This window comes from Bartonella eidoli (assembly GCF_036576145.1).
In the GTDB taxonomy this organism is placed as follows: Bacteria; Pseudomonadota; Alphaproteobacteria; order Rhizobiales; family Rhizobiaceae; genus Bartonella.
This window is the reverse complement of the sequence record NZ_JBAFWX010000001.1, coordinates 230687-288357: the sequence shown is the minus strand read 5'-3', so window position 1 is coordinate 288357 and position 57671 is coordinate 230687. Positions and strand designations below refer to the sequence as shown.

The 57671-nt window shown below is 36.6% G+C and carries 51 protein-coding genes, 1 other RNA gene and 1 pseudogene (2 of these 53 running past the window's edge); 33 read left to right on the top strand and 20 right to left on the bottom strand.

Annotated elements, in window-relative coordinates; translation table 11 throughout:
• A protein-coding gene (gene gshB / locus V5N68_RS01195; RefSeq protein ID WP_332065361.1) for a glutathione synthase crosses the window boundary here: on the bottom strand, nt 1–876 show its 5' portion. 63 nt of this gene lie to the left of the window's left edge; 876 of the gene's 939 nt are visible here — the first part of the coding sequence; its start codon is at nt 874–876; its stop codon lies off the left edge, out of view.
• Between the two features lie 90 nt (nt 877–966).
• Between gshB and V5N68_RS01190 the strand changes: the two genes are divergently transcribed.
• Nucleotides 967–1755 carry a molybdopterin-synthase adenylyltransferase MoeB gene (locus V5N68_RS01190; protein ID WP_332065360.1) on the top strand — a complete coding sequence of 263 codons (789 nt, stop codon included), beginning with the start codon at nt 967–969 and terminating at the stop codon, nt 1753–1755.
• Between the two features lie 98 nt (nt 1756–1853).
• Here V5N68_RS01190 and V5N68_RS01185 read toward each other — a convergent pair whose 3' ends face one another.
• The 4 genes and pseudogenes from V5N68_RS01185 to V5N68_RS01170 form a co-directional block, all read right to left on the bottom strand.
• On the bottom strand, nt 1854–2234 hold the full coding sequence (locus V5N68_RS01185) for a hypothetical protein (protein WP_332065359.1): 381 nt from the start codon (nt 2232–2234) through the stop codon (nt 1854–1856).
• A gap of 320 nt (nt 2235–2554) precedes the next feature.
• Nucleotides 2555–2662 carry a hypothetical protein gene (locus V5N68_RS01180; RefSeq protein ID WP_332065433.1) on the bottom strand — a complete coding sequence of 36 codons (108 nt, stop codon included), beginning with the start codon at nt 2660–2662 and terminating at the stop codon, nt 2555–2557.
• Between the two features lie 808 nt (nt 2663–3470).
• Nucleotides 3471–4593 (bottom strand): annotated as a pseudogene (locus tag V5N68_RS01175) (ABC transporter permease subunit).
• 158 nt (nt 4594–4751) lie between these two features.
• On the bottom strand, nt 4752–5306 hold the full coding sequence (locus V5N68_RS01170; protein WP_332065358.1) for a c-type cytochrome: 555 nt from the start codon (nt 5304–5306) through the stop codon (nt 4752–4754).
• A gap of 106 nt (nt 5307–5412) precedes the next feature.
• Here V5N68_RS01170 and V5N68_RS01165 point away from each other — a divergent pair, with 106 nt between their 5' ends.
• From V5N68_RS01165 to truB, 21 genes are all read left to right on the top strand, one after another.
• Nucleotides 5413–6144 carry a 3-deoxy-manno-octulosonate cytidylyltransferase gene (locus V5N68_RS01165; RefSeq protein ID WP_332065357.1) on the top strand — a complete coding sequence of 244 codons (732 nt, stop codon included), beginning with the start codon at nt 5413–5415 and terminating at the stop codon, nt 6142–6144.
• Between the two features lie 678 nt (nt 6145–6822).
• Nucleotides 6823–6920, top strand: an RNA gene (gene ffs, locus V5N68_RS01160) — signal recognition particle sRNA small type.
• Between the two features lie 227 nt (nt 6921–7147).
• Nucleotides 7148–9073: a DNA polymerase III subunit gamma/tau gene (locus tag V5N68_RS01155; RefSeq protein ID WP_332065356.1), complete on the top strand. Its 1926-nt coding sequence runs from the start codon at nt 7148–7150 to the stop codon at nt 9071–9073.
• 14 nt (nt 9074–9087) lie between these two features.
• Nucleotides 9088–9408 (top strand): YbaB/EbfC family nucleoid-associated protein, encoded by a 321-nt coding sequence (locus V5N68_RS01150; protein WP_332065355.1) that lies wholly within the window; start codon nt 9088–9090, stop codon nt 9406–9408.
• Between the two features lie 24 nt (nt 9409–9432).
• Complete coding sequence (gene recR, locus V5N68_RS01145; RefSeq protein ID WP_332065354.1) at nt 9433–10038, top strand: recombination mediator RecR; 606 nt, start codon at nt 9433–9435, stop codon at nt 10036–10038.
• Nucleotides 10039–10964: 926 nt separating this feature from the next.
• Nucleotides 10965–11648, top strand: a complete 684-nt coding sequence (gene tsaB / locus V5N68_RS01140; RefSeq protein WP_332065353.1) for a tRNA (adenosine(37)-N6)-threonylcarbamoyltransferase complex dimerization subunit type 1 TsaB — start codon at nt 10965–10967, stop codon at nt 11646–11648.
• Nucleotides 11648–12139, top strand: a complete 492-nt coding sequence (rimI, locus tag V5N68_RS01135) for a ribosomal protein S18-alanine N-acetyltransferase (RefSeq protein ID WP_332065352.1) — start codon at nt 11648–11650, stop codon at nt 12137–12139. The genes tsaB and rimI overlap by 1 nt, the downstream gene beginning before the upstream one ends.
• Nucleotides 12140–12170: 31 nt before the next feature.
• Nucleotides 12171–13547, top strand: a complete 1377-nt coding sequence (gene miaB, locus V5N68_RS01130; RefSeq protein WP_332065351.1) for a tRNA (N6-isopentenyl adenosine(37)-C2)-methylthiotransferase MiaB — start codon at nt 12171–12173, stop codon at nt 13545–13547.
• A gap of 146 nt (nt 13548–13693) precedes the next feature.
• Nucleotides 13694–14806, top strand: a complete 1113-nt coding sequence (locus tag V5N68_RS01125; protein ID WP_332065432.1) for a PhoH family protein — start codon at nt 13694–13696, stop codon at nt 14804–14806.
• Entirely contained in the window at nt 14803–15279 is a 477-nt protein-coding gene (gene ybeY / locus V5N68_RS01120; RefSeq protein ID WP_332065350.1) for an rRNA maturation RNase YbeY, read from the top strand. Before V5N68_RS01125 ends, ybeY begins: the two co-directional genes overlap by 4 nt.
• A gap of 100 nt (nt 15280–15379) precedes the next feature.
• Nucleotides 15380–16378 carry a hemolysin family protein gene (locus V5N68_RS01115; protein WP_332065349.1) on the top strand — a complete coding sequence of 333 codons (999 nt, stop codon included), beginning with the start codon at nt 15380–15382 and terminating at the stop codon, nt 16376–16378.
• Nucleotides 16362–17996 (top strand): apolipoprotein N-acyltransferase, encoded by a 1635-nt coding sequence (gene lnt, locus V5N68_RS01110; RefSeq protein WP_332065348.1) that lies wholly within the window; start codon nt 16362–16364, stop codon nt 17994–17996. Before V5N68_RS01115 ends, lnt begins: the two co-directional genes overlap by 17 nt.
• Nucleotides 17997–18145: 149 nt before the next feature.
• Nucleotides 18146–18559: a helix-turn-helix domain-containing protein gene (locus V5N68_RS01105; RefSeq protein ID WP_332065347.1), complete on the top strand. Its 414-nt coding sequence runs from the start codon at nt 18146–18148 to the stop codon at nt 18557–18559.
• A gap of 125 nt (nt 18560–18684) precedes the next feature.
• Nucleotides 18685–19953, top strand: a complete 1269-nt coding sequence (gene metK / locus V5N68_RS01100) for a methionine adenosyltransferase (RefSeq protein WP_332065346.1) — start codon at nt 18685–18687, stop codon at nt 19951–19953.
• On the top strand, nt 19953–20654 hold the full coding sequence (locus V5N68_RS01095) for a tRNA (guanine(46)-N(7))-methyltransferase TrmB (protein WP_332065431.1): 702 nt from the start codon (nt 19953–19955) through the stop codon (nt 20652–20654). The genes metK and V5N68_RS01095 overlap by 1 nt, the downstream gene beginning before the upstream one ends.
• 129 nt (nt 20655–20783) lie before the next feature.
• Complete coding sequence (gene rimP, locus V5N68_RS01090) at nt 20784–21434, top strand: ribosome maturation factor RimP (RefSeq protein WP_332065430.1); 651 nt, start codon at nt 20784–20786, stop codon at nt 21432–21434.
• 47 nt (nt 21435–21481) lie between these two features.
• Complete coding sequence (nusA, locus tag V5N68_RS01085) at nt 21482–23104, top strand: transcription termination factor NusA (protein WP_332065345.1); 1623 nt, start codon at nt 21482–21484, stop codon at nt 23102–23104.
• Nucleotides 23105–23740 carry an RNA-binding protein gene (locus tag V5N68_RS01080; protein WP_332065344.1) on the top strand — a complete coding sequence of 212 codons (636 nt, stop codon included), beginning with the start codon at nt 23105–23107 and terminating at the stop codon, nt 23738–23740.
• Nucleotides 23737–26277, top strand: a complete 2541-nt coding sequence (infB, locus tag V5N68_RS01075) for a translation initiation factor IF-2 (protein WP_332065343.1) — start codon at nt 23737–23739, stop codon at nt 26275–26277. Before V5N68_RS01080 ends, infB begins: the two co-directional genes overlap by 4 nt.
• Nucleotides 26278–26408: 131 nt before the next feature.
• A complete protein-coding gene (gene rbfA, locus V5N68_RS01070) occupies nt 26409–26819 on the top strand; it encodes a 30S ribosome-binding factor RbfA (protein WP_332065342.1) in 411 nt (136 codons plus the stop codon).
• 5 nt (nt 26820–26824) lie between these two features.
• Nucleotides 26825–27793, top strand: coding sequence for a tRNA pseudouridine(55) synthase TruB (gene truB, locus V5N68_RS01065; RefSeq protein WP_332065341.1), 969 nt, complete (start codon nt 26825–26827; stop codon nt 27791–27793).
• Nucleotides 27794–27906: 113 nt separating this feature from the next.
• Here the strand turns inward: truB and V5N68_RS01060 are convergent, their stop codons facing one another.
• Nucleotides 27907–29535, bottom strand: coding sequence for an MFS transporter (locus V5N68_RS01060; RefSeq protein WP_332065340.1), 1629 nt, complete (start codon nt 29533–29535; stop codon nt 27907–27909).
• Nucleotides 29536–29855: 320 nt separating this feature from the next.
• On the opposite strand from V5N68_RS01060, the gene rpsO reads away from it, so the two are divergent.
• The 3 genes from rpsO to V5N68_RS01045 all read left to right on the top strand — a co-directional run bounded on the left by rpsO (nt 29856) and on the right by V5N68_RS01045 (nt 33632).
• The gene (gene rpsO / locus V5N68_RS01055) at nt 29856–30125 is read left to right on the top strand and encodes a 30S ribosomal protein S15 (protein ID WP_332065339.1); all 270 of its coding nucleotides are present in this window, start codon (nt 29856–29858) and stop codon (nt 30123–30125) included.
• Between the two features lie 242 nt (nt 30126–30367).
• Nucleotides 30368–32569, top strand: a complete 2202-nt coding sequence (pnp, locus tag V5N68_RS01050) for a polyribonucleotide nucleotidyltransferase (RefSeq protein WP_332065338.1) — start codon at nt 30368–30370, stop codon at nt 32567–32569.
• Between the two features lie 64 nt (nt 32570–32633).
• Nucleotides 32634–33632 (top strand): class I SAM-dependent methyltransferase, encoded by a 999-nt coding sequence (locus tag V5N68_RS01045; protein ID WP_332065337.1) that lies wholly within the window; start codon nt 32634–32636, stop codon nt 33630–33632.
• Between the two features lie 23 nt (nt 33633–33655).
• Here the strand turns inward: V5N68_RS01045 and hslU are convergent, their stop codons facing one another.
• On the bottom strand, nt 33656–34966 hold the full coding sequence (gene hslU, locus V5N68_RS01040; protein ID WP_332065336.1) for an ATP-dependent protease ATPase subunit HslU: 1311 nt from the start codon (nt 34964–34966) through the stop codon (nt 33656–33658).
• The gene (gene hslV / locus V5N68_RS01035) at nt 34967–35545 is read right to left on the bottom strand and encodes an ATP-dependent protease subunit HslV (protein WP_332065335.1); all 579 of its coding nucleotides are present in this window, start codon (nt 35543–35545) and stop codon (nt 34967–34969) included. It abuts the gene before it with no gap.
• 201 nt (nt 35546–35746) lie between these two features.
• Here hslV and V5N68_RS01030 point away from each other — a divergent pair, with 201 nt between their 5' ends.
• The 5 genes from V5N68_RS01030 (at nt 35747) to V5N68_RS01010 (ending at nt 41283) form a co-directional block, all read left to right on the top strand.
• Nucleotides 35747–36736 (top strand): asparaginase, encoded by a 990-nt coding sequence (locus V5N68_RS01030; RefSeq protein WP_332065429.1) that lies wholly within the window; start codon nt 35747–35749, stop codon nt 36734–36736.
• A gap of 109 nt (nt 36737–36845) precedes the next feature.
• On the top strand, nt 36846–37844 hold the full coding sequence (coaA, locus tag V5N68_RS01025; protein WP_332065334.1) for a type I pantothenate kinase: 999 nt from the start codon (nt 36846–36848) through the stop codon (nt 37842–37844).
• A gap of 12 nt (nt 37845–37856) precedes the next feature.
• Nucleotides 37857–39230, top strand: a complete 1374-nt coding sequence (locus tag V5N68_RS01020; RefSeq protein WP_332065333.1) for a leucyl aminopeptidase family protein — start codon at nt 37857–37859, stop codon at nt 39228–39230.
• A gap of 155 nt (nt 39231–39385) precedes the next feature.
• Nucleotides 39386–40249, top strand: coding sequence for a C40 family peptidase (locus V5N68_RS01015; protein ID WP_332065332.1), 864 nt, complete (start codon nt 39386–39388; stop codon nt 40247–40249).
• Nucleotides 40250–40731: 482 nt separating this feature from the next.
• Nucleotides 40732–41283 carry an SH3 domain-containing protein gene (locus tag V5N68_RS01010; RefSeq protein ID WP_332065331.1) on the top strand — a complete coding sequence of 184 codons (552 nt, stop codon included), beginning with the start codon at nt 40732–40734 and terminating at the stop codon, nt 41281–41283.
• Nucleotides 41284–41349: 66 nt separating this feature from the next.
• On the opposite strand, the gene irrA is transcribed toward V5N68_RS01010, so the two are convergent.
• Entirely contained in the window at nt 41350–41850 is a 501-nt protein-coding gene (irrA, locus tag V5N68_RS01005; protein WP_332065428.1) for an iron response transcriptional regulator IrrA, read from the bottom strand.
• 242 nt (nt 41851–42092) lie between these two features.
• Between irrA and fabA the strand changes: the two genes are divergently transcribed.
• From fabA to fabI, 3 genes are read left to right on the top strand one after another with little or no spacing between them, the layout of a single operon-like run.
• On the top strand, nt 42093–42602 hold the full coding sequence (gene fabA, locus V5N68_RS01000; protein ID WP_332065330.1) for a 3-hydroxyacyl-[acyl-carrier-protein] dehydratase FabA: 510 nt from the start codon (nt 42093–42095) through the stop codon (nt 42600–42602).
• Between the two features lie 57 nt (nt 42603–42659).
• Complete coding sequence (gene fabB, locus V5N68_RS00995) at nt 42660–43880, top strand: beta-ketoacyl-ACP synthase I (protein WP_332065329.1); 1221 nt, start codon at nt 42660–42662, stop codon at nt 43878–43880.
• A gap of 50 nt (nt 43881–43930) precedes the next feature.
• Complete coding sequence (gene fabI, locus V5N68_RS00990; protein ID WP_332065328.1) at nt 43931–44749, top strand: enoyl-ACP reductase FabI; 819 nt, start codon at nt 43931–43933, stop codon at nt 44747–44749.
• 236 nt (nt 44750–44985) lie between these two features.
• Here fabI and gpsA read toward each other — a convergent pair whose 3' ends face one another.
• From gpsA to acnA, 11 genes are all read right to left on the bottom strand, one after another.
• Nucleotides 44986–46008, bottom strand: a complete 1023-nt coding sequence (gene gpsA / locus V5N68_RS00985; protein WP_332065327.1) for an NAD(P)H-dependent glycerol-3-phosphate dehydrogenase — start codon at nt 46006–46008, stop codon at nt 44986–44988.
• Between the two features lie 679 nt (nt 46009–46687).
• Entirely contained in the window at nt 46688–47116 is a 429-nt protein-coding gene (gene cyoD, locus V5N68_RS00980) for a cytochrome o ubiquinol oxidase subunit IV (protein WP_332065326.1), read from the bottom strand.
• Nucleotides 47116–47781, bottom strand: coding sequence for a cytochrome (ubi)quinol oxidase subunit III (locus V5N68_RS00975; RefSeq protein ID WP_332065325.1), 666 nt, complete (start codon nt 47779–47781; stop codon nt 47116–47118). Before V5N68_RS00975 ends, cyoD begins: the two co-directional genes overlap by 1 nt.
• Nucleotides 47778–49796 (bottom strand): cytochrome o ubiquinol oxidase subunit I, encoded by a 2019-nt coding sequence (gene cyoB / locus V5N68_RS00970; RefSeq protein ID WP_332065324.1) that lies wholly within the window; start codon nt 49794–49796, stop codon nt 47778–47780. Before cyoB ends, V5N68_RS00975 begins: the two co-directional genes overlap by 4 nt.
• A gap of 73 nt (nt 49797–49869) precedes the next feature.
• A complete protein-coding gene (gene cyoA / locus V5N68_RS00965) occupies nt 49870–50841 on the bottom strand; it encodes a ubiquinol oxidase subunit II (protein WP_332065323.1) in 972 nt (323 codons plus the stop codon).
• A 111-nt stretch (nt 50842–50952) separates the two neighbouring features.
• Nucleotides 50953–51435 (bottom strand): type II 3-dehydroquinate dehydratase, encoded by a 483-nt coding sequence (gene aroQ, locus V5N68_RS00960; protein ID WP_332065322.1) that lies wholly within the window; start codon nt 51433–51435, stop codon nt 50953–50955.
• Nucleotides 51436–51488: 53 nt separating this feature from the next.
• A complete protein-coding gene (gene recF / locus V5N68_RS00955) occupies nt 51489–52622 on the bottom strand; it encodes a DNA replication/repair protein RecF (RefSeq protein WP_332065427.1) in 1134 nt (377 codons plus the stop codon).
• A gap of 20 nt (nt 52623–52642) precedes the next feature.
• Nucleotides 52643–53761 (bottom strand): DNA polymerase III subunit beta, encoded by a 1119-nt coding sequence (gene dnaN / locus V5N68_RS00950; RefSeq protein ID WP_332065321.1) that lies wholly within the window; start codon nt 53759–53761, stop codon nt 52643–52645.
• 189 nt (nt 53762–53950) lie between these two features.
• Nucleotides 53951–55537, bottom strand: a complete 1587-nt coding sequence (dnaA, locus tag V5N68_RS00945; protein ID WP_332065320.1) for a chromosomal replication initiator protein DnaA — start codon at nt 55535–55537, stop codon at nt 53951–53953.
• Between the two features lie 710 nt (nt 55538–56247).
• The gene (gene rpsT, locus V5N68_RS00940) at nt 56248–56514 is read right to left on the bottom strand and encodes a 30S ribosomal protein S20 (protein ID WP_332065319.1); all 267 of its coding nucleotides are present in this window, start codon (nt 56512–56514) and stop codon (nt 56248–56250) included.
• Between the two features lie 230 nt (nt 56515–56744).
• A protein-coding gene (gene acnA, locus V5N68_RS00935) for an aconitate hydratase AcnA (protein ID WP_332065318.1) crosses the window boundary here: on the bottom strand, nt 56745–57671 show its 3' portion. Its footprint extends 1761 nt past the window's final position; only the last 927 of its 2688 coding nucleotides appear in the window; the start codon falls outside the window, past its right edge — the gene reads right to left on this strand; the stop codon is at nt 56745–56747.

Below are 57671 nucleotides of genomic sequence, written 5' to 3'. Positions count from 1 at the left end.
ACGTTTAATTTCACGAATTCCGGTAGGAGATGTCACATTAATTTCTGTTATATGATCTCCAATTACATCAATCCCTACAAGAAGAAGACCGCGCTTCTGCAAAATTGGACCGAGACGTTCACAAATCTCATAATCACGTTTTGTTAAATCAATATTTTCTGCACGACCTCCAGCATGCATATTAGAGCGAACATCCATTTCTGCCGAAATCCGATTAATCGCTCCGACAGGCTTCCCATCAAGTAAAATAATTCGTTTATCCCCTTTTTGCACAGCATCCAAATAACGCTGAACGATGAAAGGCTCTCGATAAACTTGTGCAAACATTTCCACAAGTGATGCTAAGTTGCGATCATCTTGTTTCAAATGGAAAACACCTGCTCCCCCATTACCGTAAAGTGGTTTAATAATAATATCGCCAAATGTGGCTCTAAAAGCCATTACTTCTTCAATATCTTTTGTAATTAATGTTTCTGGCATCAAATCAGAAAACTCAGTAACAAAAATTTTTTCTGGACTATTACGTACCCATACTGGATCATTCACAACCAGCGTCTTAGGATGAACACGTTCTAATAAATGGGTAGTAGTAATGTAATTTAAATCAAAAGGCGGATCCTGGCGTAAAAGAATTACATCCATATCTGTCAATTTAACATGTACAGGCTCCCCTAACTGATAATGATTTTTCTCTTCATCATATACTGTCAATGACTCTAATTTTGCAGTCACACAACCATCGCGCATAAATAAACGATCTGGTGTATAATGAAAAAGAGAGTGTCCACGTTCTTGTGCAGCCAAAGCAAGAGCAAATGTAGTATCTCCATGAATCGATACTGTTGAAATATGATCCATCTGAATGGCAATTTTCATGAATAAAACCTCTCTATAACTAAAAGTGAAGACTGGCTTATACGCCACAAACTTAGTAAACAGTTAATGAACTATGACAAGAGAAAGTTTATGATACAAGAAACTAATATAAAATTAAGTAACGAAGAAATTGAGCGCTATGCACGCCACATCATTTTACCTGAAATTGGTGGGGTAGGACAACAAAAACTCAAAGGTGCACGTGTTCTTGTCATTGGTGCAGGTGGTCTTGGTGCTCCTGTTCTCACCTATCTAGCTGCCGCAGGTGTTGGAACCCTAGGGATTGTTGATGATGACACTGTTGCACTTTCTAATTTACAACGTCAAATTATTCACAACACAAGAACAATTAACCAATACAAAACCGATAGTGCGACAACCACTATAAATGCAATAAACCCTTATGTTATAGTTGAAAAACATAATATACGCTTAAATGAAAGTAATGTGGATAAATTATTAAATGCCTACCACATCATCGTTGATGGCAGTGATAATTTCACTACACGTTATCTGCTTGCTGATCATGCTGCACAATGTAAAAAACCCTTAATAAGTGGTGCTATAGAGCGCTTTAATGGCTCACTAACGGTACTCATGCCTTATAAAGATGATAACCCTCATTACCGTGACTTATTTCCTAATCCACCAGATTCCAGTATCATCCCAACCTGCGCAGAAGCTGGAGTTATCGGCGTTTTACCTGGTGTCATCGGAACACTTCAAGCAATGGAAGTCATTAAACTTGTCACAAACATTGGTGAGCCGTTAGTAGGAAAACTTCTTCTCTATAATGGATTGTCGGCACAGTTTAATACAATTACCTATAAAAAATCAGATTCAGGAGAAAATGCAGCAGCAATCAAGATTTGCGTATAAGAATTTTTGGGACAAAAAAATACGATCAACAAAGCCATATTCAATTATTTTTCCATTACGCATAACAATAATTTCATGTGCAAGTGCTTTAACAACCTTCAGATTATGGCTAATAAACAGATAACCCAAATCATATTTTTGTTGCAAACGATGTAAAATATCAATGATCTGTACCTGCGTACTAAAATCAAGAGAAGATGTTGGCTCATCCAACACAATAGAGCGTGACTTGAGAATAATTGCGCGTGCAAGAGAAACTCTCTATCTCCGTCCACCAGAAATTCATGTGGAGAACAATGACGAGTAGAAGGATCTAAATCAACTTCACGCAAAGCTTCAATTATATCATCATCTCGTTCAAGATAGGAAATCTGTGGTTCATGAATTGATAATCCCTCAACTATCATTTCACCCACAGACATACGTGGAGAAAGTGAACCAAAAGGATACTGCAAAACAACTTGAATATAACGACGCAAAGGACGTATCTTTTAAATACGGAATAATTTTTAGTAAAAATCTTGATTATCTACATCTTCAATTTTTCTATTTAAATGAAAACCAATTTTTTAAAAGTCATTTACAGTAAGAGAGTATGCGAGTAATTTATGATTTAAATATAATTGACTTCTACCTAAAATATCAATTTATATTCTATAGATGGAGATATTTTGGTGATGAATACGAAAATATTCACACAGTTTAATATATTGATCTTTAGATAACCTGTTGGTCATAAAAACCGCTCCTAGTTAATAAGTGGTTGTAACGCGGTGTATTTTGAAATTAAAGCGCTTTTCTAAAAATTGCTAATATCTATATTAGCAAAAATAATTTGACCTTTAGAAGACAACATCCGTATCAGAGCAAGCCCCAATGTTGTTTTTCCTGACCCAAGCTCACCTATGACCCCAAGCGTTTGACCTACGCGAATGTAATATCTATATCTTGAACAACCTTTTAATAATCCACCGTCCGACGCAATAAACCCTTCTTAACAGAGAACCAAACACTAATCTTATTTCCTTGTATCAAGATAGGCGAACTAGCATCAACTTGAAGAGAATGGCTCTTCAATTCTGCTTCAAACAATTGTTTTGCATAAGGCTGCTGAGACCTTTTGCAAGTCTTTTAAGTTTTGCTAAATATTTATTAAACGTTAATAATTGTTTTTCGTTATTGAGGATAGCGTTAAAAGATAATCTGGAATTAAATAATTTATCATTTAATTTTTCAGCACGTAAAATAAAATTCTCTTTACGCTGTAAGAAGCTTTTTCTAGCTTGCCATTTCTTTAATTCTGCGCTAATTTCCTCGGCGTTTTTAGCAGTAATGTTTGTTCATGGTTTCAAAGGAAACATTTTTTCAACACTTAACCGTGTTGCTAAATGTTTGTTAGTACAATTAATCCGTCTCAATAAATTTTTATATTCTTTGTTCATTATGATGTTACCTGTAGAGATATAAAGTTTAGAAAAAATTGTTAGTTTTTTCCATTTACTGTGTGATATCCTATTGTGAAACAGTATCTTTTTTTACATTATACTGCTCCTGATTTTAATAGTCTAACATAGAAATAAAAAGAACCATAACGGCCACCATCCACGCGGATTTTGTTTAAAATTACGTCAACGACGCGCACTCAATGAAGAAAAGTAAATACCTTCCTTTCGGCAGTTTAGATTTATGTGATATTTTATGACCTTCATTCTGCATCACAAATTCTTTTTATCAAAATCAATACTTGGATCAACAATCATATAAATGATATCAGAAATAAGATTCATCACCAAACCGATGAGCGAAAAAATACAAAGAGAAGCAAATATAACAGAATAGTCACGATTAATAATCGAAGTATAACTCAAAAGCCCCATACCATTTAATGAATAAAGCATTTCAATCAGTAAATATCCGCTAAAAAATGATGTCATAAAAGTTGTAAGAAAACTAGCAATTACAACTAAAATTGCATTGCGAAAAACATGGTGATATAATACCGATCATTCGCTAAAACCTTTAGCTCGTGCTGTGATAACATACCGCTGACGAATTTCTTCTAAAAAACAATTTTTTGTTAGCAAGGTTGTTGTAGCAAAGGAAGAGATAGCCGATTACCGTTGACGCAAGAATTAAATGGTACAGATAATCTAATATTTTACCAATAAAAGATAGTTGATCAAAATTATCAGATGTTAAATGGCTTAAAGGAAACCAATTTAAAAAAGACCCTCCAGCAAAAAAGACAATTTTTAAAATACCAAAAAGAAATCTTAGAATGGCATAACCAATGTTGATAAAAATACTTGTCCATACATCAAAAACTTCTCCCTCCTTAATAGCTTTACGAATTCCTAACGGTATAGAAATAGAGTAAGAAATTAGTAATTGCCAAAACCAAAGTGAAAGATAGACAGGTAAAGCGCTCTTAATAAGCTCAATAACTAAACGACCTTGTATATAAGAATCCCCAAAATCAAAACGAAAATAACGACCTATCATTATAAAATAGCGTTCTAAAGGTGGTTTATCAAAGCCAAATTACTTTTCAAGTTTAGCAATAAATTCTGGATATAATCCTTGCGCACCACGATATTTTAAAACTCTAGAAGAAGACAATCCAACATGAGCACCATCTAGAATAACATCAGAAGAAAGGCCAAAATCGCTCTCACCACCTATTCGTTCTAAAGCATCACCACCTGTTCCTCGTAATTAAGAAATGATATTTTCAATAGGACCACCTGGTGCAAACTGCACAATAACAAATGTTAATGGTAAAATGTCAATCAATATAGGTATTATTAGTAAAAAACGTCGAAAAATGTAAACTACCATTTTTAACTTTCACTTTCCGGTATAATCTGTACTGCATTAATTTTGATGCAGTCATAAAGATCATTCCAATGAACCTATAACGACTCTTCTAATAAAACACGTTAAATCCAAATTACAAACGTCCATCTTCCTCAAAAATGAACCCTTATAAATAAAAATTAGTTTAGATCCTCTTCTTTATTATTCATTGGTAAGGAAACAGGATGATCAGATAAGCTACGTAAATAAAGTAGAAGATCAGCTCTATCTTGATCATTTTTGATCCCAGCAAAAGACATAATCGTTCCAGGGAATGCTTTGCGCGGTGAATGCAAGAAACGATCTAAAGTCATAAAATCCCATTTTTTATCAAAATTTGCACGCAACGCCCTTGAATAAGAAAAACCTGTCGCAGTCGCTAAAGGACGATTCACGATTTCCCATAGTGTAGGACCAACGCGACGAACTTCATTATGCTTGGAAGAGTTATGGCAAAGAGCACAGCGACTAAAAATTTTACGTCCATTTTCCAAGCTAGCCTGCTGAAGACGCTCATTTAATAACAAAGAAGCTTCAGATGTCTGCTGCTTTTCTTTAAGTACATCATTAACTGTATTCTTATGAGAGGGTTGAACCAATGTAGAATTATCATCGCGGATCGTGAAAATTCCCATCAAAACAACCAATAAAAATAAGCAAACACAAAAAAAACAAGCAATTGTTAAACGATTCATTATAAAATTTAAACACTCACATTCCCATTATTATTTTTAGTCTAATCTTTTTCTTTAAAATATACAATATTATCATCACATCACGCATATCATTTGGAACTTTGCAATGACGATTGAACCAATTATTTTTATTCCTGCTCGTATAGGATCAACCCGACTACCACAAAAAGCTTTAGCTGAAATCGCTGGAAAACCAATGATTATTCATGTTGCAGAACAAGCAAAAAAAGCTGAGCTAGGGCGCACTATTGTTGCAACTGATCACGACGATATTGCTAAAGTTGTTACAGACTACAAACATGAATGTATTATAACATCTCATGATCATAAATCTGGTTCTGATCGCATTTATGAAGCTTTAACTAATATTGATCCTGAACAACGATACAATGTCATTTTGAATATACAAGGTGACCTGCCAACAATAACTCCTAATGAAATCATCAGCTCTTTACGACCTTTAGAAAATAACCTAACTGATATTGCAACCTTAGGAGCAAATATAATTGACGAAGATGAAAAAATAGACCCTAATACAGTGAAAATTATTGGTACACCTCTTTCTCAAAGTCGCCTTTGTGCTCTTTATTTCACACGCGCAACAGCACCATATGGAGATGGCCCCCTTTATCATCATATTGGAATATATGCCTATCGACGTAAAGCACTTGAACAGTTTGTAACACTCCAACCATCTACACTTGAACAGCGCGAAAAGCTTGAACAATTACGAGCATTAGAAAATAATATGCGTATCGATGTAGAAATAATTGACACAATTCCTTTAAGTGTAGATACACAACGTGATTTAGATAAAGCACGTAAAATTTTAACATAAAAACAACTCAAGCAATGCATAAAAAAAGAAATGTAATGGTAGCTTTTATATAATGCTTACTCCAATATATTTTTGATATAAGCGTTATTTTATTTCTGTACTTTCTGGATTTAAGAATGAAAATATCTGGTACTTTTACTGATCCAAATGCTGTAATCGACAAATTTATTCATATACTGCTATCAGTACATTGATTATTTTTGTCATACATTTAACCACAAAAAAAGCATCATTTATTTCATCATATTCTCCTTCTAAAGCTTTTGTTTTTTTACAAAAAAATCAATAGATCATGATAAATATTCTATTCACAGTTTTTTAATTGGCCAATTGAATGATCTAAATTCTTAATTTTTTTCCCTATTTTAATTCCGCAAATACTTCAATGTAACTTAACAACTATACAAATGAACACTCTTAACTTCTAAGCCTTAAATAAATATTAGCCAAACAGACTGGTTAATTATCACCTTCTTGCCATACGTGTCTCAAAAAACATTAAAACATCTTACCCATATCAAAAATATAGAATGCTGCTTTAATAAAATTATATAAATTCTCCTAATCTTTAGCTTTCATAGTATAAGAATTAAGCTCGAAAGAAAAATCTGTGATCATTTTTCTTATATTTTTTCTTCTAAGCTTGATTTTTTATTTTAAATCGACAATATGAGCTTGGGAGGTTGGTGGTGGACGAACCGCTCGCCAACTGGGTCAGGTCTGGAAAGAAGCAGCCCTAACGAGCTTTGGTACGGGTCATCATACCAGCCTCCTCACTATGATCAGTCAATGATATTCTTTTTTTCCGGTGTAATATTTTCAATCTTTATAGCAGTATCTTTCATAAAGACAGTTAGAACTTTAAGTTGTTTTTAGGAAAATAGTTTTGTTCTGCTAAAATAAATTTATTGAGAAAAAACTATTTTATATTTAGAGTGCAACATCAACGCATGCTCTTGTATTATAAAAATGTATTCAAAAAGCCTCAACATTGGAATTATTGATGAAAAATATGCCCGTAGAAAAGGCCTATCGCGTTCTTGCTCGCAAATATAGGCCTCAGAATTTTTCTGATCTCATTGGTCAAGAGGTGATGGTACGTACCCTTACTAACGCCTTTCAAACAGGACGTATTGCACAAGCATGGATATTAACAGGGATTCGTGGTGTAGGAAAAACAACAACAGCACGTATTTTAGCTCGTGCACTCAACTACAAAACACAAAATATTAATCAACCAACGACTATATTAGACACATTCGGTGAACATTGTAAGCAAATTATTGAGGGATGCCATCTTGACGTTATAGAAATGGATGCAGCTTCACACACAGGTATTGATGATATTCGTGAAATTATTGAGCAAATACGTTACCGACCTGTTTCAGCGCGCTACAAAGTATATATTATTGATGAAGTGCATATGCTCTCAACACAAGCATTTAATGGCTTATTAAAAACGCTTGAAGAACCACCACTCCATGTAAAATTTATTTTTGCAACAACAGAAATTCGCAAAGTCCCTATCACAATCCTTTCACGTTGCCAACGTTTTGACTTGCGACGTATTGAATCAACAGTTTTGATAGATCATTTGCGTCAAATTGCTAAACATGAAAATATTGAAGTGGAAAATAGCGCACTTTCCATGATCGCTCGTGCCGCAGAAGGCTCTGTACGTGATGCACTTTCCATTTTTGATCAAGCAATTGCTCATAGCAATGGCCATGTCAGCGCCACTGCAGTGCGTGCAATGCTGGGATTAGCCGATCAAGCACGCATCATTGATCTCTTTGAATTTATCATGAAAGGTGATGTTGTAAACGCATTACATGAATTACGCAGTCAATATGATGCGGGTGCTAATCTTTTAACTATAATAACAGATTTGGCTGATTTCAATCATTTGGTTACACGTTTACGTTTCACACCAGATCTAGCAGAAAGTTTTTTGCTTTCTGAGGATGAGCGCTTAAGGAGTTTGGACTTTTCACAAAAACTTCCTGTTCCTATTTTATCTAGAAATTGGCAAATGCTGCTTAAAGGCTTGCAAGAAATTAACCAAACAACACGCCCCCTTCAAGCAGCTGAGATGCTATTGATTCGTCTTACACACACTACCAATTTTCCTACTCTTGATGAAGCTTTTAAAAAGCTTACACAAGAAAAAGAACCTCTCACAATTACCTCAAATGTTTCTTACCAAGAATCCAAAAACACGAATAATAAAGCAGAAGAAGCTATATATCCCTACTCTACTCAATGCGTTGCAAATACGCCACCACCACAAGCCCAACCAAATTTAAAGGAACCCTTAAAAAATCAATTAAGGAGTGCCTTACAGCATCAAGATTCACTAAAGGTGCAAGATTCTAAAAATATAAGCTCTTTTAAAATAACAAAAAACCCTGAACCTCTTCCATCTTCTACTATATTTGAAGATACTAAAAATTTATCTTATCTTCCCACACACGCAGTAGAAGAAACTTCTGAAAACAAAAAAATAGTTATCAATTCATTGCATGATATTGTTAAATTAGCTGAACAGCATAATGAAATATCTTTTAAGTTATTTATTAAAGAATTTGTTCATCCTGTTCTTTTTGAATCAGAGCATATAACTTTGAAACTTTCTGAAAATGCTCCACCTTCACTTCCTCGTGATATAGAAAAAATGTTATTTAAGTGGACTCAAAAGCGCTGGACTATATCCTTAGTTAATGAAGGAGGAGGACCAACCTTAAATGAAGAAAGTGATGCCGCAGAAAAATCGCTTTTTTCCAATGTACAAGCAGATCCTAAAATCGCGAAAATCCTCAATCATTTTCCAGATTCAAAAATTATTGGTGTTCGTTTTAATAAGCAAGAAAACGAGCTTGATTTATCTCCAGATGCCTTTAAAAATATGAGCAATATTAATAATAAATAAGGACACCTACACCAATGCGTAATATGATGAGCATAATGAAAAAAACTAAAGAAATGCAAAAAAAGATGCAGCAAATTCAAGAAGAAATAGCGAATTTGCAAATGACTGGTATTTCTGGAGGTGGGCTTGTCAGTGTTACTTTAAATGGAAAAAATACCATAATTTCAATCAAAATTGATCCTTCATTAATCAATCCTGAAGAAGCTGAAATCCTTGAAGATCTTATTATGGCAGCTTATAATGAAGCTAAAGTAAAAATTGAAGCAGCTGTGGCAGAAAAAACGCAAAAAATAACAGCAGGATTATCCCTTCCAGGATTTAACTCCTCGCTCTAATAAGCTGCGTTTTGGGATAACAATATGACTAAGCACATTGCAGGGCCAGAAATTGAGCGTCTTATTCAGCTTTTAGCACGGATACCGGGTCTTGGTCCGCGTTCAGCGCGCCGCGCCTCTCTTCACCTTATAAAAAAAAAAGAAACGTTGTTAGAGCCTTTAGGTGCGGCAATACAAGCTGCTATAGATAAAGTCTGTATTTGTTCTATTTGTGGAAATGTAGATACAACTAACCCTTGTGCTATTTGTGCAGATACCCGACGCGATAATACAACAATTATTGTAGTTGAAGATATTGCCGATCTCTGGGCACTTGAACGTGCAAGAACTTTGTCAGCACGTTATCACGTATTAGGTGGACGATTATCTCCATTAGATGGAATCGGTCCTGATGAACTCAACATTGCCTCTTTAATACAGCGTATCGCCACTAACCCAATTACAGAACTTATTTTAGCCGTTAATGCAACTATTGAAGGACAAACAACAGCCCACTATATCACTGATCAACTTTCCAATTTTTCAGTTAAAATTACCCGCCTTGCCCACGGAGTACCAGTGGGGGGTGAGCTAGACTATCTTGATGATGGAACCTTAGCTGCAGCCTTACAAGCAAGAACTAATCTTTAAAACTGCCCCCGCTCAATTATCAATTCTGTTTCTTATCAGTTTTTAATTGAGCTGATAAAAGAATATTTTAAAAAACGCCCCTTACTTATACAATTTTTGTCATATCATCTTAGCATGTTCATCTATATCGACTTAAGCTCATAACTAAAGAGACTATAAAAAAATTTTGTAAAAACATGACTAAAAAACTTTGTTGTAATAATTTTATTATTGCAGGCCTTATTACGGTAAAATTGATCAATCTGCATCATATAATATTTAAAGCATTGTACACCACTTTTGTTTCTTCAACGCAGCTCACAAGCCCTTCAAATAAGTAACGATTCGACAGAAACTCCTTCAAACAATTAATCAAAACTTCATTTTCTGTTATACTATATAAAATTGTACATATTGCACCTTAATTACTAAAAGGATAGCTAAAATTCTTATTAAATCGATTCAAGTTAAATAAAAAAATGATGAATTCGAAATTATACAACATCATTTAAACTCTTAAGCTATTAAACAGCCATATTATTTATACTGTTTTTTGGATCAAAATTAAACTCTTTCATAAATTTCACAGCATGCCACACATAATATAACCTTATAGTTTGCCTATTCTAAGCTACTGTTATTCTTCATTGTGTACTGCAAAAAGCATAATGAAAATAAAATTATCATCCACCATACCAACTAAAAAGGATATTGCATTTCTGCAAAATACTTAATCATAGTTTATTATATTCATCCCTTTTTATAAACAAATAATAGTATGCAAAAATACATTGGATATTGACTCTTCATGGTAAACCATTTCAAAAATGATATTGCTTATTTAAGCTGAATTTTCTAAAAACATCACGCAATGCACTAAAAAGATATTAAAAACTAAGAGTAAAACAAATTTTTTATTTATCGTATTGTTCAACGAGAATATTTTTATGCTTACCCTTGCTATAGATACTGCTTCAATTTATTGTGCTGTTGCACTTGTCCGCGATAAATCTGTCATTGCCCGTATCAGCGAATGCATGAATAAAGGACATGCCGAAAAACTTATTGGGTACATCACGCAAATAATTAATCAAGTTAGTATTACTCTAAATCAGGTAGATCGTATTGCTGTCAATATTGGACCTGGATCATTTACTGGTATACGTGTAGGTGTTGCAACAGCAAAAGCTTTAGCACTAGCGCTAGAAATACCAACTGTTGGTGTCACCACACTTGAAGCATTAGCAGCACAAATAAGCAGTAAAAATACTTCGTCCACAATCACCGTTGTTATCGAAGCTGGCAAGAACATGTTTTTTCATCAAAGTTTTAATGAAGATATCACACCCTTAGAAGCGCCCAGTTTAAAAACAATTAAAAATATAATCGAAAATTTACCTAAGAACACTAAGCTAACTGGTCCAGCAGCTGGTATCATTGCAAAACATATCAAAAAAAACGAAAAATACAAAAAAATCGTACCAGACCAAATTATATGTGAAGCTGCTGATATTGTAAGTTACGCTCACCTTGCTGCCCAAAAACAGCCGCAAGATAAACTACATCCGCTCTATCTCCGCAATGCTGACGTCAAAAAACAAACTGGCTTTATTTTACCACGCAAAAAATAATGGACAAATTTTTGTTAGCAAAAAAATATTTTGAGATTGTTCCGCTACAAGCTTGTGATAGCATTTCTATTCAACACATTCATCAGTGTTGTTTTACCCCCTATTGGGAAAAACAAACATTTGATAACTTCTTTAAAGACCAATCTATCTTTGGATATAAAGTTCATCCTATTCACAAACCTGATCAAATCTTAGGGTTTTGTCTATACCGTCTTATTCTTGATGAAGCAGAAATCATCACAATTGCTGTTCATCATCACTACCAACGGCAGAGAATTGGTCATCTACTTCTAGATAGTACATTTTATCATCTTCATAAAGCACGTGCTATAAAATTGTTCTTAGAAGTGGAAGAAACCAATATTTCTGCTTTAAATCTTTATCAGCGTTTCGGTTTTCAAAAAATTACAAAACGTCCTTCCTATTATCAATCAAAAAACGGCTGTGTAGATGCCATCATTATGCAAAAAACTTTTCAGCAAATAGATTGAGATTTGTATAAAAAAAGTTTAGATATGTGCTATGAAACAAATAAATCCTAAAAACTCTCTACCTGCTACTCCTAAAAAAGTTTTTATAAAAACTTATGGATGTCAAATGAATGTTTATGATAGCCAAAGAATGACTGATAGCCTCAGTTCACAAGGATATGTCGCTACGCAAACACCACATGACGCCGATCTTATTCTTGTTAATACCTGTCATATTCGTGAAAAAGCTGCAGAAAAACTTTATTCTGATCTTGGTCGCTTACGGATGTTGCGAAAAGAACGTACGCCTGACAAACCCTTGATGATTGGTGTTACTGGGTGTGTTGCACAAGCCGAGGGGAATGAAATCTTACGCCGTTCTCCAGTAGTGGATATTGTTATTGGTCCACAAATGTATCATCGCTTGCCGCATTTGTTAAAACAAGTCGAACAAGGGAAAAAAGTTGTCGAAACAGATTATGCTGTTGAGGACAAATTTGCTCATTTACCTCCTCATAATAAACGTGCTGTAAGAAAACGGGGTGTTAGTGCATTCTTAACAGTGCAGGAAGGATGTGATAAATTTTGCACTTTCTGTGTTGTTCCTTATACACGAGGCTCAGAAGTCTCTCGACCTGTAGAACAAATTACAGAAGAAGCACAGCGGCTTATTGAAGCTGGTGTCAAAGAAATTACACTTCTTGGACAAAACGTAAATGGCTGGCATGGAACAAATATTAAAGGAGAAACTTGGCGTCTTGGGCACCTTCTTCACCATCTTGCCAAACTTGATGGTCTAAAGCGTCTGCGTTACACAACGAGTCATCCCCGTGATATGGATGATAGCCTTATTGCCGCACACCGAGATATTGATATATTAATGCCTTATTTGCATCTTCCTGTTCAATCAGGTTCAGATCGTATCCTAAAAGCGATGAACCGACAACATAAGAGCATTCATTACCTTCATCTCATTGAAAAAATTCGTACAGCACGGCCTGATATTGCTTTTTCAGGAGATTTTATTGTAGGATTTCCAGGAGAAACAGATGAAGATTTTGAAGAAACCATCACACTTATAAAACAAGTGGAATACAGTTCTGCATATTCTTTTAAGTATTCACCTCGACCTGGAACGGTTGGTGCAACAATGAAAAATCATATTGAGGAAACTGTTAAGGATGCTCGACTGCAGCGCTTGCAAAATTTGCTTTTTGAACAACAACGTGCATTCTTGAATTCTAAAATTGGTCAAACAACCCATGTTCTTATCGAAAAAGCTGGACGTCAATCTGGACAAATGGTAGGCCGCTCGCCTTGGCTTTCACCTGTTGTCATAGATACAGATGCTCCTACAGGAACTATGATGGCAATTCATATAAAAAATGCAGGTACAAATAGCTTTATTGGTGAGACTATTAATGCATAAACTTACTTTTATAGAGCCTTATTTAAAACATAAGCTTTAGATGAATTGCCAAAAAGTGATTATATTTAAAATTTATATTCTATGAAAAATATATTGTTTGTTATAAAGGTTACATTTCATAACACGAGATAGAGATAGAAGAATAGATTAGAGACTGTAAACGAAAAGTGAAATGCGTTAAAGAAATAAATACCCACCCTGAAAATACTGATATCTTAAAAAGAGAAAGTGTATCAGATGCGAGCTGTATCGTTTTTGTTTTTGAGAACAATAAATACGCAAAATCAGTGTTTGGTAAATTTGATGAAAACCTTACTTATATCGAAAAAAAACTCGGACTTCGTATTCATCCACGAGGCAATGAAATTTCAATTTTTGGGGAAATTACTGCCACAAAACGCGCTCAATGTGTATTACAGCAACTTTATGAACTGGCCAAAACACATCAAGAACTTACTTTATCAGATACAGAGGGAGCGATTGCAATGGCAGATTTGCTACAAGAGCCGCAAGAATCTCCAACAATTCAACCTGTTAAAAAACGTATACCAACACGATTGAGTATTTATAAAAAAATAATTCGCGCCCGGAATTTAACGCAAGATGCGTACATACGTGCAATGGAACAAAATGAACTTGTTTTTGGTATAGGACCAGCAGGAACAGGAAAGACATATCTTGCTGTCGCTTATGCTGCAATGCTCCTAGAACGTGGTATCATTGAAAGAATCATCCTCTCACGTCCAGCAGTTGAGGCTGGAGAGCATCTTGGTTTTCTTCCTGGAGACCTCAAAGAAAAAGTCGATCCGTACTTACGACCACTTTATGATGCTATATACGATATGATGCCAATAGAAAAAGTAGAACGCATTTTATCTTCTGGAGTCATGGAAATTGCTCCTCTGGCTTTTATGCGCGGGCGAACACTTTCTCGTGCAGCGGTTATTCTTGACGAAGCACAAAATACTACATCCATGCAGATGAAAATGTTCCTTACACGCCTTGGAGAAGGAACCCGAATGATCGTTACTGGCGATGTGAGTCAGATTGATTTACCTTCAGGAAAAAAATCAGGTTTAATTGAAGCAATACGCATTCTTTCAAACGTAGAAAACATTGGAATTGTCCATTTTAACGAAAAAGATGTTGTACGTCACCCACTTGTTGCCGCTATTGTTCGTGCTTATGATCATGATTTACAAAACAAAAAGTATCATTCTCATACATCTCATAAAAAAAATGCATTTTACTCATCATGATTATTATTGATATTACTGTTAAAGGCTCTGGATGGTATGATAAGAAAACACTTTATGATATCACTGAAAAAGCATTAACAGCTACAATGCATCACCTCTCATTGGAAAATATTGTAAGCGAAATTAGTCTGCTTTTTACGGACGATAAGCATATGACACAAATTAATACAAAATGGCGCAATAAAAATGAATCTACGAATGTTTTATCTTTTCCTGCCTTTCCACTAAAAGCTGGAAGTCCTCCTGGACCGATGCTTGGCGACATAATTATTGCGCGAGAAACTGTTGTGCGTGAAGCGATAAAAGAAGGAAAATCATTTCAGAATCACTTAACGCATATGATTGTTCATGGTGTTCTCCACCTTCTTGGTTACGACCATGAAAAAGACTATGAAGCTATCCAAATGGAAGAGATCGAAAGAGAGATACTTCACAAACTTTCCATAGAAGATCCTTATGCTGAATTGTCTTAAAATGATAAAAATTAGCTTTTTAAATCAATATTACGGTCACTCTAATTAAAAGCAATTTACGCATCTATTATAAAAAGGAAATGTAGAAGATTAAAGAATCATGACAGACAAAGTCGATGTACAAAATAACAATCAAACGTCTCATAATATTGATGAGCGGTCCCCTCAACAAGCAAATTGTACGGGAAAACATTCCTTAATAAATCATTTATTTTCATTCTTACGCGGTCGTCCTTATACATCACTGCGTGATGATCTCACTGTTGCACTTACTGCTGATAGTGAAAAAGACACAGATATTTTCTCACCAGAGGAACGTATCATGCTTCATAATATCTTACGCTTGCGCGAAGCGCGCGTTGATGATGTTATGATTCCACGTTCTGAAATTGAAGCATTAGAAATTAATACTCCTCTTGGAGAAGCGCTTAATTGCTTTGCAAAAATTGGCCATTCTCGTATACCCGTTTATGCTGGAACTTTAGATGACCCACGAGGAATGATTCACATCCGTGATATCCTTAATTATATGACTCACTTCATTACTAAATCTGCTCAGGCTGATCAAATATCTGATTTTCTTCAGTTAGATCACGCCGATTTGCGTACACCAATTGGTGAACTGAATCTAATTAGAACAGTTCTTTTTGTTCCTGGATCTATGATGGCAAATAAATTGCTAACACGTATGCAAACTACACGAACACAAATGGCTTTGGTTATTGATGAGCATGGTGGGACAGATGGTTTAGTCTCTATGGAAGATATTGTTGAGTTAGTTGTTGGTGATATAGAAGATGAACATGATGACGTCAATAATGCTATTGTGAAAGAACCCAACAACACATGGCTTGTTGATGCAAGAACAGAGTTAGAAGATGTTGCAAAAGCTCTTGGTCCTGACTTTATCATAGCAGAATACCGTGATGAAGTTGATACTATCGGTGGTTTGATTGTTTCTATTCTTGACCGTATTCCTGCAAAAGGTGAAGTTGTTGAAGCTATTCCAGGTTATCGTTTCCGTATTTTAGAAGCTGATAAACGTCGAATTAAAAGATTACGCATTTTTCGTCTCTCGAAAAATGAAAGTTCTAGATAAAATGCTGCTCTTAAAGAATAGCCGAATTTTTTTAAACAATTTTACGCTTTTCTTACTTTCTATACCCCGCTGGAAACAGCAAATGTTAGTGTTTTTGTGTGGTGCGTTTACATCTTTCGCACTACCACCTTTTTATTTTACACCTATCTGCTTTTTAACTTTCCCTATATTTATTGTGTTACTTGACACTATAAAGGCTATTCAAACTAATAAAAAACGTCTTTTATTCTACGCATTGAGCTGTGGAAGCTTTGGTTTCGGTTATTTTATTTCTAGCCTTTGGTGGTTGAGCAATGCCTTGTTAGTAGATTCAGTTACTTTCGGTTGGGCCATACCATTTGCTATTCTTGGCCCTCCTATCTACCTTTCTATTTATTGGTTTTTTTCTGGTTTTATTGTCGGTTTATTATGGACAAAAGGAATAGGACGTTTTTTTGTCTTAGCTTTTGCATTGGGACTAGCAGAATGGTTACGCGCTATCTTGTTTACAGGATTTCCATGGAACTCTCTTGGCTATACGGCTATGCCAACCCCAATGCTCATGCAATCAGATGTAATCATTGGGCTTTACGGAATGAATATTTTAGCCGTTTTAATTTACAGCTTGCCTACTGTTTTACTAACGAATGAAAAAAAGAAACTTGCACTTTCTCTCTGCTTATCACTCATATTTTTCCACAGTGTTTTTGGATTTTATCGACTTAATACTGCCCCTAACATAGAGCATTATCAAAAAAGTAGATATTGGGTGCGCATTATCCAGCCTTCTGTCCCACAAGACCAAAAATTGAATAATGCTACATCAGAGGCTATATTAGCAGCTCATATGAATCTGAGTGCAACACCAATCGCTGATCACACGCCAGAACCAGACTTTATCATATGGCCTGAAGCATCATTGCCTTATATTATTAATTATTCTTCCGCTCTTACAACTCATATTGCTTCCCTCCTTAAGCCAAAGCAATGGGCTATTATTGGAGCTGTACGAACCAACAATGATTCTTTCAATTCTCAAACACAATATTTTAATACAATCGCGACTATTAATGCCAAAGGTGATATTTTACATACATCCGATAAACTTCATCTGGTACCTTTTGGTGAATATCTTCCTTATAAAAATTTATTAAATAAAATCGGATTACATATCCTTTCTGATAATATTGGCGGATATAGTGCTGCTAATGTACGGGAAACTGTTATGATGCCAAATGGATTTTCTTATCTTCCACTAATTTGCTATGAAATAATATTCCCCAATGAAATGACTTTTCAGGGCCCTTCTCCTCAAGCAATCATTAATGTTACAAATGATGCGTGGTTTGGCTTAACACCAGGCCCACACCAACATCTCCAACAAGCTCAGCTACGCGCAATTGAATTAGGAATTCCTCTCATACGGGCAGCTAATAATGGAATATCAGCTGTTATTGATTCTTATGGCCGAATTATTGCATATCTCAAGCAAAATGCTGTGGGTGTTATTGATTCACCAATTCCATCACCAATTATCCCCATATGGAGCAATGAATACAGAAGATTCTCTACTTTCATCTTATTCATTCTTATGCTATTGTGCCGCACTTGTTTTGGTTCTACAAAACAGATTCAATGATCGAGTACCCATATAACTACGGTATTATTTATGTGTACCTGTAGGATTGGGAAAAAATATTACAATTACCTGAATTCTATGATAAACTAACCTCGCGTAAGTCTGATGTTAGTTTGGAAGTAAAGCGCTGGAAGTTAAAGAGTTGCATTATGACCGAGACTAAAAAAAAACCCGATCCTATAGATATTTATGTCGGAACTCGTATTCGTTTACGTCGTAATATTTTAGGACTTACTCAGGAAAAGCTGGGAGAAAAACTAGGCATCACTTTCCAACAAATTCAAAAATATGAAAAAGGTACAAATCGTATTGGAGCGAGCCGTCTTCAAGCAATTGCAGAAATTATGGATGTCCCTGTTTCTTATTTTTTTGATAAAAACATGGCAAGCCAACATGTAGACGGCTTTGCTGAAAGCGATAACAATTTTATGGATTTTTGCTCTAGTAATGAAGGTATTCAACTTATGAGAGCCTTCACAAATATATCTGATGCTAAAGTGCGTCGAAAAATTATTGACTTAGCAAAAGCACTTTCTGAAGAAGATATGGCCGATAAGTTATAAACTGTATCCTTTCTCTCTATGATCTCATAAATCAATTATTGACGATTTGTCACAGTACTGGCAAATAAGAGAAATTTTAGTAGACGATTAATAGAGTGCTAATTTTCTTTTTTGAAGGAGTTCCTATGCCGCATCAAGATTATCTTTTTACTAGTGAATCTGTATCGGAAGGACACCCTGATAAAATCTGTGATCGTATTTCCGATGAAATCGTTGATATGATCTATAAAGAAGCACAAAAAACTGGTACTGATTTATGGTTAGTACGAGTTGCTTGTGAAACTTTAGTAAGTGTAAATCGTGTTGTAATCGCTGGTGAAGTGCGTGTTCCTGATACACTCTTAAAAAGAAATAAAAATAAAGAATTTATTTATGATGAAACTGGTTCTCCACTCATTAACCCTACTCGTTTTCGTTCTGTTGCACGCCGAGCTATTCGTGAAATAGGTTATGAACAGGTAGGCTTTCATTGGAAAACTGTTAAAATCGACGTTTTTTTGCGTCCCCAATCAACTGATATTGCACGAGGAGTTGATAACGCTATGGATCGGCATGGTGAAGAAGGGGCTGGTGATCAAGGTATTATGTTCGGATATGCTTGCAGAGAAACACCAGATCTCATGCCTGCCCCCATTTATTACGCGCATAAAATTTTAAAACTTCTTGCCGAAGCGCGCCATAAAAAAGAAGGAGAGACTGGAAAGCTAGGACCAGATGCTAAAAGTCAAATAACAGTACGATATAAAAATGGAAAACCTATTGAAGTAACATCCATAGTTCTTTCAACACAACATTTAGATGAAAATTGGGATTCTAACAAAGTACGCACAGTTGTTGAGCCTTATATTCGTCAAGCTCTGCACGATATTCCCATCTCTGACCAATGCAGTTGGTACATTAACCCAACAGGAAAATTTGTTATTGGTGGCCCTCAAAGCGATGCCGGACTAACGGGACGCAAAATTATCGTTGATACTTATGGAGGTGCAGCTCCTCATGGTGGAGGAGCCTTTTCGGGAAAAGATACAACAAAAGTAGATCGCTCTGCAGCTTATGCTGCACGATATCTAGCTAAAAATATTGTTGCAGCTAATTTAGCAGAACGGTGCACTATTCAACTATCTTATGCAATTGGTGTTGCACAACCCTTATCCATTTATCTTAATCTTCATGGAACAGGTAAAGTCGATGAAAGTATTATCGAATCTGCAATCCGAAAAGTTATGGACCTTTCACCAACAGGAATTAGAAAGCATCTTGGTCTCAACAAGCCTATTTATACAAGAACAGCCGCTTATGGTCATTTCGGACGCAAACCAAAGCGTGATGGTTCATTTTCTTGGGAAAAAACAGATCTCATTAAAACACTTCAAACAATGATTACAACACCATGATGATTGTACATAATACACGTATAAATGAAGCTTTTTTTGGTCGCCGACAAGGAAAGCGGTTACGCCAAACTCAGTGTGCACGTATAAAAACATTTCTTCCAACTCTTAACATTAATTTGAATGTCCCTGCACCTTCAAACTTAACATATTTATTTTCTAATAAAGTCAAAGAAATCCGACTAGAAATTGGCTTTGGTGGAGGCGAACATCTATTCCATGAAATGAAACATTATCCAAATACCGGCTTTATCGGCGTAGAACCCTTTATCAATGGCATGGCGAAAATTTTAATGTCTATTGAACAACATCCAGAGCATAAAAATCATCTTCGCCTGTATGATAATGATGCTGCACACCTGCTCGATTGGCTGCCAAATGCATCACTTGATGGAATAGATATGTTTTATCCCGATCCATGGCCTAAGAAAAAACATTGGAAACGACGATTCATTAATGTAAAAAATCTCAACCGTTTCGCTCGTGTTCTAAAAACAGGTAAAAATTTTCGTTTTGTCAGTGATGTAGACAGTTATATAAACTGGACCCTATATCATTTCACCCACCATCACAGCTTTGAATGGGGAGCAGAAAAACCTCAAGATTGGAAAAATCCTTATCCTTTATGGCCAGGGACACGTTATGAAAAAAAAGCTCTACATAAAGGACAAACACCCGCCTATTTTACTTTTACCAAGAAATAAATGATATTAACACTTTTATAACAAACAACTTGAAAAATTTTAAATTTAGAGATATCAATTAATAAATTCTTGGTCTTATGATGAGGAGTGGGCCGTTTGGACCCGCTCTTTTTTAATGTCATAAAACCAATAAAACCAACTTGCATAAAATGTATGGGTAAAACTGAAAGAATGAACAATATTGATGAGCCCCGTCTATTTGAAGAAAATGGTATAGAAGCACAGGTCGCTACCCTTATTACACCGGTGCTTAAGCCTTTAGGCTTTCGGTTGGTTCGTATTAAACTCCTTGGCTTAAATGGTTTAACGCTTCAGATTATGGCTGAGTGTGCTGATGGTTCTATGACAATAGAAGATTGTGAAATTGTTAGCCGAACTATTTCTCCCCTTCTTGATGTACAAAATATTATTGAACGTAAATATCATTTAGAAATTTCATCTCCTGGTATTGATCGCCCTTTAGTAAGAAAATCTGATTTTTTTCACTGGCAAGGGCATGTTGCAAAAATTGAAACGAACGTAGAAATTGATGGACGTAAGAAGTTTCGTGGGATACTCGCAAATGTTACGCAAGATGGTTTTACTTTAAATACGGACAAAAATGCTCATAAAGATGCTATGTGTATTTCTATTCCTTTTGATAGCATAATTGATGCGCATTTGATTCTTACCGACGAACTTATTCGCGATGCATTGAAAAAAAATAAAGATTTAAATCAACAATTAATTTCTGAAAATAATTATAACATCTCAAAAAAGGCCCTAAATGATAAGAATTAATCACTGGTATCAATGCTCATCCTGTGGCTTAAAAAAGGAGAAAATCAATGGCTATAAGCGCTAACAGGCTTGAAATTCTGCAAATTGCAGATGCTGTTGCACGTGAAAAGTCGATTGACCGTAAAATTGTTATTTCTGCTATGGCCGATGCTATTCAGAAAGCTGCACGTTCTCGTTATGGTCAAGAAACCAATATCCGTGCTGAAATCAATTCCAAAACAGGTGAAATTAAATTACAACGCTTGCTTAAAGTTGTTGATACTGTTGAAGATTATACAACTGAAATCGCTTTATCTGACGCATTAAAACGCCAAGCAGATGCAAAAATCGGTGATCTTTTACCTGACCTTTTACCGCCCATGGATTTTGGACGCATTGCAGCACAATCTGCTAAACAAGTTATTGTACAAAAAGTACGTGATGCAGAACGTGAACAACAATACGAAGAATTTAAAAATAAAATTGGTGAAATTATTTCTGGTACAGTAAAGCGTGTAGAATATGGTAATGTTATCGTTGATTTAGGACGCAGCGAAGCTATCGTACGACGCGATGAATTAATTCCCCGTGAATCTTTCCGCTATGGAGATCGTATTCGTGCCTTTGTCAGTGATGTACATCGTGAATCTCGCGGTCCACAGATTTTTCTTTCACGCACACATCCTCAATTCATGGTAAAACTTTTTACCATGGAAGTCCCAGAAATTTATGATGGTATTATAGAAATTAAATCTGTTTCCCGTGATCCAGGTTCACGCGCAAAAATTGCTGTTGTCTCGCGTGATGGTTCAATTGACCCTGTTGGGGCATGTGTAGGAATGAGAGGAAGTCGTGTTCAAGCTGTTGTTGCAGAATTACAAGGTGAGAAAATTGATATTATTCCCTGGTCACCCGATGCTGCAACATTTATCGTTAATGCACTGCAACCCGCTGAAGTATCCAAAGTTGTCCTTGATGAAGATGCGGAGCGTATCGAAGTCGTCGTCCCTAATGATCAACTCAGTCTAGCTATTGGTCGACGTGGACAAAATGTTCGTTTAGCTTCGCAATTAACGGGATGGAATATCGATATTTTAACGGAACAAGAAGAATCTGAAAACCGTCAAAAAGAGTTTACTGAGCGCAGTAGGCTGTTTATGGAATGTTTAGATGTTGACGAAATGATTGGACAAGTTATAGCATCAGAAGGTTTTTCCTCCATTGAAGAAATTGCCTACATTGATCTTGAAGAAATTTCTTCCATTGATGGTTTTGATCATGAAACCGCTGCAGAAATTCAAAGTCGTGCACGTGAGTATCTAGAACGAAAAGAAAAAGAGCTTGATGAAAAGCGTAAAAAACTCGGCGTTTCTGACGAACTGCAAACACTTCCTGGAATGACAAGTGCTATGTTGGTTGCTGTTGGAGAAGATGGTGTGAAAACAATAGAAGATTTTGCAGGTTATGCAGTCGATGATTTAGCAGGATGGAGAGAACGTAAAGAAGGACAAATACAAAACTTTTCTGGTATACTTACCCCATTTGATATTACACGCGCAGATGCGGAAGCTATGGTTTTAGCCGCTCGTGTACGAGCAGGTTGGATAGATCAAAATGATCTTGTAGAAGAAAATTCTGTAGAATCTGCAGAAAGTGAACAGAAAAATAATTTGGATGTGGATACACTTTAAATGAATGAGCGGACCTGCATTGTGACAAGAAAGAATGCTTCAGCAAAAGTGCTGATCCGTTTTGTTATTGGTCCCAATAATCAAATAGTTCCTGACCTTAAATCCAATTTACCCGGACGTGGTGTGTGGATATCTGCTCATCATTCTGTCATTGAAGAAGCGATTAAACAAAAAGCTTTTAAAAAAAGTTTTAAAACAGATGTTGAAGTTGCATCAAATCTTGCGCATATTGTAGATACACTTTTGCTAAAAGCTGCTCTTGGAAGCCTTTCTATGATGCGAAAAGCGGGTGCTGTTATCACGGGAGCGACAAAAGTTGATGCAGCTATCCGTTCTGGTCAAGTCGCCCTCGTACTTCATGCGAAAGAAGCTACAGAAGATGGAAAACGAAAAATTTCACAAGCCATTTATTCAGTACAACAACAAATGGGTAGAAGTATAAAAACCATATCTTTATTTACAAATGATGAAATGAAAATGGCTTTCGGATCTAATCCTGTAGTACATGCAGCCTTATTAAACACAAAAGCTACAGAAGAGTTTCTTAAAACAATACACAAATTGATAGCCTATCGTGATGAGAAGCCCAGTAAGCCTAGTGAAATGACGACACAAGTCGTGAAGGAAATACAATGAGTGAAAATAATAACGACAAAACAACAGTCAAAAGGACGCTTACTTTAAAACGTTCAGTCCTAGAAACGAGTACGGTCAAGCAAAATTTCAGCCATGGCCGTACAAAGGCTGTAGTCGTCGAAACTAAGCGGCGCAAAATTACACGACCTGATGAAAAAGCTGAAGTATCACAGTCAATTACTAAGCCACATGTGGCTACTCAACGCTCTAAACCGCAATTTGAAGAAGCAATACCAAGTGAGACTGTTTCTCAAAATAATCTCTCCTCAACGGAAATGAAAGCGAGATTTCGTGCATTAGAAGAAGCGAATATTCAAGAAAAAATAATGCGTGAAAAAGCTGAAAAGGCTAAAGAACAAGAACGGCAGGCTAAAGAGCGTGAAGAACGCATGCGAAAAATAGATGAAGAAACAAAAATACATCAAAAAGGTGAAAATCCAACAATACAAACTCCATCTATTTCTTCTGTATTTCCTCAAACAGAACCAGAACCTGTAGTAGATGTCATTATAACCCCCAAAAATACCTCTGCAGTTGAAAAGCGCAAAGATGATGACAACGAAGATGATAACAAACACAACCGGCGTGCTAGCTCTAATAAATCAGAAGTGCGAGCACCTAAAGTTATAAAAGGTGCTGAAGAAAGACGCCGCGGCAAAATCACTCTCAATAGTGCACTAGATGAAGAAGGTAATGCACGTGGACGCTCAATGGCTGCAATGCGCCGCAGACAAGAAAAATTTAAGCGAGCTCAAAACCAAGAGCCAAGGGAAAAAATCTCTCGTGAAGTTATTCTTCCTGAAACTATTACCATTCAAGAACTTGCACAGCGTATGACTGAACGCTCCGTTGATGTAATTAAATTCTTGATGAAACAGGGGCAAATGATGAAGCCTGGCGACATTATTGATGCAGATGTTGCAGAACTTATCGCCGTTGAGTTTGGTCATACTGTCAAACGTGTTTTAGAATCCGACGTAGAAGAAGGTATCTTTAACATAACTGATAATCCTCAAAAAATGCAACAACGCCCACCGGTTGTAACAATTATGGGGCATGTTGATCATGGAAAAACTTCTCTTCTTGATGCTATTCGCAAAGCAAATGTTGCTTCTGGTGAAACAGGGGGGATTACACAACATATTGGTGCTTATCAGGTAGAGAAAAACGGTCAAAAAATTACCTTCATTGATACACCTGGACATGCTGCCTTTACAGCCATGCGCGCTCGAGGAGCTCGTGTTACAGATATTGCCGTCCTGGTTGTTGCTGCTGATGATAGTGTTATGCCGCAAACCATTGAATCAATTAATCATGCCAAAGATGCTGGTGTACCCATTATTGTTGCTATCAATAAAATTGATAAACCAACTGCTGATCCTCAAAAGGTGCGCACAGAACTTTTGCAATATGAAGTATTCGTTGAAAGCATGGGTGGAGAAACTTTAGAAGTAGAGGTTTCTGCCAAAACAGGGCAAAATCTTGATAAACTTCTTGAATCTATCCTTCTTCAAGCTGAAATTCTCGATCTAAAAGCAGATCCAAAACGAACCGCAGAAGGTGTTGTTATTGAAGCCAAATTAGATAGAGGTCGTGGATCTGTTGCGACAGTTCTCGTCCAAAAAGGTACATTGCATCCTTCCGATATTATTGTTGCTGGCAATGAATGGGGTCGTGTACGTGCATTAATAGATGATCATGGCCGTCATGTTAAGGAAGCTGTTCCTTCTACACCAATTGAAATTTTGGGTATGCAAGGGACACCACAAGCTGGTGACCGTTTTGCTGTTGTTGCTCACGAAGCAAAAGCACGAGAAATTTCTGAATATCGTCAACGATTAGCACGAGATAAAGCTGTAGCTCGACAAACTGGTTCTCGAGGTTCTCTTGAACAAATGATGACAAAACTACAAACCACTGGTGTGAAGGAATTTCCTCTTATTATTAAAGGAGATGTACAAGGATCTATTGAAGCAATCGCTTCAGCATTAGAAAAATTAGGAAATGAAGAAGTACGCGCGCGCGTTGTACATTCTGCTGCAGGAGGTATTACTGAAAGTGATATTTCTCTTGCAGAAGCCTCCAACTCTGCTGTAATTGGTTTTAATGTTCGAGCGAATAAACAAGCACGCTCTTCAGCTAAAACACAAGGAATTGAAATTCGATATTATAACATAATTTATGACCTTGTTGATGACATAAAAGCTGCCATGTCAGGATTACTTTCACCAGAGCAGCGTGAAACTTTCCTTGGAAATGCTGAAATTTTAGAAGTCTTTAATATTACAAAAATTGGAAAAGTTGCTGGATGTCGCGTTACGGAAGGTAAAATAGAAAGAGGAGCGGGTGTGCGCCTTATCCGTGATAGCATTGTCATTCATGAAGGAAAACTTAAAACACTCAAGCGCTTTAAAGATGAAGTCAATGAAGTACAAAGTGGGCAAGAATGTGGAATGGCATTCGAAAATTATGAAGATATGCGCACAGGAGATATCATTGAAACCTTCCGCGTCGAGCATATTAACCGCACATTATAAAAAATAATCTGATAGCTTTTTCTTTTCATACCACTGTAAAAAGCTATCAGATTTTTATGCAATATCTCTATTCTTTCTTATACTTTTAAATAATCAAAGAAAGGAGAATTGTATTAAAGGTAAAAACTTCAATGAAAAATATAAATCCATCACAACGCCAACTAAGAGTAGGAGAACAAGTACGTCACACAATAGCTCATGCGCTACAACGAGGTATTTTACTTCACGATACATTAAAGGATGTTGTGATTTCTGTCTCTGAAGTACGTATGTCTCCAGATTTAAAAATTGCTACTTGTTTCATTTCCACACTCAATACTCCTAATAATAACACCTCTAATGTTGATGTCATTAATATCTTAAATAAACATAGTCGTTTTATCCGTAAAGAAATAAGTCATTCCTTGCGACAAATGAAATATATGCCCGAGCTGCGTTTTAAACTTGATAATAGTTTTGACAATTTCTCAAAAATTGATGCCCTGCTCCGTTCGCCTGAAGTAGCACGTGACCTACACTACAAAAACAAAAATGGGGATTAAAAAGCATGGCAAGGCAACGCACAAAAAAAGGCCGTTTTATTTCTGGTTGGATAATATTAGATAAACCAAAAGGGATAAGATCTACAGAAGCAGTCTCAAAAATAAAACAGCTTTTTAATGCACAAAAAGCAGGACATGCTGGTACACTTGATCCTCTTGCCTCTGGTCTCCTACCAATCGCATTGGGTGAAGCAACGAAAACCGTTCCTTATGTTATGAGAGGAAGTAAAACTTATCGTTTTCATATAACTTGGGGAGAAGAGCGTTTAACAGATGACCTAGAAGGAAAAGTAATTAAAACATCTTCTAAACGTCCAACACAAGAAAAAATACTTGCTCTTCTTCCTAAATATACAGGTATTATCTTACAAACACCTCCACAATTTTCAGCAATTAAAATTGCTGGCAACCGATCTTATGATTTAGCTCGTGAAGGTGAATTTGTTGAAATTTCTCCGCGCCAAGTAGAAATAGAAACTTTTAAATTAATCGAAACCAACACAAAAGAGTATAGTATCTTTGAAATAACATGTGGGAAAGGAACTTATGTACGCTCTTTAGCGCGCGATATGGGACGTGATCTTGGCTGTTATGGATACATTTCTGACTTAAGACGTACCATGGTAGCTCCTTTTAGTGAAGATGATCTCATTACATGGGATGAACTTAAAGCAGCAGAACTGGGTAAAAATACAACGCCAGATACAAATGACGTTACTGTCCCTCCAAAAGACTTCACAATGCTTGATAAATTATTAGTTGAAACCAGCGCTGCACTGAATTGCCTTTCTAATTATACTCTTAATAAAATGCAAGCCCAGAGAGTAATGATGGGGAATCCCGTTTTTCTATATGATTGCAATACACCCATTAATGAAGATGAAGTTCGTGTAACTTATGAAGGTCAACTTCTTGCCATAGGCGTTCTCGATAAAAGTCAGTTCAAACCAAAGCGAATTTTTACAATTGTTTAAAATAACAAGCATCTATCCACGATAAGTTTTACGAAAGAACATTTTCTTATACTGTATCAATGATGTAATAAAGCTATCTTCCTTCACTGATTTTTACACTCTACTGTCTCTCGCTAAAGTAAATGATTAGTAGACGGTTTTAAATGCATTTCATCGACTTGTGGTATTGTTTGTCTTTCAATCATACGATGCACTCTTATACCATTAGGGTTACAATTTAAGCGATGCAGATGTTTATTCACTTCTGCATCTGCTTTTGTACGACGATGATTATGGCGTAGATAATCTACCCATGTTGGCATATGATAAGCTTCTGTCCAACATTCAGGCCTTTCAAGATTACGTAAAAGAACCCATTGACGAGCACCATCACGTAAACGAATATGGCGACGACGTGTCATTACCTTTAAAAAATCTTCAAGATCATTTTCATGAATTTGATAATCGATCATAATCATAATAGGACCGCTTCGTGCTTTCAAATCAAGCAACAACTCTGGTTCTCTAAAGTGATCAAGCGGATCAAGATCTATTTGGGGAATCTCTTGAATTTTAAACTTTATCCCTACAAGAGCTCCAAAAATCAAAAATAAAGCACAAGCACTTAAAGCAACCGATGGAGAATAACCATCTGCTAATGCTCCCCAAATTGCACTTCCAATAGCCATACCGCCAAAAGATGCAGTCTGATATAGTGCTAAAGTACGCGCAACAACCCAACGCGGTGTCGAAAGCTGTACAGATGTATTAAATAGTGATAATGCCAAAACCCAGCACAAGCCTGCAGGAAATAAGACAATATGACTTACAATTAATGAGCGACTAAAAGCTAAAAAAAAGCAAGAAAAAGCAGAACCTATAAATGCACTTATAATGATCCTTTCTGAACTAAAATAATGCCGTACACGTGAGTTAATAACACCAGCTACAATTGCTCCTAAACCAAAACAACCAAGCAATGTACCATACAGAAGAGCACTTCCCTTAAAAATGTTATGTGCAACAATTGGTAATAGTGCTAAAATCGAAATTGCACCAACACCAAAAAGAAACGCTCTAACCATAATACGAAGAAGATTAGGAGACATCATAACATAACGCAAACCATCTGCGACAGCTCCTAAAAACCTTTCCCGTGGCAATGTATTATTTTTATAATTTGGTTTCCAAAAAAACAATGCGCAAATTAAAAGAATATAACTTACCGCGTTGAACAAAAAAGCTGCTGTAGCACCTAAAGTGGCAATGATAAAACCACCGATAGCAGGACCTATACTACGCATTGAATTAAAGCCAACACTATTTAAGCTAACGGCAGCAGGAATATTTTCTCTGCTTACAATATCCCCCATGGTTGCTTGCCACGAAGGATTATAAAAAGCGTTTCCGCATCCAATCAAAAACGTAAAGCACAACAAAAGCCAAGGTGTTATAAATCCTATATAGGATAAAATAACCAAACTCAGTGATAAAATCATTAACATAATCTGCGAACACAACATAATTTTACGCCGATTAAAATTGTCAGCTAATGCTCCTGCCATTAGAGAAAACATAAAAAGCGGTAATACTGTGGCACTTTGAACGAGTCCAACCATAGAATGCGAAGAGCTAATCAATTCCATCAGCCATCCTGCCCCTACAGTCTGTATAAGTCCCCCTAAATTAGAAACGAGAGTAGCTGACCATAAATTACGAAATGTCGAATTACTAAAAAGTTTTAATGTTGAAATGCTCTGCACTTTTTGCCTCCAAATCGGCATCCTATCACTTTTATTATCATGAACATGCTATCAAAACAGTCATTTTTGTATTAAAAGTATCCATATTCTTTTAAAATTTCTCATATAATATTCTTAAAATCAACATTTCAAAACAAAACCATTTATTAAAGAATACTTGCAAAATACCTGAAAGGACTAGCATCTTCTCCTTTTTTCTTATATAAATGTCAGTGCAAGTTAAGAGTCTTTGACTTTTCTTGTTCCCGTGTAAACCCTTGCTGAACGACATCTCGGCTAGGAGTGTTTTTTATTTATTTATTTTTTGAAAGGATAATACGATGTCGATTACAGCTGAACGTAAACAAGCCATTATCGCGGAGTATGCTAATAAAGTCGGTGACACAGGGTCGCCAGAAGTGCAAGTTGCTGTACTTTCTGAACGTATTTCTAATTTAACTAACCATTTTAAATCGCACAAAAATGATAATCATTCTCGTCGTGGTCTTTTAAAAATGGTGTCTCAGCGTCGTCGCCTTCTTGATTACCTTAAAGACATTGACCAAAATCGCTATCAAATACTTATCGGGAAGTTAGGTTTACGTCGCTAAATAAAACGGGGGGGATGACATTTTTATAAAAATCCACCTATTTATTCCGGCTTGCTGTTTTTAGTTAAAAACTTTAAAAACTATTGAATAATCGTCATGGGACAAGATCGCTGGGTACTTGCATTTTGAGTGCGATTTATTCCTCTCTTTTTTAAAAGACAAGAGTGTCTTGTTGTCCTGCCCATGGTTTTAAATATGCTACACAAAAATGGAATGTGAGCACTGGCCATTAAGGATAAAAAATGTTCAAAACGCACAAGATAGAAATTGAATGGGCCGGTCGGCCACTCATCCTTGAAACAGGAAAGATAGCGCGTCAAGCTGATGGTGCAGTAGTTGCTACTTACGGTGAGACCGTTGTCTTAGCCACCGTCGTATCGGCAAAAAATCCCAAACCAGATCAAGATTTTTTTCCACTCACTGTTAATTATCAAGAAAAATCCTATGCTGTTGGTAGAATTCCCGGTGGCTATTTCAAACGTGAAAGTCGACCAACTGAAAGCGAAACTTTAATTTCACGCTTAATAGATCGTCCGATTCGCCCTCTTTTCGCCGATGGATACAAAAATGATACGCAAATTATCATTTCTGTTATACAACATGATCTTGAAAATAATCCTGATATTCTTGCAATGATTGCATCTTCTGCTGCACTGACTCTCTCAGGTGTTCCTTTTATGGGTCCTATTGCTGGTGCTCGTGTCGGCTACTGTAACGGACAATACATTCTGAATCCTAATATCGATGAAATGCCTGAATCAAAGCTTGATCTTGTCGTTGCTGGAACAGAAAGTGCGGTATTGATGGTTGAATCAGAAGCGCAAGAATTATCTGAAGAAGTTATGTTAGGTGCCGTTATGTTTGGGCACCAAAGTTTTCAACCTGTTATTGATGCCATCATAAAACTTGCAGAGGTTGCAGCAAAGGATCCGCGCGATTTTGTTCCTGAAGACCTATCTAACCTTGAAAAGGCTATGTTAGAAATAGCTGAAGAGGACATACGAAAAGCGTACACAATCACTGATAAACAAGAGCGCTATGCTGCAATTGATGCCATAAAAACAGAAGTTATCAATAAATTTATGCCAGAACCCGAAGAGGACTGTAAATTTACTGCGGATCAGATTGCAACCGTCTTTAAACAGTTACAAGCAAAAATTGTTCGTTGGAATATTCTTGACACAGGAAAGCGTATTGATGGACGCGATCTTTCAACAGTGCGTTCAATCCAATCAGAGGTTGGTATTTTACCACGAACACATGGATCAGCACTTTTTACTCGTGGTGAAACACAAGCAATTGTTATTGCAACGTTAGGAACTGGTGAAGATGAGCAATATATCGATTCTTTAACAGGTATGTATAGAGAAACTTTTATGCTCCATTACAATTTCCCACCATTTTCAGTAGGTGAAACAGGACGGATCGGTTCTCCTGGCCGTCGCGAAATTGGGCATGGAAAATTAGCCTGGCGTGCTATCCATCCTATGATGCCAACGAAAGAGTCTTTTCCTTATACTATTCGTGCTGTTTCAGAAATCACCGAGTCAAATGGGTCTTCATCAATGGCAACTGTTTGTGGAACTTCACTTGCATTAATGGATGCTGGTGTTCCTTTAACACGGCCGGTTGCAGGTATTGCTATGGGTTTAATTAAAGAAGGTGAGCGATTTGCTATTTTATCCGATATTTTAGGTGATGAAGATCACTTAGGTGACATGGACTTTAAAGTAGCGGGGACTGAGAATGGTATAACTGCTTTGCAAATGGATATAAAGATTGATGGCATTACAGAAAACATTATGAAAATTGCCCTTGAACAAGCCAAAGGAGGTCGAATTCATATTCTCAATGAAATGTCCAAAGCTTTAACCAGTGCACGTGATGAACTTAGTGAATTTTCTCCACGTATAGAAATTATGAATATTTCTGTTGATAAAATACGAGATGTTATTGGCTCTGGCGGAAAAGTAATTCGAGAAATTGTAGAGCAAACTGGTGCTAAAATTAATATTGAAGATAATGGAACTATTAAAATAGCTTCCACTGATGTTAAAACCATCAAAGCAGCAAAACAATGGATACACTCGATTGTTGATGAACCTGAAGTTGGTACAATTTACCAAGGAACTGTCGTAAAAACAGCAGATTTTGGTGCATTTGTAAACTTCTTTGGCTCACGTGATGGACTTGTTCATATTTCCCAACTTGCATCAGAACGCGTTGCAAAAACAACTGATGTCGTTAAAGAAGGTGATAAGGTTTGGGTTAAATTAATGGATTTTGATGAACGTGGTAAAATACGATTGTCAATGAAAATGGTCAACCAACAGACTGGTGAGGAAATTACTGATAACGATGCCATAAAAGCAGACAAAGAAAATAATTCGGATGAAAAAAATAAATCTGAAAATAAACGCCGTCGTAAGAAAAAAGAAGAGTGAGCTTTCTTGTCGTGAAATAAAATACTATCTTAAAATCGGGGTGGTGTTTATTTGAAAGGCCTGTATGTGTTTATTATTTTTACCTTTTGAAAACCATGACATCCCGATTCCTAATCAAAATCAATGTTGGTTGAGTATTGGTTTAACGAGTATTCCGGCTTCAAAGTGGATAAAAAATTTAAAAACTATAACACCTTGGCGGCCAGATTTTCTAAAGTTTACCCATGCAAAATTTTACTGTTCTCCTCAAATAGATAAGACTATTTGCTATGATGGTGCATTTTTGCACTTAAGCAAATATCGTGGGTTTAATCAAAATTGCTTTCTTGATTTACTAGAATGCGTTAAACCTGGTGGTTGGATTATTATCGGTGGAAATAAAACCGTTGGTGCTTCTTCAATGATGAAATGGGTCAAAACAATTATCCCTATCACCGGTAAACTCTCAAAAAATCATGGCTTAGTATTCTGGCTTCAAGTTCCACAACAAATACCAACGAACACTACACATTTACGCTCACCACCAATTTACTTTGAAAATAAATTTCGAACCACTTCTGGTATGTTTTCACACGGTCGTATTGATCCAGGATCTGCTGCACTTGCTGCATCTATGTTCAAAACTATCTCCGGAAAAACTGCTGATTTTGGTGCTGGTTGGGGCTTTCTTTCTCACGCTGCCCTTGAAAGAAGTGAAAAAATAACCACCCTAGATCTCTATGAAGCTGACTATATTGCTTTAGAAGCAGCTAAGTATCATCTAAAACACATGGCAACCTCTCTGCCGATTAATTTTTATTGGCATGATCTTGTACATGAACCCATCACAAATATGTATGATACAATTATCTCAAATCCGCCTTTTCATACACAACGCACTACAGACGTTTCATTGGGCCAACATTTCATTATAAATGCCGCAAAGCACCTAAAGACAGGCGGCAGTTTTCTTCTTGTTGCTAACCGCCACCTACCTTATGAAAAATTATTAAAAAATATTTTTTATACAGTATCGATACATGAAGATACTCCTGGATTCAAAATTATTGAAGCACGCCGATAAATAAAAATAAGCAATGCCTCTTTCTAAAGAATGAAGCGCGAAAGATCGACATCAGCAGCAAGATCACCTATGGATTGTCTAACATACGCAGCATCAACTTTAAATGAAGTTCCAGCTTTATCAGGTGCTGTAAAAGAAATTTCATCCAAAACACGTTCCATCACCGTTTGCAAACGACGCGCTCCTATATTTTCAATTCTTGCATTCAAATCAACCGCAATATCTGCTAAAGCATCAATTGCATCATCAGTAATTTCTAAATGAACTTCTTCTGTTGCCATTAAAGCAATATATTGCTTGATCAGACTGGCTTCAGGTTCAGTTAAAATACGTTTTAAATCTTCCCTTGTTAGTGCATTTAGTTCTACGCGAATAGGCAAACGTCCTTGAAGCTCTGGTAATAAATCAGATGGTTTAGAAACGTGAAAAGCACCTGAAGCAATAAAAAGGATGTGATCTGTTTTGATTTGGCCATATTTTGTAGCAATTGTTGTCCCTTCAACCAAAGGCAAAAGATCTCGTTGAACTCCTTCACGTGAAACCGCAGCACCTGAACCACCATCTCGAGTCGCGATTTTGTCAATCTCATCAATGAAAACAATCCCATCATTTTCAGCAACACGCAATGCCTCTTGAATAATTTGATCTTGATCAAGAAGTTTTTCAGATTCATCATCAATGAGCGGCTTAAAAGCATCCTTTACTGTTGTTTTGCGAATCTTTGTACGATTCCCCATTTTACAAAAAATATCTGATAAATTCATAATTCCCATTTGTGCACCAGGCATACCAGGAATATCAAAAGTTGAAGCGCTATTGTTACTATTATCAGCCACCTCAATTTCAATCTCTTTATCATCCAATTCACCTTCACGCAATTTTTTGCGAAAATTATCACGGGTGGCAGGACTTGCTGTCTTACCGACAAGTGTATCTAAAACGCGTTCTTCAGCACTAACATGAGCCTTTGCTTTTACCTCTTCCCGTTTTTTTTCACGTACAAGAGAAATTGCAATTTCAACAAGGTCACGAATAATTTGCTCAACATCACGCCCTACATAACCAACTTCAGTAAATTTAGTAGCTTCCACTTTAACGAAAGGTGCTCCAGCGAGTTTTGCTAATCGACGAGCTATACCCGTTTTGCCAACACCTGTTGGCCCTATCATCAAAATATTTTTTGGCATAACCTCTTCACGCATAGGAGCATCAAGTTGCTGTCTACGCCACCGATTACGCAATGCAATAGCGACAGAACGTTTAGCATCATTTTGACCAATAATAAAACGATCAAGTTCAGAAACAGTTTCACGAGGGGAAAATACAACACACATTCAAATAGCTTTCTCTAAAGAAGATAACTCTGCATCCAATGTTTCAATCGTTAAATGATCATTGGTGTAAACACAAATTTTAGCGGCAATATCCATAGCTTTATGGGCAATAACTTCTGCATCCAAATCCATATCCATAAGTACCCGTGCAGCTGAAAGGGCGAAATTACCTCCAGAGCCAATTGCCATAACCCCATCTTCTGGTTCTAATACATCGCCAAGACCCGTTAAAGCCAAAGTTACTTTCTTATCAGCTACAAGCATCATTGCCTCAAGACGACGCAAATAGCGATCAGTCCTCCAGTCTTTTGCAAGTTCTACACACGCACGCATAAGCTGATCAGGATATTGCTCAAGCCTTGTTTCTAACCTTTCTAGAAGTGTAAAAGCGTCTGCTGTCGCGCCCGCAAAGCCAGCAATAACTCCACCCTTTCCAAGACGACGCACTTTACGTGCATTGCCTTTCATAATCGTCTGTCCAAGTGAAACTTGGCCATCACCAGCCATCACTACCTTATTGCCCTTTCGTACAGTAATAATAGTCGTACCATACATTATGTTAGGCTTATGTTCTGCCATAAGAAAACTCCTTAATATTGATTTCTCTTTATCAAACATAAAATCCAATCATCATTGTCTTTATTTAAGGACATATACAACAAAACACAACGATTAAGCATAACTCAATTTATGGAAATAAAAAAAATGATATCATTGTTGTCAATGTAAATTATTGCTAAATAACTTTTGTAAACAATTTGCGTCTTTAAAGGAAAAATGATGAAAAGAATAGCAATAGGAACATTAGGAGGAACAATTGCAATGGTTGCTGATAGTTTTGGCCAAATGCAACCAACTTTAACCTCAGATATACTCATAAAAAGTGTTCCTGGCCTAAATAATGTTGCAGATATTCATGCCCAAACGCTGACACAATTACCAAGTGGATCTTTATCTTTTAAAATTCTTTTTAAAATAATAGAATGGGCAACTGAGCAAATAGAAGCAGGTGCAGAAGGTATTGTTTTGACCCAAGGGACTGACACACTCGAAGAAACAGCTTTCTTCCTCTCCCTATATTGGAATAAATCCGAACCCCTCATTATAACCGGAGCCATGCGCCTACCCCATGAAGCAAGCGCTGATGGACCTGCTAACATTCTGGCAGCAACCCGTGTTGCTGTTGATCCCAAAAGTAGAAACAGAGGTGTCTTAGTTGTAATGAACGATACGATTCACTCACCTTATTGGGTGAGAAAAAACCATACTACCAAAATTGACGCATTCCAATCAGGACCAGCAGGCACTTTGGGAATCATTTTAGAGGGACAACTCATTTATTTCAATAACCAAAACTTCTTTCCTGCAACTTTTGAACTCCCCCAAAATTATAATCACCAAGTCGCTCTTTTGTATTCTTCTTTATCCTCTGATACACAATTAACACAATTTTGCCTTGAAAGTGGGCATTATGCAGGACTTGTCATTGCTGGTTTTGGTGCAGGACACTGCAGTTTTCAAGTAGCAGATATAGTGCGGAAATATGCACAAAAATTACCAATCATTCTTGCTACCCGTTGTTATCACGGCTCAACAACCCGTGCAACTTATGGTTATAAAGGATCGGAAACTGATATGATCGCTTCTGGTGTCCTCATGTCTGGTTTTTTATCAGCAGTAAAAGCACGTTTACTTCTATGGGCTTTTTTGGCACAAGGGTTATCGGTATCACAAATCGGTACATACTGGAATGACTGGACAATAAACTAATCCAAGATTATTTATTATCTTAGAAAATAACATACAGAATAAAATGTGGTTAAATATAACAACAACTTGCCTTTTCATTATTACTATAGACAAAATTCGACTAATATAAATGATTGATATGGCTATATCAAAAATTGATCAAAAAAATAATCTGGTAAAACCTACTTCTGACCGGTATTCTCCCTATAGTGTCTTTACTGCAAAGGAATGGTATCAGTTCCGAGCTGACACACCACTCACTTTAACTTTTGATGAAATTAAACGTTTACGCTCAATCGATGATCCTATTGATCTTGAAGAAGTGCAGCGCATTTACCTTTCTTTATCACGGCTATTATCATGCCATGTTGAAGCAGCACAGGAGCTTTTTCAAAAACGTCAACAATTTTTACACCAAGAAGGTACTCACAAAACTCCCTTTATTATTGGGATTGCTGGCTCTGTTGCTGTAGGAAAATCAACAACTGCTCGTATTCTTCAAGAACTTTTAAAACGTTGGAAACCCAACCTTAAAGTAGATCTAATTACAACCGACGGTTTTCTCTATCCTAACGCTGTTTTAAAGAAAAAAAATCGTATGGCGCGTAAAGGATTTCCTGATTCTTATGATATTAAAAAGTTGCTATACTTTCTTTCTGCTATAAAAGCTGGTATTGGAAATATAAGTGCTCCACTTTATTCGCATACGGCCTACGATGTTTTAGAAAACCAAATCGTTATTATTGACCGTCCTGATATTTTAATTGTTGAAGGTATTAATGTGTTACAAGTTAGTGATCTTCCTAAAGATGGAAAGATTATTCCTTTCGTTTCAGATTTTTTTGATTTCTCAATTTACGTAGATGCTGAAATAGAAGTCATTCGTTGCTGGTACCTGGAACGTTTCAAACGTTTGCGTAAAACAGCTTTTCAAAACCCTGAGTCCTATTTTCATCGTTATGCTCTCCTTAATGAAAAAGATGCTTTAAAAGTCGCTGATAACCTTTGGACGAAAATTAATTTAAAAAATTTACAAGAAAATATATTACCAACCCGACCACGATCTAATCTTATTCTGCGAAAAGGAAAAAATCATTTGGTCGAATATGTCGCTCTTAGACGATTATAAGGATTTTAAAATATGTATTCACATCACATTAATTTTACTTCAACACGTGCTGATAATAGTTGTCCCATTCTCTTGGTCAATCCAACAAATCTTGCTGATTTACCAATTGATGAATCAACAAAAACATGGATAAAAGTTAACGACTTCAGTGGAGAAGCTGGACAAATATTGTTTGTTCCAAACGAAACAGGACATTTCAAAAAAGTTTTATTTGGACTCGGGCATGGTGACGAATCCTTTATCGCAGGACTTCTTGCTAAAAATCTTCCTGCTGGAAATTGGCATTTAGAAGGAAGTGCTTCCCATGAAATAAATACTTACCTTGGATTAGCATTCGGAAGCTATCAATTTAATCGTTATCATCAATATCCTTCCGTAAAATCGTTATCAATTCATGTTAACGACACAGTTGACTTTAATGAATTTCAACGAATTTATGAATCTGTCTTTTTCGTCCGTGACCTTATCAATACACCTGCCAATGATATGAGCCCTGACATTATCGAAAAAACAGCACGTCAACTTGGAGAAACCTATAGTGCTCACGTTAGTAGCATTTGTGGGGATGAATTGTTAACACATAATTTCCCAATGATTCATGCTGTAGGACGAGCAAGCAGCACTGCTCCACGACTGATAGATTTACAATGGGGACACGAAAATCATCCTAAAATAACACTAGTCGGAAAAGGGGTAACCTTCGATACTGGAGGGCTAGATATTAAGTCAGCTAATAATATGTTATTAATGAAAAAGGATATGGGAGGTAGTGCACATGTTTTAGGATTAGCTAAACTTATTATGGATGCTAAATTACCCTTCCGTTTGCGCGTTTTGATTCCCGCAGTTGAAAATGCAATTTCTGGTAATGCTTACAGACCAGGCGATATTCTTAAAAGTCGTAAAGGTTTAAGCGTTGAAATTGGTAATACAGATGCTGAAGGACGGCTTGTTCTTGCCGATGCACTGGCCTATGGTGATGAAGAAAGCCCGCAATTTATGCTTTGCATGGCCACTTTAACAGGCGCAGCTTATGTAGCTTTGGGTCCAGATCTTCCTGCATTTTATTGTAATAATACGGCATGGGCACAGAAAGTTTTTCAATCTGCTCATTCAGTTTCTGATCCTGTTTGGCAAATGCCACTTTGGAAACCATATCAAAAAACATTATCTTCACCAATCGCAGATATTGGCAATACAAACGAGAGTAATTTTGCTGGCTCTATAGCTGCGGCCTTATTTCTTAACTTTTTTGTTGAGAAATCTGAACACTTTGCCCACTTTGATCTTTATGGGTGGGTTAAAAAAGAAAAACCAGGTTATCCTGTTGGTGGATCTGCACAAGCCATTCGTGCTCTTTACAATCTTTTTAAAAATCAATCTTAACACAAAATATCCATAAAGATTAACAATTTTAGGGATTTAAAAAACAGCTGTTTAATATATTATACTAGTAAAGCCCTTTATTTAAAGATAAAGGGTTTTACTAAAGTAGTTTTGTGAGCTTTTTAAAATATATAGAACCCTAAAATGAGGCAATAATGGTTTATAAAAATCAAAAATTGCATGCATTTAGAAATAGTCTAGCGGATATACATCTTGCAACGAACATCATGGTTCCGCACCCTGTTCAAGGTGAAAAAAAGCGTGTCAATATACCTGTCGCTGGACTGTTTAAAGAAAACAGCAAAGAAAGCGAAAGACAAACGGAATGCTTATTAGGAGAAGAGCTCTTAATTTTTGAGCAAGGGAAGATTATGTCATGGGGTCAATCGCTTAAAGATGGTTATGTAGGTTATATTGATACAGAAGCTCTTTGTACACAAACCATAAAACAAACACACATCGTTTCAGTGCCACGTACTTTTCAATACTTAAAAGCCGATTTGCGAGGACCCATGGAATGCTCTTTATCCATGGGAAGTAAAATAACTGTTGTTGATGAAATAAAAACCCGCGATACTATGTATTCTATACTTGAAAACGGGAAAGCTGTTCTCTCTCGTCATCTCAGTCCTATTGGATGCATGTATAAAGATTATGTCGCCGTTGCAGAAACTTTTATCCACACACCTTATCTTTGGGGCGGTGTTAGCGGTTTTGGAATTGATTGCTCAGGATTAGTTCAGCTTTCCATGATGATGACTGGCCAAATAGTTTTACGTGATACCGATTTGCAAGAAAAATCTATAGGAAAACCACTCACAGAGTGCGATAAACTTCAACGAGGTGACTTGATTTTCTGGAAAGGTCACGTTGCTATTATGATTGACCATGAAAAAATCATCCACGCAAACGGTTTTTCCATGGATGTTATGATAGAACCATTGGAAGAGGCAATTACGCGTATTGCTAAAAAACATGGCCACCCTATAATAAAGCGCAGACCAATTTACGAAACATGATACGCGTTCTATTTAAGATTGAACATGGTACACTAAAATATTACTTTTTGTTATGTTTTTTATTGATCTGATTCGAATAAATGAAACTCAATAAAATTACAACTATTATTGACTCTATATGTCACAAAAAGTAAATTTTTTCTTGAAAATTTTAATTGCATAAAATTGATTATTTTATCTTTTCCTAAACCCTATATTCAGAATTCATTCAAAAAACCTTATCAATCTTTAATCTATTTATATATGAAAACCTATTAATAAGATTCAAAATTTTCTCATAACGCTACACATTCAAAATCATTCCTATAAACGAAACAAATACAAAATAACTCTAACCCTACTTAATCTTCTTATTATTTTAAATAAATTCCTCACTGTTTAGCTCTCTTTAACCAGTATATGCCATAGCTTTAAACACTTTTCAATTCTGTCCATAAAATCTTAGGTTGCCAATATACAGAAACGAAAAAAGGGATTTAAGTGTGCAATACTCTAGATGGTTTCGATTTTTAATATCCGCATCATGTATTTCAATGATAAGTATATTTTTATTTGATTTCTCTGGTTTTTTGCATGCACAGACATTTAATCATAATTTAGGACCAAGCGGTTTACCGCTTCCACGCTTTGCTTCTATTAAACCTACCCGTGTTAATGTGCGTGTCGGACCAGGAAGCAATTATTCTGTCGTTTTTATTTACCAAAAAAAGGGTTTGCCCATTGAGATTATTCAAGAATATGGTCAGTGGCGCAAAATTCGTGATTCTGAAGGTGACGAAGGATGGGTATATCAATCGCTATTATCTGGAAAAAGAACTGTTATCACTACTCCATGGCAAAAAGATAAGCAAAAAAGACTGATGCTGCGCGAAAACCCAATAGATAATGCAGAACTTATAGCAGAAGTAGAACCTAATGTTATTGGAAATATCCGCCAATGTGATGGACAGTGGTGCGAACTGAATATCCATAATGCCCGCGGATGGATTCACCAGGCTCAACTTTGGGGGATCTACCCTGATGAAAAAATTTAAAATTGGTATTTTTTAAAAATACTATATTACGTTTATTACTGATTTAACTTCTACTGACTCTCATGATCAGCTCTGATTCTTTGTTTTTAACCGAACTATTAAATCAACATGAGCAATTTCCATACCTTCAGGTGGATGAGGTAAATTCGTAATGATGGGAGATTTTTCCAAATCGCAAGGAATATCAAGAATGCGATTTTCGCCCTCAATATAAAAATGATAGTGATCAGAAGTATTGGTATCAAACCAAGTTTTCGAACCTTCTACTGCAATGATCCGTAATAGCCCTGCTTCCGTAAACTGATGAAGCGTATTATAAACAGTGGCTAAAGATACAGGCACTCCTGACTTCACCGCTTCTTCATATAGCTCTTCAGCAGCAATATGGCGATTTCCTTGAGAAAAAATCATATTTGCAAGTTCTAATCGCTGACGTGTTGGTCGTAATCCATTCTGACGTAATCGTTTTTCTAACGTAGATACAGAAGAATAATCCACAACCTTTCTACAATCTTCCACAGACCGTTCCTCTTCATTTAACCTTAAATCATCTGCGTTTACCGATATAATATCACACATCACACCGCATTTTCATTTAAATGGAATTTAAATTATAAAAACAGAAATAATATACGATACGATTTTTTTACTCTATTTTTAATAGTCCTCTACGTAGAATACATAAAAAAGGGGGTTTGTCATTAAAAATGATATAAAATCATTTCCATCTCCTTAAAATTTGCTCTAAAAGTAAGTTGAGGAAAAGCGCAGAAGTGAAAACATACGCAAATAAAATAAATGGAGTAACAATGGCTGAACAAAAGTCTCGCTACACTTATGAAGAGCTTTTAAGCTGCGCCCGCGGCGAAATGTTTGGTAAGGGTAATGCGCAATTGCCTGCACCGCCAATGTTAATGATTCATCGAATCACTCAAATCAATGAAGCTGGTGGTGAATATAATAAAGGAATGGTTCGTGCCGAATTTGACATTACTCCAGACCTATGGTTCTTTGACTGTCACTTTATAAATGATCCTGTCATGCCAGGATGTCTCGGTCTGGATGGCATGTGGCAATTAACAGGTTTTTTTCTTGGTTGGTTAGGCGAACAAGGAAGAGGAAGAGCCATATCAACAGGTGAGGTAAAATTATCAGGTATGGTAACTCCGCAAACAAAACTTCTTGAATATGGGATAGACTTTAAACGTATCCGACGTGGAAATTTAGTTTTAGGGATAGCCGATGGATGGGTGAAGGCAGATGGAGAAACCATCTATAAGGCTAAAGATTTGCGCGTTGCTTTATTCAAAGAAGACTGAACATTATTTCCATTAGACGAGGTATTTTATTATTCTGTATGCAACAAGGAGGTATAAATGCGTCGAGTTGTTATAACCGGAATGGGAATTGTTTCCGCGATTGGAAATGACCCTACAGCCGTTTTAACCAGCTTACGTGAAGCAAAATCTGGGATTTCTTATGCATCACAGTATGCTGAATTAGGTTTTCGCAGTAAAGTTTATGGAAAACCTAATATTAATATAGAAGAATTTATTGATCGACGCGCTTTACGTTTTCATGGACGTGGAACGGCTTGGAATCATATCGCTATGGATCAAGCAATTGTTGACGCAGGATTAGAACCTAACGAAGTGTCTAATGAGCGCACAGGGATTATTATGGGGTCTGGAGGAGCTTCAACTCAATCAATTGTTGAAGCTGCTGATATTACCCGCCAAAAAGGTCCAAAACGTATTGGCCCTTTTGTCGTTCCTAAAGCGATGAGTTCTACAGCATCCGCAACACTTGCAACTTTCTTTAAAATTAAAGGGGTAAACTATTCAATCTCTTCGGCTTGTGCAACATCCAATCATTGCATTGGCAATGCTTATGAGATGATACAATATGGCAAACAAGATCGTATTTTTGCTGGTGGCTGCGAAGATTTAGATTGGACATTGTCTTCTTTATTCGATGCCATGGGGGCTATGTCCAGCAAATATAATGACGTACCAGAAAAAGCCTCACGTGCTTATGACATGAATCGTGATGGATTTGTTATTGCTGGTGGTGCTGGTGTTCTAATTCTTGAAGAGTTAGAACTTGCTAAAGCACGTGGTGCGAAAATTTATGGAGAAATTGTTGGATATGGTGCTACATCCGATGGGCATGATATGGTTGCTCCATCTGGTGAAGGAGCGGAGCGATGCATGCGGATGGCACTAGCAAATGTAAATGATAAAATTGATTATATTAATCCTCATGCAACGGCAACACCTGTTGGTGATCCCCCAGAAATAGAAGCAATCCGCCGTATCTTCGGAACAGGTGATCAATGCCCTCCTATTTCTGCCACTAAATCTTTAACAGGACACTCTTTAGGAGCTGCGGGTGTTCAAGAAGCGATTTATACGCTATTAATGATGAATCATAACTTTATTTGTGAAAGTGCTCATATAGAAGAACTTGATCCAGCTTTTTCTGATATGCCAATTGTCCGTAAACGTTGTGATCATAAAGAACTGAATACCGTATTATCAAATACATTTGGATTTGGTGGTACAAATGCAACTCTCGTTTTTCAACGCTATACATAAGTAGGGATTCTTAGCTGGCTTTCAAATAATACGGTCTTACGGAGAATAATATGAAAAGTTTGATGGAGGGCAAACGTGGTCTTATTATGGGTGTTGCAAACGACCACTCAATTGCATGGGGTATTGCATGTCAACTAGCAGAAGCAGGAGCTGAGTTGGCATTAACTTATCAAGGAGGAGCTTTCGGAAAACGTGTGCAACCACTCGCCAAAAAACTTGGCTGCAAATTATTATTTGAATGTGATGTTGAAAAAATTGAAAGTATAGATCACGTCTTTGATAATCTTGAAAAAGAATGGGGAACGATTGACTTCGTTGTGCACGCTATTGGTTTTTCAGATAAGGCACAGCTAAAAGGGCGTTATGTTGATATTACAACACGTGAGAATTTTAACCGTACAATGGTTATTTCAGCTTATTCCTTTACTGAAATTGCTCAACGTGCTGGTAAGCTTATGCCTCATGGTGGTACACTTTTAACACTAACTTATGGAGCTTCACAAAAAGTTGTTCCTAATTATAATGTTATGGGTGTTGCTAAAGCCGCTTTAGAAGCTATGGTACGCTATTTAGCTGCAGATTTTGGTCCACAAAATATTCGTGTTAACGCAATTTCAGCTGGCCCTGTTCGAACCTTAGCTGGTAATGGTATTGCAGCTGCAAGAATTATTTTTTCACATCAACGCCGTAATGCACCATTGCGCCGAACTGTTAACATTAATGAAATTGGAAAAGCTGCTCTTTATTTGCTCTCAGATTTATCATCAGGTGTTACTGGTGAAATTCATTATGTTGATTCAGGTTATAATATTATGTCTATGCCAATAATTGAGGAGTTAAAAAAAATTGAAGACACTCAAGAAGAATGATTTTTAATAAAGTTATCATTTTTATATGGATATATTAAGCACTTAATCCAATGCAGATAGTTTATTCAGCGCAGATAGTTTGATTCATGATAAGAGAGAATTTATCTGTAAATATGTAGTTGTCCTATATAAATAAAATAATTTATTTAAAACTTTTCATATTAGCTATTTCATACTCACCGTAATTCGCTGTAGATATTTTCCTTGATATAGTTCTTTTCAATATTTTAGATGGTCTAAATGTGTCTTGTATCAGACATTTCATCCTTTAGCGCACGGCTCAATAGCGTATCAGAAGCTTCAGATATACTTTTGCTACAATATAGTATCTGATAAATTTGCTCTGTAATTGGCATCTCTACTCCAATACGTTCTGCTAGCATATGCACTTCTTTGGTATTGAAGTAACCTTCAACAACCTGGCCTATCTGTCTTTGAGCTTCTTCTGCACTCATTCCTTGACCAAGAAATATACCAAAACGTCGGTTGCGTGACTGATCATTAGTACATGTCAAAACCAAATCACCCAACCCCGCCATTCCCATAAATGTGGAAGGTTCAGCACCCATAGAAATACCTAAACGGCTTACTTCAGCTAATCCTCGTGTAATTAAAGCTATTCGAGTATTTGCACCAAATCCCATTCCATCTGATATTCCTACACCAATAGCAATAACATTTTTAACTGCTCCACCTAATTGAACACCAATCATATCTGAATTTTTATAAACTCTAAAGTTTTTTTCACAATGAAAAAGTTTCTGTAACTCTTCGCTAAATGCAGCATCAGAAGCTGCTACCGTAATTACAGTAGGCAAACCAACAGCGAGTTCTTTGGCAAAGGTTGGTCCAGAAAAAACTGCTAAAGGAACTTTATGACCTAAAATTTCACGAGCAACTTCTTGCAATAAACGCCCAGTACCACGCTCTAAGCCTTTTGTTGCCCAAATAATGCGTGAATATTGATTTAAATAAGGTTGAATATTACATATTACCTGGCGAAATACATAACTTGGAATAGCAATTAATATATTGCTACTTGCTGTTATTGCAGTTTTAAGAGAAGCTTCAGGGAATACACTATCAGGGAATTGGATATTGGGTAAAAATCTCTTATTACAGCGATCTTGCTGTAATTCTTTGATATGTTGAGAATTATATCCCCAAAGGAAAACCTGATGACCATTACGCGCAAGAGCAATAGCCAATGCCGTGCCATAGGAACCAGCACCAATAACTGTTACTGCAGTAGAATTCATTAAATTTCCTAATAATTATTGGAACTCTCAATTTTAAATGTGTATTATTGCTACTGCAAACATCTCAAAGTGGAATATTATAACTTGCTAAATTAAAAATGCCATCCCTCCATAACATTTATACTTAATTACATTATTTTGTTCCCACGCCTATAAAAGCCTCTCATTATTTAGCTTAGAATAAGACTTGTACTAATATAAATCTTTTCCTCTAAAAATTATCGTTAAATAATTTAAAAAACCTATATGTTTTTTATACTGAAAACAATCACAGCATTCTTTTTGTACTAAATTAATTATATTTCTTATCTTTGTTTAATATTTTGAATACAGAAATCAAATTTTTAAAAATTAAATCAAAAAAATAAGCTAAAACAATTTCAGAAAAGCTGAACATCGAATTTATCAATGCAAAACCTTTTTAAATTCCATAGCATAATACCTTATATTGCAAAATATCAATATACCTTAACATTTTCATCTAACTCTATTTCAACCTAACGTAAAAAAGAAATTTAAACAGTCAATAAATTTTTTTTCTTATTACAATAATCTTCAACATCAAAGATACATCTATTAATAATATCCCCTCTATAAAATTTAAACTATACCTTCTTTCAAAACATAAAGCTTTTTATCATTCACCTGGATCGAATAATATTATTCTATACTTTTCATTTCAATATTCTGTGCTCTCCTGAAGATTTTCCTGCCTTTTCTCCTCTGGCGTAACTTCTTCCAGTACAGTCATATTAGCTTCCACCTCAATGACGCGTCCTGAACCTCCCATCATATTATAATTTAAATGAGAAATAGCCCACCAAGTTCCTCCTATAATAATGAAAACACACATTACCGTAAACCATAAGGTTGCTAAGTTCCACTTAGCATCTGGACCAGAATTCAAATGTAAAAAGAAAACAATCTGTACAGTAATTTGAATAAGTGCCATCCCAATAAGATAAATAACCTTTGTACTCACTGCCCAGCTATCCAACAACCCATACATCACAGGAACAAAGGATCCTAAAGTAAATAGAATCGCCAAAATAAAACCAATAAAATAAGCGCCAAAACTTGGAGGATGTTCTTCATTATGCGAACTCATTATAATGCTCCTAATAGGTAAACCATAGTAAAAACACCAATCCAAACTATATCAAGCATATGCCAAAAAATTGAAAGACATGTTAAACGCGTTTTATTATCTTGATCCAAACCACAACGACGTAAATGAAAAAACATAACTGTCATCCAGAGTAACCCAACGCTTACATGAAGACCATGAGTGCCAACTAAAGCAAAAAACGCCGACCAATAAGCAGATAAAACCTCTCTACCAAAAAATTTTATACCTGTTACAGGATCAAGACCAGCGTAAGCATTAGGCTCATAATAGAAGACTTCATTTAAAAGTTCGTGAAATTCATAAAGTTCCATTCCAACGAAGCACAAGCCAAACGCAAAAGTAACCGCCATCCATAAGCGTACACCAGCAAGGTCATTTTTATGGGCTTGTATCATTACAAACCCATAAGTAATTGACGACAATAATAATATAGATGTTTCAACTAAAACAAAATTTAAATCGATAAACTCATTGCCAGCTTTTCCCCCACCATAAGAAGCAGAAAATACAGCAAAACTTGAAAAAAGCGTCGAAAATAAAATCAAATCCGAAAGAATATAGACCCAGAATCCAAATATCATGACTGAGCTATTATCGTGATGATGATCGCCCTTATCAGCATTATTTGTTGCCACTGCATTCATGATTTTGCTCCTTGTTCTTTAAGAACAGCTGTAAAAGCATCCTCCGTCTTCTGTACCTCTTCAGATGAAATATAGTACCCATGATGATCACCCATTAATGAATGACCAACAATCGTTGCAATAAAACCAACTAAACTAACCACAACAAGCCACCAAATATGCCAAACGAGAGAAAATCCAATAAGTAATGAAAAGAATCCCGCAACAACTCCAGCAGATGTATTTGATGGCATATGAATTTTTTGGAATCCGCTTGTCAAACGCTCATAACCATTTTTTTTCATATCCCAATAAGCATCCTCAGTTCTCACTTCTGGAATAGTTGCAAAATTATAAGAAGGTGGGGGTGAAGAGATAGACCACTCAAGCGTGCGCGCATCACCCCAAGGATCATTTGATGTTATCGGTAAACGCCCCTTGTGCTTAACGCCATACCAAATAGCTAAAATAACTTGCAAAACAAAACAGAGAATACCGAGAAGAATAATACATGCACCCGCCGCAGCAATAATAAACATAGGTTGCCAACTAGGTTCAATATAATGTTGGAGCCGACGTGTCGCACCCATTAAACCAAGTATATAAACTGGAAAAAAAGCAAGGTAAAAACCAACAAACCAACACCAAAAAGACATAATACCTAATATGCGATTTGGTTTAAAACCAAAAGCTTTTGGAAACCAAAAAGCTAACCCTGCTAAATAAGCAAAAATAACACCCCCAATAATCGTATGATGAAAATGAGCTATTAAGAACAAAGAATTGTGAAACTGCCAATCAGCAGGAACAATTGCCATCAAAACACCTGTTAATCCCCCACCAACGAATGTAAATATCATACCCATGCACCAAAGCATTGGAGGCTCAAATCGAATTCGGCCTTTATACATAGTTAACAACCAGTTAAAGACCTTAACACCTGTTGGAACAGCAATAATCATTGTTGCAATACCAAAAAAGGTATTAACAGCTTCACCGCCACCCATTGTAAAGAAATGATGTCCCCAAACAAGAAGCGAAAGAATCAAAATAACCAAAATTGCCCATACCATAGAAGAGTATCCAAAAAGACGTTTTGAAGAAAAGGTTGGGACGACTTCGGAAATAATTCCAAATGCAGGTATAACTAAAACATAAACCTCAGGATGACCAAAAACCCAAACGTAATTAATCCATACCATTGGATTGCCACCAGCAGCATTAGTGAAAAAATTCATGCCTAAATAGCGATCACCGGCCAATAATACAAATGCAACAGCCAAAACAGGATAAATAATCAAGATAAGAACATTGCTAACAAAAGCAGACCAACAAAAAACCGGCATTTTCATCATTGTCATTCCAGGAGCACGCATTTTGATAATCGTCGCTATGAAATTGACTGCCCCCATTGTTGTCGCAATACCTGAAAGCTGTAGCGACCACAGATAATAATCTACACCTGTATCTGGGCTATTTTGCAATTCTGAGAAAGGCGGATACATCAACCAGCCACCACGACCAAAATTTCCAATACCAAGCGATACATTAATTAATATTGCAGAAGCAGCAGTAATCCAAAACCCTAAATTATTCGCAAATGGAAATGCAACATCACGAGCCCCAATCTGAAGCGGTATAAGATAATTAAAAAGACCAAATAAAATCGGCGTAGCCATAAAGAAAATCATAATAACACCGTGAGCCGAAAAAATCTGATCAAAATGCTCAGGTGGTAAATAACCCGCTGTTTCACTACCCAACGCCAAAGCCTGATGGGTTCGCATCATAATCGCATCTGCAAAACCACGAACAAGCATAATAATTCCAAGAATAATATACATAATGCCGATGCGTTTATGATCGACAGTTGTAATCCAATTGCGCCAAAGGCTTCCCCACCAGCCCAATATCGTTAAAGCAACAACAGCAACTAAACCGCCGAAAACAATTGCAATACACGTATAAAGAACGATCGGCTCGTGTGTAAGTGCATGAAAAGCTCCGGCCGTGGGATCTGTAAGTCTTCCAAACATTTCTCATCCTATATAAAATGAATCTCAGTTCAAAAAAAACCTTCTAAAAGGGGTTCTTTATAGATTGACAATTTTAAATAACATCAGGATCAAAGACAGAACAAAGTGCGCCCCAAAGTGTTTGAGCAGCGGCACGCTTCATTAAGCTCTCATTGCATACTGTATTATCATCAACACATCGATTAACAACTCTATAATAAAGCCTCTCCTCAACGGACGAGAAATAACGCACCTTAGAGTCTTTTTCCTTCGCAGCAATATCGCCCATATTAGGAGAAATAGCAAGCTGACGATAAGATGAACGATCAAGTTTCTGATCACTTTTTCGAGCCTTAGCAACCCAATGATCAAAGTCTTTTAAAGACACAGAGTGCCATTGAAAACGCATATGCGCAAAGCCATCTCCACTATAATTTGCTGAACTTCCATTAAATACCCCTAGCTCATCAGCTACTAAGTGCAACTTAGAATTCATCTGTGGCATAGCATAAATGACTGTTCCAAGCCTTGGCACCCAAAATGCATTAACTGAACTCTCTGACGTTAACTGTAACAATACTTGACGACCCTCTGGAGCATAAATTTCATTAATTGATGCAATACCATACTCAGGATAAATAAATAACCACTTCCAATCCAAAGCAATAGCATCCACCTGAAGTGGCTTCTCCTCGCCAACTACATTTACCGGCAAAGAATTCGAAGGCTCAAGATGATAAGTATAATAGGCTGTCAATAAACCTAAAATCATTACGATAACAATTGGGATACCCCACATAAAAACTTCAATTTTATTTGAATGACCCCAATCAGGTAAATACTCCTCTGTTGTGTTTGATGCTCGATATTTGATAGCAAAAACAACCACCGTAACCATCACTGGGATCACGACGCATAACATAATAACAATACATGTGACGATTAGAATGAGCTGTTGACGTGCAACATAACCGGACGGCTGAAGAACATCAATTTTACATCCAGATAAAAGCAACGCAATCCCCAAAATTACGAGCATATTTACCCGCTTTACAAAGTCTCTCATTCTACCTGCCTCATTATATTAAGAAGCCATTACAAAAAACGACAACATCTTACAATATATGCTTACTCACTTTAATATGCTTACCCATTTTAAAAGAATTATCAAGTTAATTCAAATATTCTCATTGATATTAGGCAATTTCTGCTTTGCTATGCTAAATTTAAGTCGCTTAGCAATATATTCAAGCGCGAAACAATATCCATCACTACCACACCCAACAATAACCGCATCTGCTCCAGCAGAAACGTAGGACCGATGACGAAATTCCTCACGCTGATAAATATTAGATAAATGAACTTCTACTGTTGGTCCTTTGAATATTTTTAATGCATCGAAAATTGCAATAGATGTATGACTATAAGCAGCTGGATTAATAACCAATCCATCACTCACCCCAACTGCTTCTTGTATCCACTCTACCAATTGCCCCTCACTATTACTTTGACGAAAATGCAATATTATGCCAAGTTCTTTTGCACATTCTCCGCACAATTGTTCAATATCTGCCAAAGTTTGAGTTCCATAAATTTCTGACTCACGCTTGCCAAGAAAATTTAAATTAGGACCATTTAAAACTGTTATAATCACGCACATAATATAAATCTCTTATCTTCAATTATTGTGTATAAGAAGTTTTTCTCACTGCTTTACTGCAATAAATTTCCAGCTTCAATTTCAAAAAACTCTGCCCGTCCTTTTAAGGCATCAAATAAAACACGATCTGTCCCTGTCATAAATGTCTGTCCACCTAAATCATCAATGATATCAAATAAAGCGGCGCGCCGATGAGAATCAAAATGAGCAGCTATTTCATCAAGAAGAAGGATGGGAGCTCTATCAGACATCATGCCCGCTAAACGCGCATGACACAAAACCAAACCTGTTAATAAAGCTTTCTGCTCCCCTGTTGAACAAGATGCTGCAGCTATATTTTTATTTGCATAAAAAACCTGTAAATCTGTGCGATGTGGTCCTTCTAATGTTCGCCCAGCAGCTCGATCTATCGCGCGATTACGCTGTAACCGATCATAAAATTTCTCTTCAACTTCAACTGCTGATAACTTACTAAGAGCCGCTTCCAAAAAACCATCAATTTTTAAAAAGGCCCGCGGAAAAGCTGTATAAACAAATGTTTTCTCAAACATATCGTTCAAAAGTCTAATGACATCAATACGTGCAGCAGCAATAGCTGTTGCCAACTCTGCCATCTGCATTTCTAAAGCATCAAACCAAGAGCGATCTTCATTTCCATCTAAAAATAGGCGATTGCGCCCACGCATAGCTTTATCATAATCAACTATACGGCGGCTATGCAAAGGATCAATAGCTAAAACCATACGATCCAAAAAACGGCGACGCTCGACTGCAGAACCAGTAAAAAGCCCATCCATAGAAGGAGTAAGCACGCTAATGTGACAATAATCCGTTAAACAATCACCCGCCTTATTTACACCATTAACATGGACTTTTCGACCAATACCGCCAATCTCTAAAGCTGTTCCTATATTCACTTCACCGTAAAGGTCACATTGCAGACGAGCAAATATAACAAAGCCTTCATTTCCACTATTCGCAAAGCTAATATCAGAGTAAGCAGCACGTCGTAAACCGCGACCAGGAGAAAGAAAAGATAACGCTTCTAATAGATTAGTCTTTCCAGCACCATTGTGGCCAGTAAAAACAACATGCTGTCCTGAAAAGTGAATATTAAAGGAAGAATAATTGCGATAATGAGCCAATCTTAACTGCCTCACTGCCACTTTGTGCACACGACTAACCATGCGCTGCAAAATAATCGTCCTTAAACACGAACAGGCATAAGCACATAGAGTGCATCTGCTTTATTATTTTGAATTAAAGCCGGCTCTCCAGCCCCAGATAACATAAAAACTATCTCATCACTTGAAAATTGTCCCGCAATGTCCAAAAGATAACGTGCATTAAATCCTATTTCAAGAGGATCAGATGCATATGACACTGCTAATTGATCCTCAGCATTCCCAGAATCGGGACTGTTAACAATAAGTTTTAATTGCTCACGCTCAATCATTAACTTTACCGCAATTCCGCGGTTATTTGAAATTGTTGAAACACGATCAACCGCAGAAGAAAAATCTTGTCTGTTAACAACTAACTTTTTATCATTATTCACAGGGATAACACGTTGATATTCTGGGAATGTACCATCAATTAACTTTGACGTAAAAATTAAAGATCCTAAAGAAAAACGAATTCTTACTTCTGAAAGCTCTACATGTACATCGCTATCAATCTCTTCTGAAAGCAACCTCTGCAATTCTCCTACAGCTTTACGAGGAATAATAACACCCGGCATGCCATCAAGCCCAGAAGGTGCTTCCATATCAGCTTGTGCCAAACGATGCCCATCTGTAGCCACTAAACGCAGCTTTAAAACATCGTTTCCAATAATATGAAAATAAATGCCATTAAGATAATAACGCGTTTCTTCCGTAGAAATTGCAAACTGCGTGCAATCAAACAAATGTTTTAAACTTGATGCCGATAAAGAAAAACGGAAACCAAACTGTCCTGGAGGTGACTCTGGAAAATCTACTCTGGGAAGACATTGCAATTGAAAATTGGCGCGACCAGAAACAATAGACATTGTGCTACCTTGATCAGAATCAACAGATAACATAATATCGCTATCCTCAGGAAGCTTTCGAACTATATCATACAACAAATGCGCTGGCACAGTTGTTGCTCCTGCGTGCTCAACATTGGCAACGAATGATTCCATAACCTCTAGATCAAGATCGGTCGCCTTTAACTGCACATTACCGTTCTCTGCATTAATTAACACATTTGATAAAACAGGAATAGTATTACGACGTTCAACAACACGGTGAACACGACCAAGAGATTTCAAAAACTGAGTGCGATTAACTGTAATACGCATAAGATACCCATCAACCATCTATTGTGAAATAATAAGAATTCCCTAATTAAAAACAACCATCCTATCTGAAAAATCACCTGCTAAATTTACTTAACCTTCTTTCCCAAATGGTAAACAGCCACTAAACAAACTTTAAAAGTGAGATTCATCCACTTATTAGCCATATCTCTAAGAAACAAAATATACATATTATGCAGTTTGTTCTCCAATCAACCGTTTAAGCAATTCAAGCTCTTTAGCAAGTGTCTGATCATCACAAACCAAATCTTCAATTTTGCGTACAGCATGTAAAACTGTTGTGTGATCACGTCCTCCGAAACGACGACCAATCTCTGGCAATGAGCGAGGTGTCAATATTTTTGCCAAATACATCGCAATCTGCCTTGGTTTTACAACTGTACGTGTTCGACGATTAGATAACAAATCCTGCTTAGAAATATTATAATGACGCGCAACGGCACGCTGAATTTCTTCAATTCGAATCCGCTTCGGCTCTCCTGAACGTATCAAATGACCTAATAAATCATCAATCCGTTCCAAAGATAAATCAGACTCAAAAGATTGACGAAACAATAATTGATTAAACGCTCCTTCAATATCGCGTCCTGACCCTAACACTGTTTTAGCAATATATTCCAAAACATCATCAGGAATTGCAATCATATTATCATCTTGTTGCGCCACCCTTAATCGTTGGCGTAACATTTTCAAGCGCATCTCATAATCTGGAGTTTCAATTTCAAGAGCAACCCCTCCCTGAAGACGAGAGCGAACACGAAGATCTAGCGATTCTAATTCTGCAGGGGAACGATCTGCAGCTACAACAACTTGCTTTGCACTATCAAGCAACATGTTAAGTAAATGACAAAACTCATGCTGAATAGACTTCCCTTGCAAAAACTGCATATCATCAATAATCAAAAGATCAATATCACGAAGCTGTTCTTTAAAAGAAAGAGCATCATTGTCACGAATAGCTGTCGCAAAACGCCACATAAAATACTCAGCGGTCAAATAAATAACCCGTGCAGGAGTCAAACGACTTAAAGCTGCCGCTGCAATAGCTTGAAGCAAATGCGTTTTTCCTAATCCAACGGAAGCATGAATAAAAAGAGGGTTAAACCGCAAAGCACTTTTATGCCCCTCTGCAATCGAACGTGCCGCAGCTAAAGCAACACGATTAGAAGAACCTTCAACAAAGCTTTCAAAAGTATAGCGAGAATCAAGAGGTGAACCACAAACTCCTGTTTGAATGTTCTTCCCTGCATGATCTACATAAGTTTCAGCAAAAGACGAATTCGTCTGCTCCTCAGGAACACCAACAGTACCTGCAACAGAACCTGTGTTCATTCCACATCCCGTCCCTTTTGCAACGCGCTTCATACCTCGAACAATGACTTCAACACGCAGAATCGCTGAATTTTCCTGTTTCCATAAACTGGTCAAAAGAGAACCATAATGATTATTAATCCATGAACGTAAAAACGCTGTAGGAACAGAAAGCTTTACAAGGTTACGGCTATACTCAGCAAGCTTCAAACGACCAAACCAACTATTATAAGCTTCAATACCAACCTGCGCCTTTAGCTGCGCCATCACACGTGCAAAAGCTGCTGCACCTTCTTCCTCTGAGATAATAGAATGTTCAGCAGAAGCACTTACACCAACCGTCTCAGCGACCCCCATGATATCACTATTTATTATTCTCTCTGTCGACAGGATATTTACCGAAACCCTTTGAAAGGAGCTAGCTTTAGAGTTCAATTTATTCACCATCTTTCATCCTGATAAAAATTAAAATCTTGTCCCGCTACATAGCTAAAATTAACTTAGCGAAAACAAAGGTGCCCTACCCCAAAATTAAAGACTATCCATCCTCCCCTAGAATAACCTCATTACAACCCAACTAACAAAGATGACTAATAAGATTTACTTGTACCAATGACATGATACATCCCTCAACATAAAAAAACACATTACTCAAGAAGACCTAAAAAAAATCCATACAACATGCAGATTCATACAGCCAACAAAGCATCCCATAATTCAAGATAGAGTCACTAACTGAATATGAACCTTGCGTGTTTTTAGTCTCCACAGAGACCATACAAAACAGCAGAAGTAAAATGCAAGAGGCCAAACTCAAATCAAAAAAGTATAAAAATCACTATAAATTTTTTTAATGCAAATGAAAAATGAGAAAAATTATTGATTCAATTCACTTTTTTTTCTGAAAATTTACCAATAATTAAAGAATCCATTCAGTTAAAAAAAAAAATAAAAAAAACTTGACAAAAAAGACTCTGTAAAAATTAACAAAGATTGTGGATAAACATAAAAATTTTATTAATCTGACCTATCTATTAATGGAACAAAAATCTTTAAAGGTCTCTACTTTTCCTTCTTAAACGGTATTTTTTCAGAATAAACGCAAAAAACCAGCATTCAAACGAATGCTGGCTTGATTCTTTTTAAAATAGAAAATCTTAAACGCTAAAAGCCTTTAGACGCTTCGCTAAACGTGATACTTTCCGTGCAGCAGCATTTTTATGAAAAACTCCTTTAGAAACTGCACGCATAATTTCAGGTTCGAAATCCTTGAATGCCTTTTCCGCGGAAGCTTTATCACCACCAGCCAAAGCATCATAAAACTTGCGCATAAATGTACGAACGCGCGAACGGCGAGCTTTATTAACCTGCGTACGCACGGCAACTTTACGCACAGCTTTTCGAGCCGAAGGTGTATTCGCCATAAATATATCTCTCTCTTAACTTATTGGCAAGATAATCTCAGATATCTCTACCAATACAATACAAACCTAAACCCAGCTATGAAGCTGTTAATGTTAAGATTTATAACGCAATCCTAAAGTGAACGTCAATCTAATTTTCAAAGATGGGCGTAAAAAACTACAATACATAGACTCTTAATTGCTCATCATAAAGTTTGTTATGCTAGCGTTACTCAATAGATAAACGTAACCTAAACTGCTAAATTTCTTAACACATATTGCAAAATACCACCGTGGTGCAAATAATCTAATTCATCTTCGGTATCAACACGGCACAATAATGGAATAGTTTTGACTGTCCCATCAGAAAAAGTAACTGTAGCTACAGTCCTTTGACGAGGCTTTAATTCATTAATTCCTTCAATGCTTACCTTTTCATCCCCTCTTAAACCAAACGACCGCCAGCTTGACCCCTCCTCGAACACAAAAGGAACAATACCCATACCAACAAGATTAGAACGGTGAATTCTCTCAAAAGACTGAGCAATAACTGCTCTTATACCAAGAAGGTTAGTACCCTTAGCAGCCCAATCACGAGATGATCCATTACCATACTCTATACCTGCAAAAATAACGAGTGGAACTCGCTCTTGTTTATATACCATTGCTGCATCATAAATCGCCTGCTCTTTTCCAGACGGATAATGGATTGTATAACCTCCTTCACGGCCATTTTCTCCTAACATAAAGTTCCGAATACGAATATTAGCAAAAGTTCCACGCATCATAACTTCATGATTTCCACGACGAGTTCCATACTGATTAAAATCAGCTACTTCAACACCATGATCAATCAAATATTTTCCAGCAGGAGAATCAACTTTAATAGATCCTGCAGGAGAAATGTGATCTGTTGTAATTTTATCACCAAATAAACCTAAGATACGTGCGTCCTTAATATCTGATAACACATCAGGAATTTTTCGCATATTATCAAAGTAAGGCGGATTACGCACATATGTTGATTGCTCATCCCAAGCGTAAGTAACACCTGTAGGAACCTGAACTTTTTGCCAATTTTCACCCCCCCGAAATACATCTGAATATTTTTCAGCAAAAATATTACGCGTAACATTTTTGTCTATAAATTCCTGTATTTCTTTAGAAGTAGGCCAAAT

Coding starts and splice junctions, on each gene's coding strand:
- V5N68_RS01015 (WP_332065332.1), top strand. CDS start 39,386: ATGGTTTATAAAAATCAAAAATTGCATGCATTTAGAAATAGTCTAGCG.
- cyoB (WP_332065324.1), bottom strand. CDS start 49,796: ATGTTTGGAAGACTTACAGATCCCACGGCCGGAGCTTTTCATGCACTT.
- fabB (WP_332065329.1), top strand. CDS start 42,660: ATGCGTCGAGTTGTTATAACCGGAATGGGAATTGTTTCCGCGATTGGA.
- metK (WP_332065346.1), top strand. CDS start 18,685: ATGCCGCATCAAGATTATCTTTTTACTAGTGAATCTGTATCGGAAGGA.
- pnp (WP_332065338.1), top strand. CDS start 30,368: ATGTTCAAAACGCACAAGATAGAAATTGAATGGGCCGGTCGGCCACTC.
- cyoA (WP_332065323.1), bottom strand. CDS start 50,841: ATGAGAGACTTTGTAAAGCGGGTAAATATGCTCGTAATTTTGGGGATT.
- recR (WP_332065354.1), top strand. CDS start 9,433: ATGACTAAGCACATTGCAGGGCCAGAAATTGAGCGTCTTATTCAGCTT.
- dnaA (WP_332065320.1), bottom strand. CDS start 55,537: ATGGTGAATAAATTGAACTCTAAAGCTAGCTCCTTTCAAAGGGTTTCG.
- V5N68_RS01045 (WP_332065337.1), top strand. CDS start 32,634: ATGTGTTTATTATTTTTACCTTTTGAAAACCATGACATCCCGATTCCT.
- fabI (WP_332065328.1), top strand. CDS start 43,931: ATGAAAAGTTTGATGGAGGGCAAACGTGGTCTTATTATGGGTGTTGCA.
- gpsA (WP_332065327.1), bottom strand. CDS start 46,008: ATGAATTCTACTGCAGTAACAGTTATTGGTGCTGGTTCCTATGGCACG.
- V5N68_RS01080 (WP_332065344.1), top strand. CDS start 23,105: ATGAATGAGCGGACCTGCATTGTGACAAGAAAGAATGCTTCAGCAAAA.
- V5N68_RS01150 (WP_332065355.1), top strand. CDS start 9,088: ATGCGTAATATGATGAGCATAATGAAAAAAACTAAAGAAATGCAAAAA.
- aroQ (WP_332065322.1), bottom strand. CDS start 51,435: ATGTGCGTGATTATAACAGTTTTAAATGGTCCTAATTTAAATTTTCTT.
- rimI (WP_332065352.1), top strand. CDS start 11,648: ATGGACAAATTTTTGTTAGCAAAAAAATATTTTGAGATTGTTCCGCTA.
- V5N68_RS01165 (WP_332065357.1), top strand. CDS start 5,413: ATGACGATTGAACCAATTATTTTTATTCCTGCTCGTATAGGATCAACC.
- infB (WP_332065343.1), top strand. CDS start 23,737: ATGAGTGAAAATAATAACGACAAAACAACAGTCAAAAGGACGCTTACT.
- V5N68_RS01115 (WP_332065349.1), top strand. CDS start 15,380: ATGACAGACAAAGTCGATGTACAAAATAACAATCAAACGTCTCATAAT.
- miaB (WP_332065351.1), top strand. CDS start 12,171: ATGAAACAAATAAATCCTAAAAACTCTCTACCTGCTACTCCTAAAAAA.
- cyoD (WP_332065326.1), bottom strand. CDS start 47,116: ATGAGTTCGCATAATGAAGAACATCCTCCAAGTTTTGGCGCTTATTTT.
- hslU (WP_332065336.1), bottom strand. CDS start 34,966: ATGTGTGTTGTATTTTCCCCTCGTGAAACTGTTTCTGAACTTGATCGT.
- V5N68_RS01190 (WP_332065360.1), top strand. CDS start 967: ATGATACAAGAAACTAATATAAAATTAAGTAACGAAGAAATTGAGCGC.
- dnaN (WP_332065321.1), bottom strand. CDS start 53,761: ATGCGTATTACAGTTAATCGCACTCAGTTTTTGAAATCTCTTGGTCGT.
- V5N68_RS01030 (WP_332065429.1), top strand. CDS start 35,747: ATGAAAAGAATAGCAATAGGAACATTAGGAGGAACAATTGCAATGGTT.
- lnt (WP_332065348.1), top strand. CDS start 16,362: ATGAAAGTTCTAGATAAAATGCTGCTCTTAAAGAATAGCCGAATTTTT.
- nusA (WP_332065345.1), top strand. CDS start 21,482: ATGGCTATAAGCGCTAACAGGCTTGAAATTCTGCAAATTGCAGATGCT.
- ybeY (WP_332065350.1), top strand. CDS start 14,803: ATGATTATTATTGATATTACTGTTAAAGGCTCTGGATGGTATGATAAG.
- rpsO (WP_332065339.1), top strand. CDS start 29,856: ATGTCGATTACAGCTGAACGTAAACAAGCCATTATCGCGGAGTATGCT.
- V5N68_RS01105 (WP_332065347.1), top strand. CDS start 18,146: ATGACCGAGACTAAAAAAAAACCCGATCCTATAGATATTTATGTCGGA.
- rbfA (WP_332065342.1), top strand. CDS start 26,409: ATGAAAAATATAAATCCATCACAACGCCAACTAAGAGTAGGAGAACAA.
- hslV (WP_332065335.1), bottom strand. CDS start 35,545: ATGGCAGAACATAAGCCTAACATAATGTATGGTACGACTATTATTACT.
- fabA (WP_332065330.1), top strand. CDS start 42,093: ATGGCTGAACAAAAGTCTCGCTACACTTATGAAGAGCTTTTAAGCTGC.
- rpsT (WP_332065319.1), bottom strand. CDS start 56,514: ATGGCGAATACACCTTCGGCTCGAAAAGCTGTGCGTAAAGTTGCCGTG.
- coaA (WP_332065334.1), top strand. CDS start 36,846: ATGATTGATATGGCTATATCAAAAATTGATCAAAAAAATAATCTGGTA.
- V5N68_RS01095 (WP_332065431.1), top strand. CDS start 19,953: ATGATTGTACATAATACACGTATAAATGAAGCTTTTTTTGGTCGCCGA.
- tsaB (WP_332065353.1), top strand. CDS start 10,965: ATGCTTACCCTTGCTATAGATACTGCTTCAATTTATTGTGCTGTTGCA.
- V5N68_RS01020 (WP_332065333.1), top strand. CDS start 37,857: ATGTATTCACATCACATTAATTTTACTTCAACACGTGCTGATAATAGT.
- recF (WP_332065427.1), bottom strand. CDS start 52,622: ATGGTTAGTCGTGTGCACAAAGTGGCAGTGAGGCAGTTAAGATTGGCT.
- V5N68_RS00975 (WP_332065325.1), bottom strand. CDS start 47,781: ATGAATGCAGTGGCAACAAATAATGCTGATAAGGGCGATCATCATCAC.
- truB (WP_332065341.1), top strand. CDS start 26,825: ATGGCAAGGCAACGCACAAAAAAAGGCCGTTTTATTTCTGGTTGGATA.
- V5N68_RS01155 (WP_332065356.1), top strand. CDS start 7,148: ATGAAAAATATGCCCGTAGAAAAGGCCTATCGCGTTCTTGCTCGCAAA.
- V5N68_RS01170 (WP_332065358.1), bottom strand. CDS start 5,306: ATGAATCGTTTAACAATTGCTTGTTTTTTTTGTGTTTGCTTATTTTTA.